The sequence below is a fragment of the Azospirillum sp. TSO35-2 genome, assembly GCF_003116095.1.
In the GTDB taxonomy this organism is placed as follows: Bacteria; Pseudomonadota; Alphaproteobacteria; order Azospirillales; family Azospirillaceae; genus Azospirillum.
Genome location: NZ_LGRA01000021.1, coordinates 1,870,274 through 1,919,933 on the forward strand (window position 1 = coordinate 1,870,274; position 49,660 = coordinate 1,919,933).

The 49,660-nt window shown below is 70.7% G+C and carries 42 protein-coding genes; 20 read left to right on the plus strand and 22 right to left on the minus strand.

Annotated features, from left to right (window positions below):
- On the plus strand, window positions 1-945 hold a 945-nt coding region (locus tag TSO352_RS24575), incomplete at its 5' end, for an L-lactate dehydrogenase (RefSeq protein WP_199231712.1).
- A gap of 7 nt (window positions 946-952) precedes the next feature.
- Here TSO352_RS24575 and TSO352_RS24580 read toward each other — a convergent pair.
- Window positions 953-1,861, minus strand: a complete 909-nt coding sequence (locus TSO352_RS24580) for a LysR family transcriptional regulator (protein WP_247872386.1) — start codon at window positions 1,859-1,861, stop codon at window positions 953-955.
- Window positions 1,862-1,935: 74 nt separating this feature from the next.
- On the opposite strand from TSO352_RS24580, the gene TSO352_RS24585 reads away from it, so the two are divergent.
- The gene (locus TSO352_RS24585; protein WP_109109774.1) at window positions 1,936-2,994 is read left to right on the plus strand and encodes an NAD(P)H-binding protein; all 1,059 of its coding nucleotides are present in this window, start codon (window positions 1,936-1,938) and stop codon (window positions 2,992-2,994) included.
- Here TSO352_RS24585 and ppa read toward each other — a convergent pair.
- Window positions 2,991-3,548 (minus strand): inorganic diphosphatase, encoded by a 558-nt coding sequence (ppa, locus tag TSO352_RS24590; RefSeq protein ID WP_109109775.1) that lies wholly within the window; start codon window positions 3,546-3,548, stop codon window positions 2,991-2,993. The two genes, TSO352_RS24585 and ppa, sit on opposite strands and share 4 nt — an antisense overlap.
- 165 nt (window positions 3,549-3,713) lie before the next feature.
- On the opposite strand from ppa, the gene TSO352_RS24595 reads away from it, so the two are divergent.
- Window positions 3,714-5,552: an extracellular solute-binding protein gene (locus TSO352_RS24595; RefSeq protein ID WP_109109776.1), complete on the plus strand. Its 1,839-nt coding sequence runs from the start codon at window positions 3,714-3,716 to the stop codon at window positions 5,550-5,552.
- Between the two features lie 41 nt (window positions 5,553-5,593).
- Here the strand turns inward: TSO352_RS24595 and ptsP are convergent, their stop codons facing one another.
- The 8 genes from ptsP to TSO352_RS24635 form a co-directional block, all read right to left on the minus strand.
- On the minus strand, window positions 5,594-7,423 hold the full coding sequence (gene ptsP / locus TSO352_RS24600) for a phosphoenolpyruvate--protein phosphotransferase (protein WP_247872391.1): 1,830 nt from the start codon (window positions 7,421-7,423) through the stop codon (window positions 5,594-5,596).
- Window positions 7,424-7,442: 19 nt separating this feature from the next.
- A complete protein-coding gene (locus TSO352_RS24605; RefSeq protein WP_109109778.1) occupies window positions 7,443-7,751 on the minus strand; it encodes an HPr family phosphocarrier protein in 309 nt (102 codons plus the stop codon).
- A gap of 10 nt (window positions 7,752-7,761) precedes the next feature.
- Entirely contained in the window at window positions 7,762-8,160 is a 399-nt protein-coding gene (locus tag TSO352_RS24610) for a PTS sugar transporter subunit IIA (protein WP_109109779.1), read from the minus strand.
- 158 nt (window positions 8,161-8,318) lie between these two features.
- The gene (gene rapZ, locus TSO352_RS24615; protein WP_109109780.1) at window positions 8,319-9,314 is read right to left on the minus strand and encodes an RNase adapter RapZ; all 996 of its coding nucleotides are present in this window, start codon (window positions 9,312-9,314) and stop codon (window positions 8,319-8,321) included.
- On the minus strand, window positions 9,311-9,787 hold the full coding sequence (locus TSO352_RS24620; protein ID WP_109109781.1) for an HPr kinase/phosphatase C-terminal domain-containing protein: 477 nt from the start codon (window positions 9,785-9,787) through the stop codon (window positions 9,311-9,313). The genes rapZ and TSO352_RS24620 overlap by 4 nt, the downstream gene beginning before the upstream one ends.
- Before the next feature lie 141 nt (window positions 9,788-9,928).
- Complete coding sequence (locus TSO352_RS24625) at window positions 9,929-10,306, minus strand: hypothetical protein (protein WP_247872393.1); 378 nt, start codon at window positions 10,304-10,306, stop codon at window positions 9,929-9,931.
- Between the two features lie 196 nt (window positions 10,307-10,502).
- Window positions 10,503-12,197 (minus strand): stimulus-sensing domain-containing protein, encoded by a 1,695-nt coding sequence (locus TSO352_RS24630; RefSeq protein ID WP_247872395.1) that lies wholly within the window; start codon window positions 12,195-12,197, stop codon window positions 10,503-10,505.
- Window position 12,198: 1 nt separating this feature from the next.
- Window positions 12,199-12,894: a response regulator transcription factor gene (locus TSO352_RS24635; RefSeq protein WP_109109783.1), complete on the minus strand. Its 696-nt coding sequence runs from the start codon at window positions 12,892-12,894 to the stop codon at window positions 12,199-12,201.
- 315 nt (window positions 12,895-13,209) lie between these two features.
- Between TSO352_RS24635 and TSO352_RS24640 the strand changes: the two genes are divergently transcribed.
- The 3 genes from TSO352_RS24640 (at window position 13,210) to TSO352_RS34305 (ending at window position 17,432) form a co-directional block, all read left to right on the plus strand.
- Window positions 13,210-14,031, plus strand: coding sequence for a pyridoxamine 5'-phosphate oxidase family protein (locus TSO352_RS24640; protein ID WP_247872396.1), 822 nt, complete (start codon window positions 13,210-13,212; stop codon window positions 14,029-14,031).
- A 486-nt stretch (window positions 14,032-14,517) separates the two neighbouring features.
- Window positions 14,518-16,341: a phosphoenolpyruvate carboxykinase (GTP) gene (locus TSO352_RS24645; RefSeq protein ID WP_109109785.1), complete on the plus strand. Its 1,824-nt coding sequence runs from the start codon at window positions 14,518-14,520 to the stop codon at window positions 16,339-16,341.
- A 260-nt stretch (window positions 16,342-16,601) separates the two neighbouring features.
- Window positions 16,602-17,432: a DUF1003 domain-containing protein gene (locus TSO352_RS34305; RefSeq protein WP_109109786.1), complete on the plus strand. Its 831-nt coding sequence runs from the start codon at window positions 16,602-16,604 to the stop codon at window positions 17,430-17,432.
- 18 nt (window positions 17,433-17,450) lie between these two features.
- On the opposite strand, the gene TSO352_RS24655 is transcribed toward TSO352_RS34305, so the two are convergent.
- The 4 genes from TSO352_RS24655 to TSO352_RS24670 form a co-directional block, all read right to left on the minus strand.
- Complete coding sequence (locus tag TSO352_RS24655; protein WP_247872402.1) at window positions 17,451-18,275, minus strand: ABC transporter permease; 825 nt, start codon at window positions 18,273-18,275, stop codon at window positions 17,451-17,453.
- Window positions 18,276-18,292: 17 nt separating this feature from the next.
- Window positions 18,293-19,240, minus strand: coding sequence for an ABC transporter permease (locus TSO352_RS24660; protein WP_109109788.1), 948 nt, complete (start codon window positions 19,238-19,240; stop codon window positions 18,293-18,295).
- Window positions 19,241-19,267: 27 nt separating this feature from the next.
- Complete coding sequence (locus TSO352_RS24665) at window positions 19,268-20,761, minus strand: ABC transporter substrate-binding protein (protein WP_109109789.1); 1,494 nt, start codon at window positions 20,759-20,761, stop codon at window positions 19,268-19,270.
- Window positions 20,762-21,099: 338 nt separating this feature from the next.
- Window positions 21,100-22,149 carry an NAD(P)/FAD-dependent oxidoreductase gene (locus TSO352_RS24670; protein ID WP_109109790.1) on the minus strand — a complete coding sequence of 350 codons (1,050 nt, stop codon included), beginning with the start codon at window positions 22,147-22,149 and terminating at the stop codon, window positions 21,100-21,102.
- A 261-nt stretch (window positions 22,150-22,410) separates the two neighbouring features.
- Here TSO352_RS24670 and TSO352_RS24675 point away from each other — a divergent pair, with 261 nt between their 5' ends.
- From TSO352_RS24675 to trxA, 9 genes are all read left to right on the plus strand, one after another.
- Window positions 22,411-22,893, plus strand: a complete 483-nt coding sequence (locus TSO352_RS24675; RefSeq protein ID WP_109109791.1) for a hypothetical protein — start codon at window positions 22,411-22,413, stop codon at window positions 22,891-22,893.
- 96 nt (window positions 22,894-22,989) lie between these two features.
- Entirely contained in the window at window positions 22,990-23,481 is a 492-nt protein-coding gene (tsaE, locus tag TSO352_RS24680) for a tRNA (adenosine(37)-N6)-threonylcarbamoyltransferase complex ATPase subunit type 1 TsaE (RefSeq protein WP_109109792.1), read from the plus strand.
- Window positions 23,478-24,506: a phosphotransferase gene (locus tag TSO352_RS24685; protein WP_109109793.1), complete on the plus strand. Its 1,029-nt coding sequence runs from the start codon at window positions 23,478-23,480 to the stop codon at window positions 24,504-24,506. Before tsaE ends, TSO352_RS24685 begins: the two co-directional genes overlap by 4 nt.
- 1 nt (window position 24,507) lies before the next feature.
- Window positions 24,508-25,260: a nucleotidyltransferase family protein gene (locus TSO352_RS24690; RefSeq protein ID WP_109109794.1), complete on the plus strand. Its 753-nt coding sequence runs from the start codon at window positions 24,508-24,510 to the stop codon at window positions 25,258-25,260.
- Between the two features lie 31 nt (window positions 25,261-25,291).
- Window positions 25,292-28,273, plus strand: a complete 2,982-nt coding sequence (addB, locus tag TSO352_RS24695) for a double-strand break repair protein AddB (RefSeq protein WP_109109795.1) — start codon at window positions 25,292-25,294, stop codon at window positions 28,271-28,273.
- Between the two features lie 191 nt (window positions 28,274-28,464).
- Window positions 28,465-28,779, plus strand: coding sequence for a BrnT family toxin (locus TSO352_RS24700; RefSeq protein WP_247872404.1), 315 nt, complete (start codon window positions 28,465-28,467; stop codon window positions 28,777-28,779).
- Window positions 28,766-29,026 (plus strand): BrnA antitoxin family protein, encoded by a 261-nt coding sequence (locus tag TSO352_RS24705; RefSeq protein WP_247872409.1) that lies wholly within the window; start codon window positions 28,766-28,768, stop codon window positions 29,024-29,026. The genes TSO352_RS24700 and TSO352_RS24705 overlap by 14 nt, the downstream gene beginning before the upstream one ends.
- Before the next feature lie 115 nt (window positions 29,027-29,141).
- On the plus strand, window positions 29,142-32,672 hold the full coding sequence (gene addA / locus TSO352_RS24710; RefSeq protein WP_109109797.1) for a double-strand break repair helicase AddA: 3,531 nt from the start codon (window positions 29,142-29,144) through the stop codon (window positions 32,670-32,672).
- Between the two features lie 159 nt (window positions 32,673-32,831).
- Window positions 32,832-33,155, plus strand: coding sequence for a thioredoxin TrxA (trxA, locus tag TSO352_RS24715; protein ID WP_109109798.1), 324 nt, complete (start codon window positions 32,832-32,834; stop codon window positions 33,153-33,155).
- A gap of 89 nt (window positions 33,156-33,244) precedes the next feature.
- Here trxA and TSO352_RS24720 read toward each other — a convergent pair whose 3' ends face one another.
- Window positions 33,245-34,117: an alpha/beta hydrolase gene (locus TSO352_RS24720; RefSeq protein WP_109109799.1), complete on the minus strand. Its 873-nt coding sequence runs from the start codon at window positions 34,115-34,117 to the stop codon at window positions 33,245-33,247.
- Window positions 34,118-34,300: 183 nt separating this feature from the next.
- Window positions 34,301-35,152 carry a tetratricopeptide repeat protein gene (locus TSO352_RS24725; protein WP_109109800.1) on the minus strand — a complete coding sequence of 284 codons (852 nt, stop codon included), beginning with the start codon at window positions 35,150-35,152 and terminating at the stop codon, window positions 34,301-34,303.
- An 89-nt stretch (window positions 35,153-35,241) separates the two neighbouring features.
- Between TSO352_RS24725 and TSO352_RS24730 the strand changes: the two genes are divergently transcribed.
- The 5 genes from TSO352_RS24730 to gyrB all read left to right on the plus strand — a co-directional run bounded on the left by TSO352_RS24730 (window position 35,242) and on the right by gyrB (window position 43,212).
- Window positions 35,242-36,141, plus strand: a complete 900-nt coding sequence (locus TSO352_RS24730; RefSeq protein ID WP_109109801.1) for an SDR family oxidoreductase — start codon at window positions 35,242-35,244, stop codon at window positions 36,139-36,141.
- A 173-nt stretch (window positions 36,142-36,314) separates the two neighbouring features.
- Window positions 36,315-38,072, plus strand: a complete 1,758-nt coding sequence (locus TSO352_RS24735) for a hypothetical protein (RefSeq protein WP_109109802.1) — start codon at window positions 36,315-36,317, stop codon at window positions 38,070-38,072.
- A 163-nt stretch (window positions 38,073-38,235) separates the two neighbouring features.
- Window positions 38,236-39,366 (plus strand): DNA polymerase III subunit beta, encoded by a 1,131-nt coding sequence (gene dnaN / locus TSO352_RS24740; protein WP_109109803.1) that lies wholly within the window; start codon window positions 38,236-38,238, stop codon window positions 39,364-39,366.
- A gap of 78 nt (window positions 39,367-39,444) precedes the next feature.
- A complete protein-coding gene (recF, locus tag TSO352_RS24745; RefSeq protein ID WP_109109804.1) occupies window positions 39,445-40,629 on the plus strand; it encodes a DNA replication/repair protein RecF in 1,185 nt (394 codons plus the stop codon).
- A 90-nt stretch (window positions 40,630-40,719) separates the two neighbouring features.
- Window positions 40,720-43,212: a DNA topoisomerase (ATP-hydrolyzing) subunit B gene (gene gyrB, locus TSO352_RS24750; protein ID WP_109109805.1), complete on the plus strand. Its 2,493-nt coding sequence runs from the start codon at window positions 40,720-40,722 to the stop codon at window positions 43,210-43,212.
- A 99-nt stretch (window positions 43,213-43,311) separates the two neighbouring features.
- Here gyrB and TSO352_RS33320 read toward each other — a convergent pair whose 3' ends face one another.
- From TSO352_RS33320 to TSO352_RS24775, 6 genes are all read right to left on the minus strand, one after another.
- Window positions 43,312-44,280, minus strand: coding sequence for a zinc metalloprotease HtpX (locus TSO352_RS33320; protein ID WP_158284624.1), 969 nt, complete (start codon window positions 44,278-44,280; stop codon window positions 43,312-43,314).
- Window positions 44,281-44,303: 23 nt separating this feature from the next.
- Window positions 44,304-45,170 carry an exo-alpha-sialidase gene (locus TSO352_RS33325; RefSeq protein WP_158284625.1) on the minus strand — a complete coding sequence of 289 codons (867 nt, stop codon included), beginning with the start codon at window positions 45,168-45,170 and terminating at the stop codon, window positions 44,304-44,306.
- 219 nt (window positions 45,171-45,389) lie between these two features.
- Entirely contained in the window at window positions 45,390-46,151 is a 762-nt protein-coding gene (locus TSO352_RS24760; protein WP_158284626.1) for a Spy/CpxP family protein refolding chaperone, read from the minus strand.
- 149 nt (window positions 46,152-46,300) lie between these two features.
- The gene (locus TSO352_RS24765) at window positions 46,301-46,669 is read right to left on the minus strand and encodes a hypothetical protein (protein ID WP_146210791.1); all 369 of its coding nucleotides are present in this window, start codon (window positions 46,667-46,669) and stop codon (window positions 46,301-46,303) included.
- A gap of 202 nt (window positions 46,670-46,871) precedes the next feature.
- Window positions 46,872-48,281 carry a chromate efflux transporter gene (gene chrA, locus TSO352_RS24770; protein ID WP_109109808.1) on the minus strand — a complete coding sequence of 470 codons (1,410 nt, stop codon included), beginning with the start codon at window positions 48,279-48,281 and terminating at the stop codon, window positions 46,872-46,874.
- Between the two features lie 231 nt (window positions 48,282-48,512).
- Window positions 48,513-49,436 carry an NAD(P)/FAD-dependent oxidoreductase gene (locus TSO352_RS24775; RefSeq protein ID WP_109109809.1) on the minus strand — a complete coding sequence of 308 codons (924 nt, stop codon included), beginning with the start codon at window positions 49,434-49,436 and terminating at the stop codon, window positions 48,513-48,515.
- Window positions 49,437-49,660 lie beyond the last annotated feature (224 nt).

Genomic DNA, 49,660 nt, shown 5'->3' on the forward strand with positions numbered 1-49,660 from the left:
GTCGGAATCGTCGGGGCGGGGTTCGTCGGCAGCACCGCCGCCTTCACCATCGTGACCACCGGGGCCGCCAGCGAGGTCGTGCTGGTCGACGCGAACGAGGCGCTGGCCCAGGCCCAGGCCCAGGACATCGCCCACGCCGTGCCCTTCACCCACGCCGTCACCGTGCGCGCCGGCGGCTATCCGGCGCTGGAGGGGGCCGGGGTGGTCGTGCTGTCGGCCGGCGTGGCGCAGCGGCCGGGCGAGACCCGGCTGGACCTGCTGGAGCGCAACGCCAAGATCTTCGGCGCCATCATCCCGGAGGTGCTGAAGGCCGCCCCCGACGCGGTGCTGCTGGTCGCCAGCAACCCGGTGGACGTGATGACGCAGATCGCCACCCGGATCAGCGGCTTGCCGCGCTGCCGGGTCATCGGTTCCGGCACGGTTCTGGACACCGCGCGCTTCCGCGCCCTGCTGGCCGACCGGCTGGGGGTGACGCCGCGTTCGGTCCATGCCCATGTCGTCGGCGAGCATGGCGACTCGGAGGTTCTGCTGTGGTCGAGCGCCACGGTGGCCGGCCTGCCGGTGGAACGCGCCGCCGCACAGCTCCACCGCCCGCTGACGGCGGAGGACCGCGCCGCCATCGACGAGGGGGTGCGCCGCGCCGCCTACCGCATCATCAACGGCAAGGGTCACACCGCCTTCGGCATCGGCGGCGGGCTGGCGCGGCTGGTGGCGGCGATCGGCGCCGACGAACGGATGGTGGCGACCTGCGCCATGCTGAACGACGACGTCGCCGGGGTGCCGCAGGTGGTGCTGTCGCTGCCGCGGGTGATCGGATCCTCCGGCGTGCTCGACACCATCCTGCCCGACCTGTCGGCGGAGGAGGAAGCGGCGCTGCGCCACAGCGCCGGCATCCTGAAGGAGGCGGCCGACGGGGTCGAACAGCGGATGGGCTGGACCCGTTGACCGCGCATCACCCGATATGCGCGGTCAGCCCGGCGGCCAGCGCGTCGAACACGGCGCGGCAGCGGGGGGTGGAGCGCAGATCCTCGTGCATGGCGATCCACACCCCCATCGGCAGATCGAACGCGTCGGCCAGGACCCGGACCAGATCGGGCGCCCGCCGCGCCAGCGGGACCTGACAGATGCCGATGCCGAAACCGGCCTCGATGGCGGCGAACTGGGCGAGGTGACTGTCGGTGCGCAGGGCGAAGCGGGGCAAGGCCATCTCCGGCGCCCGTCGGATCAGGGCGCGGATGTCCGGCGTCTCGCGGTCGAAGCCGATCAGGCTGTGGCCGTCGAGGTCGGCGAGCCGCCGCGGCTCGCCGTGACGGTCGAGGTAGCGGCGGTGGGCGTGCAGCCCCAGGGCGATGGCACCGACCCGCCGGACCACCAGGGCCTGCTGGTCCGGCTCCACCATGCGGACGGCGACATCGGCGTCGCGTTGCAGCAGGTTGTCCACCGCGTTGGACAGCACCAGCTCGACCTCCAGCGCCGGGTGCCGCGCCCGCAGTTCGGCCAGGATCGCCGGGAGGATGCGGGCGCCCACCACCTCGCTGGCGGTGACCCGCACCGTGCCGCGCACCTCCGCGCCCCAGCCGGACGCCGTGCGCCACAGGGCGGACGCCGCGGCGTCCAGCGCCTCGGCCTGGGGTTTCAGCGCCAGGGCGGCATCGGTCGGATCCAGCCCGCGCGGCGAGCGGACGAACAGCGACCCACCCACCGCCTCCTCCAGCGCCGCGACATGGCGGGCCAGCGTCGGCTGGGTCAGGCCCAGCGCGCGCGCCGCCGCCGACAGCGACCCTTCGCGGATCACCGCCAGGAAGCTGCGGTAGAGGTCCCAGCTGGGCGGCGCCTGGTTCATCGATTTCAGTATAGCCACTCGACGGAGTTCGACAATTCCGTTCAGCCGGCCGCGCCGCCATCCTCGCTCCATCGACACCGACGGAGGATGACATGGACGCGCACGGGACCAAGGAGAGGCGCACCGCGCTGGTGCTCGGGGCCACGGGCGGCATCGGCGGCGCGATGGCACGGGCGCTGGCGGCGCGCGGCTGGTCGGTGCGCGGCCTGCGCCGCAAGCCGGCGGACGCCGCCGGGCCGCCGGGGATCGCTCCATCGGGCATCGCCTGGAGCGTCGGCGACGCGCTGAACCCCGCCGACGTCGCGGCCGCCGCGGAGGGGGCGTCGCTGATCGTCCACGCCGTCAACCCGCCGGGGTACCGGGACTGGGACCGGCTGGTGCTGCCGATGCTGGACAGCAGCATCGCGGCGGCCCGCGCCAACCGCGCCCGCATCCTGCTGCCGGGCACCGTCTACAATTACGGGCCGGACGTCTTTCCACTGATCGACGAGACCGCGGCGCAGAACCCGGTTTCCCGCAAGGGGGCGATCCGGGTGGCGATGGAACGCCGCCTGCACCGCGCGGTCGATGACGGGGCACGGCTGCTGATCCTGCGCGCCGGCGACTTCTTCGGTCCCCATGCCGGCAACAGCTGGTTCGCGCAGGGGCTGCTGACGCCGGGACGCCCGCTGAACCGCATCAACCGGCCGGGGCGGCCGGGCGTCGGCCACCAGTGGGCCTATCTGCCCGACGTGGCGGAGACGGCGATGCGGCTGCTCGACCGCGAGGCGGAGTTGGGGGACGCCGCGACCTTCCACATGGACGGGCAGTGGGACGCGGACGGCGACCGCATGATCGCGGCCATCGCGCACGCCATGGCGCAGGCCGGCGGCAAGCCCGACCTGCCGGTCCGGCGAATGCCCTGGTGGCTGCTGCGGCTGGCGTCGCCGGTCGTGCCGCTGTTCCGGGAACTGAACGAGATGCGCTATCTGTGGGAACGGCCGGTGCGGCTGGACAACCGCCGTCTCCTGGCCTTCCTGGGCGAGGAGCCGCGCACGCCGCTGGACGTTGCGGTGCGCCGCACCCTGGCCGGGCTGGGCCACCTCCCCAACCAGCCGGCGGACGCGCCGGAGGCGGAGAGGTGGACCTTGAGCCAGACGACCGGAGGTTAGATCACCGGGCCCGGGGTGCCCTTGTTCGCCTCGAGGGCGCGGGCCAGGCCTTCTTCGATCTTCTTGGCGGCGGCTTCGGCGTCGCCCCAGCCGCGGATCTTCACCCACTTGTTCTTCTCGAGATCCTTGTAGTGCTCGAAGAAGTGGGCAATCTGCTCGGTCAGGATCGACGGCAGGTCGGTGTAGTTCTTCACGTCGGTGTAGAACGGGTGCAGCTTGTCCACCGGCACCGCGATCAGCTTCTCGTCCTCGCCGCCTTCATCCTCCATGAAGAGGACGCCGATCGGACGCGAGCGCAGCACCGCACCCGGCACCACGGAATGCTGGCCGACGACGCAGACGTCGACCGGATCGCCGTCACCCGACAGGGTGTGCGGGATGAAGCCGTAGTTGCAGGGATAGAACATCGCCGTGTGCAGGAAACGGTCGACGAACATCGCGCCCGATTCCTTGTCGACTTCATACTTCACCGGCTGGCCGCCGATCGGAATCTCGATGACGACGTTCACGTCCCAGGGCGGGTTCTTGCCCGCCGCAACCTTGCTCAAATCCATGGTGTCACGTCCTTCGACTGGCGTATTCAGGGCACGTTCTTGGTTTTGGCGCCGATGCCCGCTCCGGCGCCTCGCGGGGCGGGAGTTTAGGCGGAACGCCGATCAAGGCCAAGAAACTTGCGTGGGCTCTTGCGCAGGTGCGGCAAAGCGGCAACCCTGACGGGGATGACCCGCCTGTTCGCCCTGATCCTCGCCCTTCTGGCCCTGCTGCCGCCCCATCCGGCCGGTGCCGGCCCGGACACGGCCACCCATGGACCCACCCACGGCATCGCCATGCACGGCGATCTGGCGCTGCCGCCCGGTTTCGCCGCCCTGCCCTACGTCAACCCGGAAGCACCGAAGGGCGGCACCATCCGCCAAGCGGTGACCGGCAGCTTCGACAGCCTGAACCCGCACATCGTCAAGGGCGTGCCGGCGCTGGGACTGGGAAACGTCTTCGAGACGCTGCTGACGCGGTCGTGGGACGAGCCCTTCTCGCTCTACGGCCTGCTGGCCGACCGGTTGGAGGTCGCCGACGACCGCTCCGCCGTCACCTTCCACATCGACGGGCGCGCGCGCTGGCACGACGGGACGCCGGTGACCGCCGACGACGTGCTGTTCTCGCTGGCGGTGCAGCGCGAACACGGCACCCCCAACCGCCGGCTGTTCTACGCCAAGGTGACCAGGGCCGAGGCGCTCGATCCCCGCACGGTGCGCTTCGCCTTCGCCGCAAATCCGGACGGCGGCATCGACCGCGAGATGCCGCTGCTGATGGGGCTGATGCCGATCCATTCCAAGGCGTGGTGGGCGGACAAGACCTTCAACCGCACGACGCTGGAGCCGATCATGGGCAGCGGCCCCTACCGGGTGGCGTCGGTCGATCCCGGCCGCCGCATCGTCTACGAGCGGGTGCCCGACTATTGGGGCCGCGACCTGCCGATCCGGGTCGGCCAGTTCAACGCCGACCGGCTGGAGTTCGACTATTACCGCGACGATGCGGTGGCGCTGGAGGCGTTCAAGGCCGGCCAGGGCGACGTCCGTTTCGAAAGCGACCCGGCAAAATGGGCGACCGGCTACGACGGGCCGGCCCTGCGCGACGGGCGCATCCTGCGCGAGGAGCTGCCGAACAGGCGGCCCGAACCGGCGCGCGGCCTGATCTTCAACACCCGCCGGCCGCTGTTCGCCGATGTGCGGGTGCGCCGCGCGCTGGCGATGGTGACCGATGTCGACTGGATCGGGCGCAACCTGTTCCACGGGCTGCTGACCCGCACCGCCAGCTACTACCCCAACTCCGAACTCGCCGCCCGCGGCCTGCCGCAGGGCGAGGAGTTGCGGGCGCTGGAGCCCTTCCGCAACCGGCTGCCGCCGGCGCTGTTCACCGAGCCCTTCACGCTGCCCGCCACGGCGGCCGCCACGGCGACCGATGGTGGTGGTGGAACGACGACGGCCTTGCGGGCCAACCGCCGCGCCGCGCTGCGGCTGTTGGAGGAGGCCGGCTGGCGGGTGCGCGACGGCCGGCTGACCGACGCGGCCGGAAACCGTTTCGCTTTCGAAATTATCCTCGCCGATCCGTCGGACGAGCGGGTGGCGCTGGAGTTCGCCCGCGCGCTGGAGCCGCTGGGCATCGCCGCGTCGGTGCGGACGGTGGACAGCGCGCAGTTCCAGGCCCGGCTGGAACGTTTCGATTTCGATATGACCATGCGCTGGTGGGCGTCCACCCTGTCGCCGGGCAACGAGCAGCTTTATTATTTCGGTTCCGACGCCGCCGGGCAGGAGGGCAGCCGGAACCTCGCCGGCATCCGCGACCCGGTGGTCGACGCACTCGCCCGCTCCATCGCCGCGGCGACGACGCGGGCGGAACTGGTCGGCCGGGTGCGGGCGCTGGACCGGGTGCTGCTGTGGGGGCATTACATGGTGCCGCTGTTCCACAGCCCGGTCGACCGCATCGCCCATTGGTCGAGGCTGCACCGCCCGGCGGTCACGCCGCTGTACGGGGCGATGGTTGACACGTGGTGGGTGGAGTAGGGGCGCCTTGACCAAGGCCCCCCTGCTCCTGACCCGATCCGTCAGATGGTCGCGTTGAAGTCGTCCAGCAGGGTGGCGATCCGCCCGCTGTCGCTCTGGTCCATGATGACGCGGGCGCGGCGGCTCGCCTCCATCAGGTCCATCGCACGGATGCGCTTCTTCACCGCCGGCACCGCCAGCGGCGCCATCGACAGCTCGCGCACGCCCAGCCCCAGCAGCAGCGCGCTGTAGCGCGGGTCGCCGGCGATCTCGCCACAGACCGACACCGTGATGCGGGCGCGCAACGCCGCTTCGATGGTGAACTGGATCAGGCGGAGCACCGCCGGGTGCAGCGGGTCGTACAGCGTCGCGACCTGTTCGTCGGCGCGGTCGATCGCCAGCGTGTACTGGGTCAGGTCGTTGGTGCCGATGGCGAAGAAATCGGCGGCGTAGGCCAGCGCGTCGGCCGACAGCGCCGCCCCCGGCACCTCCACCATCACCCCCACCGGCGGCAGCGGATCGGCGATGGCCACGCCGCGGCGGCGCAGGCGGCGGGCGACCTGCCCCATCACCTCGCGCACCTTCTGCACCTCGGCGACCGAGCCGATCATCGGCAACAGGATGCGCAGCGGCCCGTGGGCGCCCGCCCGCAGCATGGCGGCGAGCTGGGTTTCCAGCAGCTTCGGTTCCCGCAACCCCAGCCGGATGGCGCGCAGGCCGAGCGCCGGGTTGGCCGGCTCGCCATAGCGCCCGGCCATCCAGCCGGCCAGCTTCTCGCCGCCCAGATCCATGGTGCGGGCGGTGACGGTGCGGCCGCCCATCCCCTCGACCATGGTGCGCAGCTCGGCGTACTGCTCGTCCTCGTCGGGCAGATGGTCGCGGTTCATGAACATGAACTCGGTCCGCAGCAGGCCGATGCCCTGGGCACCGTGCTCCAGCGCGTGTTCCAGGTCGCGGGGCAGTTCCAGATTGGCCATCAGGGTGACGGCGGTGCCATCGCGGGTGATGGCGGGCAGCTTGCGCAAGCTCTTCAACCCCTGGCGCTCGCGTTCGCGGGCGGCACGGCGGGCGCTGTAGTCGGCCAGCACCTCGGCCGGCGGATCGACCAGAACGCGGCCCTGGAGCCCGTCGACGATCACCGTGACGCCGTTGCGCACGCCGCTCAGCAGGCCGGGCGCGCCCAGCACCGCCGGCAGGCCGAGCGAGCGGGCGAGGATCGCCGTGTGCCCCTCCGCCCCGCCGAGCACGGTGGCGAAGCCGCCGATCGTGTTGGGGTCGAGCAGGGCGGTGTCGGCGGGGGTCAGCTCCTCCGCCAGGATGATGGTGCCGGGCGGCAGGGTGCTGAAGGCCCGGTATTCCTGCTTCAGCAGGTTGCGGGTCAGCCGGCGGCCGACCTCGCGGATGTCGTCGATGCGCCCGGCCAGATAGGCGTCGTCCATGCCGGCGAAGGTGGCGGCGATGGCGGCGATCTCCGCCTGGATGGCGGCCTCGGCGTTGATGCGGTCCTGCTTGATCCGCTGCTCCACCCCGCGGGTCAGGCGCGAGTTGGTGACCATCGACAGGTGGGCGTCCAGCAGGAAGCCGATCTCCTCCGACGCCGAGTCGGGCAGGACCAGCGCCTTGCTCTTCAGCTTCTTGATCTGGCGCCGCGCCTTGGTGGCCGCCTCGTTGAAGCGCGCGACCTCGGCCTCGACCGCGTCGGCGGCGATCGGGTATTCGGGGATGTTGACCGACCCGCTTTCCACCACATGGGCGGGGCCGATGGCGATGCCGGGCGACACGCCCAGGCCGCGGAAGGCGCGCGTGGAGCCGCCCAGGCTTTCGCCCGGGGTCGCGCCGGATCCGCCGCCACGGTCGGGGCTGGCGACGGGACCACCCGCGGAACCGGTCATCGGGCCGGTGGGGGGCGTATCACTCTTCATCGAACTTACGATTGATCAGGTCCAGCAACGCCGCCATCGCCTCGTCGGCCTGGGCGCCCAGCGCCCGCAGTTCCACCGTGGTGCCGGGGCCGGCGGCCAGCATCATCAGCCCCATGATCGATTCGCCGGACACGACGGACTCGCCGCGGCGCACCGAGATCTCGGCGTCGAAGGTGGCGACCAGCTTGACGAACTTGGCCGAGGCGCGGGCGTGCAGGCCACGTTGGTTGGTGATGGTGGCGGTGCGGCGGATTTCGCCGTCGGCGCCGGTGGCGGCCGTATCGTCGGGGTTGCTCATCGCGAAAGGCTCAATCCGACAGCAGGGTGGAGGCGACGTTGATGTATTTCTGGCCGGCGTCGCGGGCGGCGATCACCGACTTGTCCAGCGGCTCGGTCTTGCGCACGCTGGCCAGCTTGATCAGCATCGGCAGGTTGACGCCGGCGATCACCTCCACCTTCGCCTTGTCCATGATGGAGATGGCAAGGTTGGACGGCGTGCCGCCGAACATGTCGGTCAGCACCACCACGCCCGCCCCGTCGTCGACCTCCGCCACGGAGTTCAGGATGTCCTGGCGGCGCTGCTCCATGTCGTCGTCCGGACCGATGCACACCGCGCGCACCTGCTGCTGTTCACCCACCACATGGAACAGCGCGGCGATGAACTCCTCGGCCAGCCGTCCGTGGGTGACAAGAACCATACCGATCATCGGACATCCTTCAAGGTTGGCAAGGTTGGCAAGGTCGGCAAGGTCGGGCCCTCCCCGGACACCTGCGCCAAGGCTTGCACCGCGCCGCCGGCCATGCCTGTGCCCACATCGCATCTGGATCGTTGGTTGGACGTATGATCGTCAAGGCGCAATTTGCATCATCCCACGTTGCCGACTGCGGTGCCGCCCAAGCTTCCCCCCGCATGACCGCTCCCGCCGCCGCGCAGACCCTGGCGGTCCAGTTCGCGGTGGCTGAGGTTGACCCGCAGGCCCTGCTCCGTCAGCCAGGCGGCCAGCCGTTCGGCGACCAGCACCGACCGGTGCTTGCCGCCGGTGCAGCCGATGGCGATGGTCAGGTAGCTCTTGCCTTCCTGGTTGTAGCGCGGCAGCAGCGGGCGCAGCAGGTCGGTCAGGTTGCGGAAGAAGGCCGGGTAATCGGGGTCGCTCTCCACCCGCGCGGCGACGGCCGGGTCGCGGCCCGTCAACGGCCGCAGCGCCGGGTCGTAATGGGGGTTGGTCAGGAACCGCACGTCGAAGACCAGGTCGGCCTCGCGCGGGAGTCCCAGGCGGAAGGAGAAGGAGGTCACGAACACCTGCAAGGCCGCTTGCGCATCGCGCCGGAAATGTCCCGACAGGATGCGCCGCAAATCGTGAATGGACAGTTGCGTCGTGTCGATGGTGACGTCGGCCTGTTCCTTCAGCGGGAACAGCAGCGCGCGCTCGCGCTGGATGCCGTCGGGGACGGTGCGGTCCTCCGCCAGCGGGTGGCGGCGGCGCGTCTCGGTGAAACGGCGCTGCAGCACCTCGTCGCCGCAGTCCAGGAAGACCAGACGGACGTCGAGGTCGCCGCGGCGGCGCAGGTCCTCCAGCTCGTCCAGGAAGCTCTGCGCGGAAAAGTCGCGGGTGCGGCTGTCGATCACCAGGGCCAGCGGCCGGCGTTTCGGATCGGCCTGCCGCAGCAGCGCCGGGACCAGCGACAGGCGCAGGTTGTCCACCGCCTCGTAGCCCAGATCCTCCAGCGCCTTCAGCGCCACCGACATGCCGGCGCCCGACAGGCCGGTGACCAGCACGATGCGCCCGAGGGCCCCGCCGGTCGTCGCCCCCGCCCCATCCGGGGCGGCCGTTTCGGAGTCGGACGGCACGTCAGGGGTCATGGCATGGCCGACAGGCTGGGCATCGCCGACAAGCTGGCCGGAACCCGCTCCAGCCGGCCGTCGCGCAAGGACACGGCGGCAAGGCGGATCTTGGCCGGGGTGGAGGCGTCGAAGGCGCAAAGGCCCAGCCGGGGCAGGACGATTCCCAGCAGCGTGTCGGCTTCCGCCTGCGGCAGGCGTTCGACCGCCTCGCGCGGCGTCAGGTCGACGACCAGCCCGACCGGGGCCGACCCGGCGGCGGGAACCGGCAGGATGCCGACCCCCCGCACCTCCAGCAGCCCGGCCAGCGCGGACGGGGCCGAGGCGATCAGGCGGCCGGCATCGGCGCGCAGAATCACCCGGTCGTCCGCGACCAGTCGGGCGCCACCGTCGATCAGTCGCAAGGCCAAGTCGGATTTTCCGCGCCCCGAATCCCCTCGCAGCAGCACGCCGATGTCGGAGAGCAAGACGCAGGTGCCGTGAATCGTCACCATAGTCTGGCGAAGGTGAGACGTGCCGCAGGTTCTGTCAATGGAAACGGAACGGTGGCGCGGCGGGTCAGGAGGAGAAGCCTGAACAGGATCCCCCATCCGTTTCGCGCCGTTCTTTCGGTGCGGCGACACTCCAGCCGCCGCTCACCCGCCGACGGCGCCACGGGGGGTGCGGCGGATGGCCTCCAGCTCCTCGGCCAGGGCGTCGCGACGGCGGATCATCTCGTCGAGATCCTCCAGCTCCGCCGCTTCCTGGCAGGCGTCGCGGAAGTCCTTCTCGCGCTTCAGCCGGACCAGCAGGACCTTGTAGTTGTCGGCGATGCTGGCGAGGTGGCGCTGGGCGCCCTGCAGCGCCTCCGCCAGTTGGCTCCGCTCCTGCGCGGAATCACGCATCATGCGGGCCAGTTCGCCCTGCTGCCGGCCGGCGTCGCGGATCAGGCGGGCCAAGCGGTAGCGGCGCAGATCGACGATCTGGGCGGTGCCCGACGGCGGTGACGACTCGTTCACGGCGAATTCGGGCATGGCAACCTCCAGTCGTTGTCAAGGGCCACGCAACACCCACTGCCCACCGCGGAAACCGCGATGAGGACAACCAGCCCGGAGCGGTCCGGGCGCCGCGTCAGCCGGTGGGCGAGCAATGACCGTCAATATGATTGACGTATCGCCAGCCCTTGTCCACCGCATATTTAGAATGTAATACGAATTTCGGCCAGAAGCCTCACAGCAACGGCAGCGTCACGACGAAATCGGCGCCCTCGATCGTCCCATTGGATAAGAGACGATTTTTCGTCGAGATTGAACCATTGTGCGCACCAACTATTTGCTTTGCTATCGACAGCCCAAGCCCGGAATGGGTGCCGAACTTCTCGCCCGCCGGGCGTTCGGTGTAGAAGCGGTCGAAGATGGCGTCTTCCTTGCCCTCCGGAATGCCCGGCCCCTGGTCGGAGACGACGACCGTCACCGTGCGGCCGTGGCGCCGCGCCGTCAGACGCACGGTCCCACCCGGCGGCGAGAAGGACAGGGCGTTGTCGATCAGGTTCTGGAACACCTGGGTCAGCCGTCCTTCCAGCCCCGGCACCACCAGCCGCTCGCCCGCCGGCACATCGACGAGGACCCGGGGCACGGTGGAGGCCCCCATCCCCTCCGCCTCGCCCTCCGCCCCGTCGTCGTCCACCGGACGGCGCAGGTCGGCCAGCATGGCCAGCAGGCCGCCGATGTCCACCGGCTCCGGCTCGGCGCGCGACAGCTCGGCGTCGAGGCGCGAGGCGTTGGAGATGTCGCTGATCAGCCGGTCCAGCCGCTGCACGTCGTCGGCGATGATCGCCATCAGCCGGTCGCGCTGGCGCGGATCGCTGACGCGGCCGGCGGTCTCCACCGCGCTGCGCAGCGAGGTCAGCGGGTTCTTGATCTCGTGGGCGACGTCGGCGGCGAAGCGTTCGATGGCGTCCATCCGCGTCCACAGCGCGTCGGTCATCTCGCGCAGCACGCCCGACAGCTCGCCGATCTCGTCGCCGCGGCGGGTCAGGTCGGGGATCTCGGTGTGGCGGCCGTGCGCGGTGCGCAGCCGGTCGGCGGCCTGGGCCAGCCGGCGGATCGGCCGGGCGATGGTGCCGGCCAGATAGAAGGACAGCGCCACCGTCACCAGCAGCGCCACCCCGAACACCCGCAGGATGTCGAAGCGGACGGAGCGGATGGCGCGGTCGATCTCGCCGCCGCCACGGGCCAGCAGCACCGCCCCCAGCACCTCGCGGTAGCGCTGCACCGGCACCGCGACCGTCAGCAGGAGTTCCGGGTCGCCGCCCTCGCCGTCGACGCGCCAGACGGTGGCCGCGGTCTCGCCGTTCAGGGCACGGTCGACGTCGGGATTGGGCTGACCCGGCCCTTCCCGATAGGCCGGCAACCCCTCGCGGCTGGGCACCACGTCGATCAGCCGGCTGTAGAGGTCGTTGATCGCGCGGCTGACCGGGTCGCCCGCCGCCGGCGGCGGCAGCTCGCGGATTTCGATGCGCCCCTGCGAACCGATCAGCACCCGGCTGTCCGACAGCATGTGCGCGTCGATGTCGTACAGGCGGGTGCGGGTTGCCGTCGCCTCCGCCAGGCGGCGGACCATCGGCCGGGCCAGTTCGGGCGCCAGCTCGAACCGCTCGCCGCTCTCGTCGCCGGTCGGCGACGGCGCGGTCAGGATGCGGTTCACCGCCCCTTCGCCCAGCGCCGAGGCGAAGATGCGCGCCTCGGTCGCCAGCGCCTCGGTCTCGGCCTGGATCAGGCGGTCCTGGTAGCGGCCGAGATAGAGCAGCCCGGCCGCCAGCACCAGCAGCGCCAGGACGTTGACCGCCAGGATGCGCAGCGTCAGCGGCGACACGCCGCGCCGCCGGACCTTGCCGCCGATCCCCGGACCGACCTCCCCGGCCACGTTATTCCTTGTATCGGTAGCCGACGCCATAGAGCGTTTCGATCTGGGCGAAGTCGCCGTCGATCGCCTTGAATTTCTTGCGCAGCCGCTTGATGTGGCTGTCGATGGTCCGGTCGTCGACATAGACATGCTCGCCATAGGCCGCGTCCATCAGCTGGTCGCGGTTCTTCACGTGGCCCGGCCGCTGGGCCAGGGCCCGGACCAGCAGGAACTCGGTCACCGTCAGGTCGATCGGCTGGCCTTTCCAGGTGCAGGCGTGGCGGGCGCCGTCCAGCACCAGGGGGCCGCGGGTGATGATCTGCCCGGGCTCCGCGTCCGTGGTGTCGCCGCGCAGCGACTCGCGCCGCAGCAGGGCGCGGATGCGTTCGATCAGCAGGCGCTGCGAGAAGGGCTTCTTGATGTAGTCGTCCGCGCCCATGCGCAGGCCCATCAGCTCGTCCAGCTCGTCGTCCTTGCTGGTCAGGAAGATGACGGGCATCTGGCTGGTCTGGCGCAGCCGCTGGAGCAGCTCCATCCCGTCCATCCGCGGCATCTTGATGTCGAGCACGGCGAGGTCGGGCGGGCGCTGGGTCAGGCCGCGCAGGGCCTCGGCGCCGTCGGTGTAGGTGCGCACCTCGAACCCCTCCGCCTCCAAGGCGATGGAGATCGAGGCCAGGATGTTGCGGTCGTCATCCACCAGGGCGACGGTGTGGGCCATGGTCGTTGCAGGATCCCGGTCAGGCGGTTGGAAACAGGGCGGTGTTGGGACGCTCCGGACGGGCGCCCGAAATGTTAGCGGAAACATGAGGCATAGGACGGGCGGTCATTCCAATACTTTATGCCAGAGTCCAGGTACCAGCGGCAGTTTTCGCTTTTCCCGCGCCATTTGTCTGGTCCAATATGGCGTCAATGCGGCGCCGAACAACGGTGCCGCGCGGGAGAACGCACTCGTTTTGGAATGAGTTTTTCGAACGCCCCTTGCGCGTCCTCTCCAGCCGGAACGACTCCGGGCGGGAGCGAGGGCAAGTCGTCGTTGCCGAACGGCGCGGCGAGCCCGACCCTGGCCCGGTCGTCCCCGGCCCCCGCGGCCCCGGCCGAACGCGCCCGGCGCCTGATGCGCGCCTGCGACCGCGCAACGCTCGCCACCGCGCAGCGACCGGACGAAGCCGCGCCCGCCACCGCCGGATGGCCCTACCCGTCCCTGGTCCTCGTCGCCTTCGACCATGACGGCAGCCCGCTGCTGCTGCTGTCGACGCTGGCCGACCACACCCGCAACCTGCTGGCCGACGACCGGGTCGGGCTGCTGTTCGACGGCACCGCCGGGCTGGCGCAGCCGCTGACCGGGGCGCGGCTGTCGGTGCTGGGCCGGGCGGTCCGGTCCGACGACCCCGGCCACCGCGCCCGCTACCTGCGGCGCCATCCCGACGCCGCGCTCTACGCCGGCTTCGGCGACTTCGCGATTTACCGCGTGGCGGTGGAGCGGGCGCATCTGGTCGCCGGCTTCGGCCGCATCCACTGGCTGTCCGCCGCCGAGCTGGACCTCCCCCACCCCGCGCCGGCGCTGGCCGCGGGCGAGGCGGAGCTGCTCGACCGCCTGAACGCGGACGGCCTCGGCCCGGCGCTGGGGCCGTCCGGCGCCGGCGATGCCGAACAGGTTCCCGATCCGGCCCCCAATCAGGACAGCTGGAGCCTGACCGGGGTGGACCCGGAGGGATGCGACCTTCGGCGCGGGGGGTACGTCGCCCGCGTCGATTTTGAGCAGAGAATCCATGACCCTGAATCGGCTAGACTGGCGCTCGACGCGCTGGTCCGGATCCGCCGAGGGTCCGGAGCCGCCGGCGGACGGGAGGTCTGACCACCCCGCACCGCCCAACAACAAGAATCCGGCCGCATCGAACGGCCCACGACAAGAACGAGCGACGAGCCGCCAGCCGGACATCGTCCGCCGTCATCGCGAACGACCAACCGAGAGGTCGTGACGACACCGACGGACGCCGCACCAAAAACAAGAACGCGGCGTTCGACCAGCGCAACCAGGAGAACAGTTCAGTGGACCATAACGGATCGACCCGTTTCCCGTCCGGGCTTCGCGCCCCCAGACATCGCGCTCTCGGCCCCCCTTTCGGACCGCTTTTTGGACCGTCTTGTCGCAGCGCCGGCCCGGCGCTGCGGACCGCGGGTGGCTTCGGCCGCGCGCGCCTTTGCGGGACGGCGCCCCGCTGACGCGGCGGACGCCTGCCTTCCGACACGACAACGGACGAAAGAACGGCCGGCCCGGCCGCGGGATCCCCAGGGGGAACGCCCGCTTTCACGGGACCGGCCCAGCATTCGAGAGGACGCTATGACTGGTAACACGCGGACGCGGAACAAGAAGCTCCTGGCCTGGGTCGAGGAGATCGCGCTGAAATGCAAGCCGGAGCGGGTTCACTGGTGCGACGGTTCGCAGGAGGAATACGACCGTCTCTGTGAGGAGATGGTGGCATCGGGCACCTTCATCCGCCTGAACGAGGCCAAGCGCCAGAACTCCTTCCTCTGCCGCTCCGATCCGGGCGACGTCGCGCGGGTCGAGGACAGCACCTACATCTGCTCCAAGACGCGCGAGGAAGCCGGTCCGACCAACAACTGGATGGACCCGGAGGAGATGAAGGCCAAGCTGGACGGCATGTTCGAAGGCTGCATGCGCGGCCGCACCATGTATGTGGTGCCGTTCAGCATGGGTCCGCTCGGCTCCGACATCGCCCACATCGGCGTGCAGATCTCCGACAGCCCCTACGTCGCCGTCAACATGCGCCTGATGACCCGCATGGGCCAGAAGGTGCTGGACATCCTGGGCGACGGCGACTTCGTGCCGGCGCTGCACTCGGTCGGCGCCCCGCTGGAGCCGGGCGAGGCCGACGTGGCCTGGCCCTGCAACGCCGAGAACAAGTACATCGTCCATTTCCCGGACGAGCACCGCATCGTCTCCTACGGCTCCGGCTACGGCGGCAACGCGCTGCTGGGCAAGAAGTGCTTCGCGCTGCGCATCGCCTCGGCGATGGGCCGCGAGCAGGGCTGGCTGGCCGAGCACATGCTGATCCTGGGCGTGGAAAGCCCGACCGGCGAGAAGACCTATGTCGGCGCCGCCTTCCCGTCGGCCTGCGGCAAGACCAACTTCGCCATGCTGGTCCCGCCGAAGGAGTTCGAGGGCTGGAAGGTCCGCACCATCGGTGACGACATCGCCTGGATCAAGCCGCAGCCGGACGGCACGCTGCGCGCCATCAACCCGGAGGCCGGCTTCTTCGGCGTCGCCCCCGGCACCAGCGTGAAGTCGAACCCGAACGCGCTGAAGACGCTGGACCACAACGTCATCTTCACCAACGTCGCGCTGACCGACGACGGCGACGTGTGGTGGGAAGGCCTGACCGACACCGCGCCGGAACACCTGATCGACTGGCAGGGCAAGGACTGGACCCCGGGTTGCGGCCGCGTCGCCGCCCACCCGAACAGCCGCTTCACCGCCCCGGCGGCGCAGTGCCCGTCGATCGACCCGGCGTGGGAGGATCCGGCCGGCGTTCCGATCAGCGCCTTCATCTTCGGCGGCCGCCTGTCGAAGACCTTCCCGCTGGTGTTCGAGGCCTACAACTGGCGCGAAGGCGTCTACTGGGCCGCGACCATGGGCTCGGAGGCCACCGCCGCCGCCGTCGGCCAGGCCGCCATTCGCCGCGACCCGTTCGCCATGCTGCCCTTCTGCGGCTACAACATGGCCGACTACTGGAACCACTGGCTGTCGATGGAAGGCAAGATCGAAACCTTGCCGCGCATCTACCGCGTCAACTGGTTCCGCAAGGATGAGAACGGCAAGTTCGTCTGGCCGGGCTTCGGCGACAACATGCGCGTCCTGAAGTGGATCGTCGACCGCGTCCGCGGCCGCGCCACCGAGGTCGCCGAGTCGCCGTTCGGCTACTCGCCGCGCTACCAGGATCTGAACTGGTCGGGCCTGAGCTTCCCGGAAGACAAGTTCGCCAAGATCATGGACATCGACCGCAAGGAGGCCGAGGCCGAGGCGCGCGACCAGGAAGAGCTGTTCAACCGCTTCGGCGACCGTCTGCCCGAGGAGATCGAGCAGCAGCGCGTCGCCCTGCTGAAGCGGCTGGAAACCAGCCCGGAGGTCTGGCGCATCGGCTGACCGCCGTCCGCGCATGCACCGGTAAGGATGGGGGCTGCCGCAAGGCGGCCCCTTTTCCGTTCGGGGTCCACGACCATGAACTCCCCGTCATCTTCGCAGCGGCGGCGAGCGGACCGCCGCCCCCGCCCCGGCGTCGCGACTCAACCTTTGCAACGCACCGCAGCATCCCGGACCTTTCAGCGATTTAACCGGCTTGTCAAAATGATCAGGCATAAAGTCGCCCACGCCGGTCCGCATGCATGCCAGGGGAGTGCGACAGCATGAACGATCATCCGATTCCGCCGCAGGACGGCGACGACGTCGCACCGGCCATCATCCCCGCCGCATCGACGGCCGAGTCCATGTCCGACTCGGCAACCGACTCGATGGCCGATGACGCCGGCGAGAAAGGCGAGGCCGCGTCCCGCCGCCAGCCCTGCGCCATCAGCGGCAAGCGCCGGCCGAAACGCGACCTGATCGCGCTGGACGCGCTGCGCCCCAGCCTGGCGGAGCGCATCCGCCAGGATCACCCGAATCTGGACCAGGATGCCCAGATCAGCCGGCAGGAGCTGGCGCGCTACCGCTCGATCTACGTCGCCGAGCTGCTGCAGGCCGAGCATGGCGAGCTGAGCGAGCTGGACCGGCAGGTCGCCGAAAGCCTCGCCCACCACGACACGCTGGCCGAGAACACCGACGAGGAGTTCGACGACCACCGCACGCTGGGCGAACGGCTGTCCGACCACCTCGCCAGCTTCGGCGGCAGCTGGCGCTTCCTGATCTCCTTCGCCCTGTTCCTCGGGCTGTGGATGATGGTCAACTTCATCGAAGGCGAGGTGAAGGCCTTCGATCCCTACCCGTTCATCCTGCTGAACCTGGTGCTGTCCTGCCTCGCCGCCATCCAGGCGCCGGTCATCATGATGAGCCAGAAGCGGCAGGAGGCGAAGGACCGCCTGCGCTCCGAAAACGACTATCAGGTCAACCTGAAGGCGGAGCTGGAGATCCGGCACCTGCACGAGAAGATGGACTACCTGATCCAGCGCCAGTGGCAGCGTCTGACGGAAATCCAGCAGCTTCAGCTTGAGATCATGCAGGAGAAGCGGCTGCGGCGGTGATGACGGGCCGCCGCTCCGTCACAGCACCCCCGACGACCGGTGCCGGGGGTCGAGCCAGTCGCGCAGTCCGTCGCCCAGCATCGTCAGCCCCATCACGCACAGCGCGATGGCGATTCCGGGGAACACCGCCTGCAGGGGCGCGGTGAACAGGTAAGTCTGGGCGTCGCCCAGCATCTTGCCCCAACTGGGACTCGGCGGCTGGATGCCGAGGCCGAGGTAGCTCAGCGCCGCCTCGTTGACGATGGCGACGGCGAACAGCACGGTCGCCTGCACCACGACGATGCCGGCGATGTTGGGCAGCACATGCACCAGCGTCACCGACAGCGGCCCGCGCCCCAGCGCCAGCGCCGCGCCGACGTAGGGCCGCCGCCACACCGCCAGCGCGGCGCCGCGGGTGACGCGGGCCAGCACCGCGGCGTTGAACAGCGCCAGCGCCAGCACGACGTTGACCGCCCCGGCGCCGAGCACCGCGGTCAGCAGGATGGCGCTGAGCACGGCGGGAAAGGCGAAGACCAGATCGCCCAGCCGCGCCACCACCTCGTCCCCCCAGCGCCCCAGCCCGGCCGCCAACAGCCCGAGCGGCACCCCGGCCGCCAGCCCCAGCCCGACCGCCGCCGCCCCGACCGCCAGCGAGTTGCGGGCGCCGACCATGATCATCGACAGCACGTCGCGGCCGAAATGGTCGGTGCCGAGCCAATGCTCCAGGCTCGGCGGCTTCAGCCGGGCGAGCACCCGCACCTGCTCCGCCGGGTAGGGCGTCCACAGCAGCGACAGCAGGGCCATCGCGACGAGCAGCGCGGTCAGCGCGGCGCCGAGATGGAGGGACAGGGGCAGGCGTTTCATCGGGCGAAGCATCATCCTCACGACGCCGCCCTCGGCCGCGGATCGGCCAGCGCGCAGGCGATGTCGACCAGCGCGCTCACCACCACGACGAACAGCGCCAGCAGCACGACCACCCCCTGCACGACGATCAGGTCGCGCTGGCCGATCGCCTGGTAGAGCAGCCGGCCCAGCCCCGGCAGGGTGAAGACGTTCTCCACCACCACGGCACCGGCGACCAGGAAGGAGATCTGCAGGCCCAGCACCGTCGCCACCGGGATCAGCGCGTTGGGCAGGGCGTGGCGCAGCAGCACCGCGGCGCGGCCCACCCCCTTGGCGCGGGCGGTGCGGACATGGTCCTCGCCCAGCGTGTCGAGCACGGCGGTGCGGGTCACTCGCGCCAGGATGGCGGCCTCCGGCAACGCCAGCGCCAAGGCCGGCAGGACCAGCGCGTGCAGCGCCGGACCGACACCGCCGCCCCAGCCGGGAAAGCCGCCGGCCGGAAACCAGTGCAGCGTCAGCGAGAACAGCAGGATCAGCAGGATGGCGATCCAGAAGCTGGGCATCGACACGCCGAGCTGCGCGAAGCCCAGCACCGCCCAGTCGCCGCCCCTTCCCCGCCGCGATGCCGCCAGCAGGCCGAGCGGGATGGCGGCGGCGGTGCTGACCGCCAAAGCCAGCAGCGCCAGCGGCAGGGTGACCGCCAACCGCTCCGCCACCAGCTCGGTCACCGGCCGGGCGTAGGTCAGGCTGACACCGAGATCGCCATGGGCCAGCGCGCCGGCCCAATGCAGGTAGCGGGTCAGGACCGGCAGGTCGAGCCCCATCTGGGCGCGCAGCGCCGCCAGCGTGTCGGGCTGGGCGCCGGTGCCCAGCATCAGCAGCGCCGGATCGCCCGGCACCAGTTGCAGCACGGCGAAGACCACGATGGTCGCCAGCCAGACGGTGACGATCAGGCTGACCAGCCGGTGCAGCAGGAAGGCAAGCACGCGGCTGTCCTTACCGGGCCGGAATCATCATCGCCACGCCGCCCCGGTGACGTCGTTGGCCTGCACCGGGCGGTTCACCCACAGGCCGGTGAGGTTGGCCTTCTGCACCGTCACCGACGGCAGCATGAACAGGAAGCCGTTGACCGCATCCTCCGCCAGGACCCTCTGCTCCTCGCCATAGAGCGCGTTGCGCTTGGCTTGGTCCTGGGTGCGGTTCAATTCATCGTTCAGGGCGTTGAAGCGCTCGCTCTTGTAGTTGAAGTAATAATCGGGCCGGGCGTAGATATCGATGTCCAGCGGTTCGGTGTGGGCGATCAGGGTCAGGTCGTAGTCCTTGCCCTTGAAGGTCTTTTCCAGCCACGCCGCCCATTCCACCGGCTCGATCTTCGCCCGGATGCCGACCTCGGCCAGCATGGCGGCGACCAGCTCGCCGCCGCGCCGCGCGTAGGGCGGCGGCGGCAGGCGCAGCGTGGTGTCGAAGCCATTGGGGTAGCCGGCCTCGGCCAGCAGCGCCTTCGCCTTGGCCGGGTCGTAGGGGTACATCCCGGTCAGGTCGACATAGCCCTCGCGGTGCGGCGGGAAATGGCTGCCGATGGCGACGCCGTTGCCGTACAGCACGCCCTCGATCAGCGTCTTGCGGTCGATGGCGTGGGCCATGGCGCGGCGGACGCGGACGTCGTCGAACGGCTTGCGGGCGTTGTTGGTGGACAGGATCGTCTCACCCTCCGTCGAACCGACCATGACCTTGAAGGCGGGATCGTTGCGGAACTCCGGCAGCGCTTCGTAGGTGCTGAACAGGGTGAAGGCGTCGACGTCGCCCGCCTTCAGCGCCGCGACCTGGGCGGCGGGATCGCTGATGAAGCGGAAGGACACGCGCTCCAGCGCCGGCTTCGGCCCGTCGTAATCGGGGTTGCGGACCAGCACCACGCGGTCGCCGGCGACCCAGCGGTCGAACTTGAAGGGGCCGGTGCCGACCGGCTTCTGCTTGTTGGTCGCCGCCGTCTCCGGCGCGACGATGGCGGCGTCGCCGCTGGCCATGTGGGCCAGGAACAGCCCGTCGGGCCGCGACAGGGTAACGACCACGCTGCGCGGGTCCGGCGTCTCGACCGAGGCGATCGGTGCGAAATAGGCCTTCTGGGCGTTGACCGAATCCGCCGCGCGGGCGCGGTCCAGCGTGAACTTCACGTCGGCGGAATCGGCGGTCGTGCCGTCGTGGAATTTCGCGTTCGGCCGCAGGGTGAAGCGGTAGGTCAGCCCGTCGTCCGACACGCTCCAGCGCTCCGCCAGGGCGGGGATCAGCGCGCCGTCGGCGTTGACCCGCAGCAGCGGTTCGAACAGGTTGGCGTAGGTGACTTCCTTGATGGCGCCGGCCGCCCCGGCGGTGGGGTCGAGGTGCGGCGGCTCCAGCTGCATGCCGACCACGAGGTCGGTGCGCGGCTGGGCCATGGCCGCCTGGGATGCGGCGGCCAGCACCAGCACGGCGACGGCGGCCAGGGTGAAGCGCTGCTTGGCGGTCGGCATGGTGGCAAACTCCCCCGTCTCGTCGTTGTCGACGTTCTCGTTGCCGCGATGATGCGGTGCGGCGCGGGGGAGCGCAAGCGTGGCCCGCCGGCTTCGGAGCGGCGTGACAGGTGCTTCTCCAGGCCATCCCCGGAAGGCGCGGAACCGGCGGGCAAGATCGACACGGATTTCACGGATTTAGACACGGATGTCACGGATGTGGCGTTGCTTGGTCGTCGCTTTTCTGGAAAGCCGAGGCGTCGCCAAGACCAGAAAAAATCCGTGTAATCCGTGTCTAAATCCGTGACATCCGTGTCAATATTGCCGGCCACCCCGCGACTTTCATAAAGCCAGGGGGTTTAGGCCGCGCCGGGCACGCCCTTCGACGTCGAATACTCGAAATGCAGCGCCTCGCCCGGATAGACCAGCGGACGGATGGCGTGCGCCGCCTGCGCCGCCTCGGCGAAGCCGCAGAGGATCAGCTTCAGCTTGCCGGGGTAGGTGGCGATGTCGCCGATGGCGAAGACGCCCGGCACGTTGGTGGCGCAGCCGGGCTGCGCGACGGCGATGTGGCTGCGCTCCAGCTCCAGGCCCCAATCGGCGATCGGTCCCAGATTCATCGACAGGCCGAAGAAGGCCAGCATCGCGTCGGCCGGCAGCGCCTTTTCCTCGCCGTCCAGCGTGGCGACGCGGACCGCGGTCATCACGCCGTTCTCCCCCTCCAGCCCGGCGAGCTGGTAGGGCACCACCATCTCGATCCGGCCCTCGCGCGCCAGGGCGTCCATGCGGGCGACGCTTTCCGGCGCGGCGCGGAACTTCGGCCGGCGGTGGACGACATAGACCCGCTCCGCCACATCGGCGAGCGACAGCGCCCAATCGACGGCGCTGTCGCCGCCGCCGGCGATCACCACCTTCTTGCCGGCGAAGTCCTGGCGGCGGCGCACCATGTAGAACACCGACTTGCCCTCATACGCCTCCAGCCCGTCGAGCGGCGGGCGGTTGGGACCGAAGGCGCCGCTGCCGGCGGCGATGATGACCGCCTGGGTGTCGATCTTCGTGCCGATGCTGGTCTCCACCAGCCAGCGCCCGTTGTCGAGACGGGTCAGCTTTTCCACCTGCTGGCCCAGATGGTAGGTCGGGGCGAAGGGGGCGGCCTGCTCCGCCAGGCGGTCGATCAGGTCGGCCGCCTCGATCGAGGGATGGGCGGGGATGTCGTAGATCGGCTTTTCCGGGTACAGCGCGGTGCACTGGCCACCGACCATGTCCAGCGCGTCGACGACATGGCAGCGCATCTTCAGCATGCCGCATTCGAACACGGCGAACAGCCCGACGGGGCCGGCGCCCACGATGACGACATCGGTGGTGACGGCGTCGGCGCCCTGAGCGGCGCTATGGACGGTCTGCGACATGAAAGCCAGTTCCTCAAAACGGGGTGCGGGTGGACGATGGTCCTTCCATTGTCCGCATTTCGGGGCGGGGTCAACCCCCAGCAAGGGTGAAATGCGGTCCGTGGAAGCCCGATGTCGATACGGGTCGGTCCGCGTTGCAGGATTTCGGTCGAATTCGCTTAAATTTGTCTGTTGCACGGTGCCGGGCACCACCGGACAGTGCAGACAGGCAGCGGCTGGCCGACCAGCAGGATCGGCGGCCCGGTTGGGTGGAGGCCCGGAATGAAGGAACTGCGGTGTCTGGTCTTCACCGACCAGGAGGTCGTCCGGGCCGTGCTCGACCGCCGGCGGCGGGTGAAGGACCCGTTGCCGGTCGGCACCGTGTCCCGCGTCGCCTACCACAAGAACGACGGGCACAAGAACGACGGGCACAAGAGCGGCGGCAACGAGCAGGGCGGCAACGAACATGCCGGCAACGAGCACGGCGCGGTCGAAACCCGCCTGACCATCACCGACGACAACGGCGTCGTCAACGAACTGCTGCTGTCCGAGACCGAGGTGACGGCGGCGCTGGTCGCCTATTGCATGGGCCGGCGCATCCCCCTGCCGGTCGCGTCGGACAAGATGCTGCACCTGATCAACGGCGCCCTGACGCTGATGATCACCATGAACTTCAACAAGGCGCCACGGCTGGTGGTGACCACCGGCGCCGCGGCCGATACGCCGGCCGACCGCCGGTCGCCCAACCGCCGGGTGGGTGGATGACCGGTGGGTGGATGACGGGCGGCGGGCGGACGGCATAGCGCCTGCCCCTTCTTTCCAGCTTGCGGCCGGCGGGGCCGTTCGCACAGTATCCGCGCCATGTCGGACACACCGGATACCCCCTTCACCGTCGCCGTTCCGCTGCCGGACGAAGCCGCCACCGCGGCGCTGGCCCGGCGGCTCGGCGCCCTCCTGCGGCCGGGCGACCTCGTGGCGCTGCGCGGCGATCTCGGCGCCGGCAAGACCGCGCTGGCCCGCGCGCTGATCCGCAGCGTCACCCACGAGGAGGCGGAGGTGCCGTCGCCCACCTTCACCCTGGTGCAGAGCTACGACACCGCCATCGGCCCGATCTGGCACGCCGACCTCTACCGCCTGTCGGGACCGGACGAGGTGTATGAGCTGGGCTGGGACGACGCGCGGGCCGAGGCGGTGGCGCTGGTCGAATGGCCGGACCGGCTGGGGCCACTGCTGCCCGCCGACCGGATCGAGCTGACGCTGAGCCATGACGGCCCCGACGCCCGCCGCGCCAGCCTGACCGGCCACGGCACGCTCGCCGCGCGGGTCGCCGCCGCCGACTGGATTCTGGAATGACCGTTGCGACCCTGACGCGGAAGGCGGAGATCGCCGCCTTCCTGGCCCGCCACGGCCTGGCCGACGCGGCGCGGGAGCCGCTGGCCGGCGATGCCTCCGCCCGCCGCTACGAGCGCCTCCGGACGCGCGACGGCGCAACGCTGATCCTGGTCGACACCCCCGCCCCGGCCGAGGATCTCGCCCCCTTCATCACCATCGGCGCGGAGCTGTCCGCCCTTGGCCTGTCGGTCCCCACCATCCGCGTGGCCGAGGTCGAGCGTGGTTTGGCTTTGCAGGATGATTTCGGAAGCGAAACCTTCTCCCGCCTGTTGGCCGACGGTGCCGATCCCGAACCGCTCTACGCGCTGGCGACCGACGCGCTGATCGCCATCCACCAGGGCTGGCCGGACGGGGCGGCGGCGCGGCTGGGCCTGCCAGTCTACGACGCCGACCTGTTCGTCGCGCAGACCCGGCTGTTCCTCGACGCCTATGTCCCGACCGCCCTGGGCCGGCCGTTGAGCGACGATGATCGTTCCGGGTTCGAAACAGCGTGGCGCGCGGTGCTGGAGCCGGTCTGCGCCGGGGCGCCGTCGCTGCTGCTGCGCGATTACCACGTCGACAACCTGATGCGGCTGCCGCGGCCGGGGCTGCAGGCCGCCGGGCTGATCGACTTCCAGAGCGCCGGCTGGGGCCCGCGGGCCTACGACCTCGTCTCCCTGCTGGAGGACGCCCGCCGCGACGTGGCGCCCGATCTGGCGGCGGCGATGGTTGCCCGCTATCTGGCCGCCTTCCCCGACAGCGACCCCGCCGCCTTCCGCCGCGCCATGGCGGTGCTGGGCGCGGCGCGCCACACGCGGATCGTCGCCATCTTCGTCCGGCTGGCGCTGACCCAGGGGCGCCGGTCCTACCTTGTCCACCTGCCGCGCGTCTGGCGCCTGCTGGAGGGCCAACTGGCGAAACCGGAACTTGGCCCCGTCGCCGCCTGGTTCGACCGCCACCTGCCGCCGGCCGCCCGCGCCGCCTTCGTCGTTCCGGAGACGATCTGACATGACCGCGACCATTCCCGACACCGCCCCCACAACCGCCATGGTCCTGGCCGCCGGCCTCGGCCTGCGCATGCGCCCGCTGACCGACCACCGGCCGAAGCCGCTGATCCCGGTGCTGGGCCGCCCGATGCTCGACCATGCGCTCGACCGGCTGGCCCGGGCCGGTGTCGCCCGGGCGGTGGTGAACAGCCATTATCTGGGATCGATGATCGGCGCGCACCTGAAGGACCGCGCCAAGCCGGCCATCCTGCTGTCGCCGGAGGACACGCAACTGGAAACCGGCGGCGGCGTGAAGAAGGCGCTGCCGCTGCTGGGCAGCGCCCCGATCTACACGGTCAACGCCGACATCTTCTGGCTGGACGGCCCGACCCCGGCGCTGCGCCGGCTGGCCGCCCATTGGAACCCGGACGAGATGGACGCGCTGCTGCTGCTGATGGCGACGACCCGGTCGGTCGGCTACGAGGGGCTGGGCGACTACCATATGGACCCGCTCGGCCGCCTGACCCGCCGCGCCGAGCGCGAGCTGGCCCCCTTCGTCTACGCCGGCGTCCAGATCGTGAAGCCGGAGCTGTTCGCCGCCGACACCCCCGACGGCGCCTTCTCCACCAACCTGATCTGGGACCGCGCGCAAGCGGCCGGGCGCCTGTTCGGCCTTGCCCATGACGGGCTGTGGTTCCACATCGGCACGCCGGACGGGCTGAAGGAGGCGGAAGACCTGCTGGCCATCGGCGGCGTCCGCGCCATCGCGCATTGAGGGGCGGCAACCCACGACGAACGGACCCCCGATGACCCTCCCCCCCAAGGTCTACAGCATCCCCTCCGGCGCGCCCTTCGTCGACACGCTGGCGGCCGGCATCATGGAGCGGGTGGGCGGCGATCCGCTGGCGCTGGCCGGGGTGACGGTGCTGCTGCCGACGCGGCGCGCCTGCCGGTCGCTGCAGCAGGCCTTCCTGCGCCGGTCCGGCGGCGAGCCGACGCTGCTGCCGCGGATGGCGCCGCTGGGCGAGCTGGACGCCGGCGACCTCAGCCTGACCGAGGAGGAGTTGCCCGACGTCCCGCTCGACCTGCCCGACGCCATCTCGCCGCTGAACCGGCAGATGACGCTGGCGCGGCTGATCCTGCGGGCCGACGGGCTGTCGGCCACCACGGCGCAGGCGGTGCGGCTGGGCGGCGACCTCGGCCGGCTGATCGACGCGGTGTGGACCGAGCGGGTCGGCTTCGACACGCTGGAGACGCTGGTCCCCGCCGACTATGCCGAGCATTGGCAGGTCACGCTGAAGTTCCTGACCATCATCACCGAGCTGTGGCCCGCCATCCTGGAGTCGACCGGCGAGACCGACCCGGCCCAGCGCCGCAACCTGGCGCTGGCGACGCAGGCGGCGCTGTGGCGGGCCGCCCCGCCGCCGGGGATGGTGATCGCCGCCGGCTCCACCGGCTCGATCGCCGCGGCGACCGAACTGCTGGCGGTCATCGCCCGGCTGCCCAAGGGCTCGGTGGTGCTGCCCGGCCTGGACCAGGGCGCCGACGACGCCGTCTGGGACGCCATCGAGCAGGACGAATCCCACCCCCAGCACGGGTTGTCGGAGCTGATCCGCCGGCTGGGCGTCGGCCGCGCCGAGGTGCAGCCCTGGACCGAGACGGCGGAGCCGCGCGGCGCCCGCGCCCGGCTGATCGCCGAGGCGATGCGCCCGGCGGTCACCACCGAAGGCTGGCGGACGCTGGAGGGGCTGGACGCCACGGCGCTGGCCGGCCTGACCCGCATCGACGCCGCCACCTCGGAGGAGGAGGCGCAGGCCATCGCGCTGCTGATGCGCCACGCGCTGGAAACGCCGGAGAAGACCGCGGCGCTGATCACCCCCGACCGCAACCTGGGTCGCCGGGTCGGCATGGCGCTGGCGCGCTGGGGCATCGAGGTCAACGATTCGGGCGGCCAGCCGCTGGCCCACACCGCGGTCGGCACCTATCTGCGCCTGACCGCCGAGCTGGCGGCGAGCCGCGTCCACCCGCTGGCGCTGCTGGCGCTGGCCAAGCACCCGATGGCGGCGGGCGGCCGCGACTCGGCGGATTTCCGCGCCGCCGCCCGCGCGCTGGAGCGGCTGGTCCTGCGCGGTCCCCGCCCGGCGGAGGGGTTGGACGGCGTGCTCGCCGCGCTGGAGGCGACCCAGCGCTTCGACCATGACGAGCAGCCGGAGATCCTGCGCGGCTGGCTGGTCGATCTCGGCCAGCGCGCCGCCCCCTTCCTGGAGGCGATGCGCGGCCGCGGGGAGGAGGGGGAACCGCCGCTCGCCGATCTGCTGCGCGCCCACATCGCCTTCTGCGAGTCGCTGGCCGCCGACCATGAGGTGACGGGCGCCGAACGGCTGTGGCGCCAGGACGACGGCGAGGAGGCCGCCCGCTTCGTCCACGACCTGCTCGACGCCGCCGACGGCTTCCCCGCCATCCCCGCCACCGACTATCCGGCGCTGCTCGACGCGCTGATGAGCGCGCGGGCGGTGCGCCCCCGCTACGGCCTGCACCCGCGCCTGTTCATCCTGGGTCCGATGGAGGCGCGGCTTCAGCACCTCGACCTCACCATCCTCGGCGGGCTGAACGAGGGCACCTGGCCGCCGGCCGCCGCCGCCGATCCCTGGATGTCGCGGCCGATGCGGCGCGACTTCGGCCTGCCCAGCCCGGAACGGCTGGTCGGCATGTCGGCCCACGACTTCGCCCACGCCTGCGGCGCACCGGAGGTGGTGCTGACCCGCGCCGCGCGGGTGGAGGGCACGCCGACCGTGCCGTCGCGCTGGCTGCTGCGGCTGGAAACCGTGCTGCGGGCGCTGGGCCTCGACGGCGTGATCGAGGAGCGCGGCGCCTGCTGGCTCGCCTGGGCGCGCGGGCTGGACGAGCCCGACCAGGTGCAGCCGGTCGCCGCGCCGGAGCCGCGGCCGCCGCTCGCCGCCCGGCCGCGCAAGCTGTCGGTGACGGCGGTGGAGACCTGGATGCGCGACCCCTACGCCATCTACGCGCGCTACACCCTGAAGCTGGGCAAGCTTGACCCGATCGCCGCCGATCCCGGGGCGGCCGACCGCGGCCAGATCATCCACGACACGCTCGACGCCTTCGTCCGCGAGCATCCCGGCCCGCTGCCGCTCGACGCGCTCGACCGGCTGCTGGCGCTGGGGCGCGAGCGTTTCGGTCCGCTGCTGCGCAGCCATCCCGACGTCTGGGCCTTCTGGTGGCCGCGCTTCGAGCGGGTCGCCGCCTGGTTCATCGAGCTGGAGCGCGAACGCCGCCCCCGCACCCGCCCGCTGGCGACCGAGGTGCCCGGCCGGCTGGAGCTGTCGGGCCCCGGCGGTCCCTTCACCCTGACCGCCAAGGCCGACCGCATCGACCGCGGGCCGGACGGGCTGGTGGTGATCGACTACAAGACCGGCACCCCGCCCAGCACCCGCGAGATCGAGCTGGGCTTCGCCCCGCAGTTGCCGCTGGAGGCCGCCATCGCCGCCGCCGGCGGCTTCAGCGGCATCGACGCCGGCCCGGTGGCCGAGCTGTCCTTCTGGCGCCTGTCCGGCGGCGACCCGGCCGGCGAGGAAAAGCCGGTCAAGGCCGACCCCGCCACCCTGGGCGAGGAGGCCCGGGCCGGGCTGGAGGCGCTGATCGCCCGTTTCGACGACCCGGAAACCCCCTACCGCTCCCGCCCGCGGCCGGCGATGGCCCCGCGCTACACCGACTACGCCCACTTGGCCCGCGTCCAGGAATGGTCGTCGGGCGGCGGCGAGGGCGAGTGAGCCGGGTTTTTCGCAACCTTTCGGTTGAATTCCCTACCCCGGATTCCATACAGTGGTGTGTGAGTCTTTACGGTCCGGCAGCGCTTCGACCGCATCGATCGGGGAACGGGACACCACGGTGTCCAGGTCATGGCCGGCCGCCGGTGCGGACATCCCGGCTTGGTCCTATTTTCTGTACCCCCGAAAATTCCTTGCCGCCGGGACTTTATGGGGGTACGGTAATTATCCTGATCATCACCTTCGATCCGGCCAAGCGTGACCGGACCCTGAGCGAACGCGGCCTCGACTTCGCCGACGCGGTCGAGGTGTTCGCCGGCCGGACCATCGACATTCCCGACGAACGGTTCGACTACGGCGAAGACCGCGTCCTATCGGTCGGACATCTGCGGAACCGGATGGTGATCGTGGTCTGGACGCAAGAGGCGGATGCCCGCCGCATCATTTCCATGAGGAAGGCCAATGACCGGGAGCAGACGCGCTTTGGGCAGCGACTTGGCGAAGGTTGACGAGCACGTCATCCAGCCCGCGGAATACGACGACATCCCGGAGATCACGGAGGAGATGTTTGCCCGCGGCACCGTGATGGACGGCGGCCAGCCGGCCCGGCGCGGACGCCCGCCCGCCGAGGCGCCCAAGGAGGCGATCAAGCTCCGGCTGGATGCCGATGTGCTGAAGCATTTCCGCGACACCGGGCCGGGATGGCAGACGCGCATCAACGCCGCGTTGCGGCAAGCGGCCGGACTGCCGAATTGACGATCTGCCCGGCGGTCCGATCGACACCTCCTGAGTGGCCCGATCATTGGCGCTTGCCTCCGCCGCGGCAATTGGATGAGCATCCGGCCCTGTCCCGGCACCGGAAGCTCTGCGCATGACCATGACCGACCTGTCCACCCGCTCGCTGCCGCTCGACCCCAACGTCGCGCAGCGGCGGGCGTCCGATCCGACGGCGTCAGTCTGGGTCGGGGCGTCGGCCGGGTCGGGGAAGACCAAGGTGCTGACCGACCGGGTGCTGCGGCTGATGCTGGCCGGCACGCCGCCGGCGCGCATCCTGTGCCTGACCTTCACCAAGGCGGCGGCGGCGGAAATGGCGATCCGCATCAACCGGACGCTGGGCGTCTGGGCCACCCTGCCCGATGACGAGCTGGAAGACCGGCTGGCCGACCTGTGCGGCGAGCGGCCGTCGATCGAGGCGCGGCTGAACGCGCGCCGCCTGTTCGCCCAGGTGGTGGACTGCCCCGGCGGCATGAAGATCCAGACCATCCACGCCTTCTGCCAGTCGCTGCTGCGCCGTTTCCCGCTGGAGGCGGACCTCGCCCCGCATTTCGACGTGATGGACGACCGCACCGCCGACGGGCTGCTGACCGAGGCGCGCGACGCGGTGCTGCACGCCGGCCGGACCGAGCCGGACAGCCCGCTCGGCCGGGCGATGGCGCGGCTGACCGCCGACCTCAACGCCGAGGCCTTCGCCGAGCTGCTGGCCGAACTGGCCGGCCAGCGCGGCCGGATCGAGACGCTGTTCCACGAGTTCCATGGCCTGGACGGGCTGGTCGAGGCGATCCACGACACGCTGAAGGTGCCGCCCGGCGTCACCGAGGAGTCGATCCTCACCGGCGCCTGCCACGACGATTCCTGCGACCCGCCCGCCCTGCGCGAGGCCTGCCGGGCGCTGTCCGGCGGCAGCGCCAGCGACCAGGAGCGCGGCATCGCCATCCAGCAATGGCTCGACGCCGCCGACCGCCGGGTCCGCGCCTTCGAGGCGTACAAGCGCCTCTACCTCACCGCCGACGGCGCGCCGCGCAAGACGCTGATCACCAAGAAGGCCGCCACCGCCTACCCCCAGGCCCTGCTCTCCCTGCAGAAGGAGGCCGAGCGGCTGGTCGACCTGGCCGAGCGGGTGAAGGCCGCCGGGGTCGCCGCCTCCACCGCCGCGCTGCTGACGCTGGCGCAGGCGATGCTGGACCGCTACCGCGAGCGCAAGGCGGCGCGCGCCCTGCTGGACTACGACGACCTGATCCTCGCCGCCAACCGGCTGCTGAGCGGCAAGGACGGCGTGCCGCGGGTGCCCTGGGTGCTCTACAAGCTGGACGGCGGCCTGGACCACATCCTGATCGACGAGGCGCAGGACACCAACCCCGACCAATGGGCCATTGTCGCCGCGCTGGCCGGTGAGTTCTTCGCCGAACTGAACGCCGCCGCCCCCGACGGCACGATCCGCACCGTCTTCGCGGTGGGTGACGAGAAGCAGTCGATCTTCAGCTTCCAGCGCGCCGACCCGGCGGAGTTCGCCCGCATGCGCCGCCATTTCCAGGAGAAGGCGGAGGCGGCGGAACGGCTGTGGGCCGGGGTCGACCTCGACATCTCCTTCCGCTCCACCGCCGCGGTGCTGGAAACGGTGGACGCCGTCTTCGCGCTGGACCGCGCCCGCGACGGCGTGGGCTCCGACGCCGGCCCGGCGATCCGCCACCGCGCCTTCCGCCGCGGCCAAGCCGGGCTGGTCGAGCTGTGGCCGCCGGTAAAGCCGGTCGACACCGTCGAGACGCCGGCCTGGGCGCCGCCGGTGGCGCGCGAAGCGGCGGATTCGCCGGCGGCCCGCCTCGCCTCGGTGATCGCCGCGACGGTGCAGCGCTGGATCGAGAGCGGCGAGACGCTGGAGGCCAAGGGCCGGCCGGTGCAGCCGGGCGACGTCATGGTGCTGGTCCGCCGCCGCACCGCCTTCGTCACCGATCTGGTGCGGGCGCTGAAGGACCGCGGCGTGCCGGTGGCCGGCGTCGACCGCATGGTGCTGACCGAGCAGCTCGCCGTCATGGATCTGGTGGCGCTGGCCGACTTCCTGCTGCTGCCCGACGACGACCTGACGCTGGCCACCGTGCTGAAAGGCCCGCTGATCGGCCTGACCGAGGAGGAGCTGTTCCGCGTCGCCCACGGCCGGCGCGGCACGCTGTGGCGCTCGCTGGTCGCGCTGGCGGAGACGGAGCCCGCCTTCCGCCCGGCCCGGCGCTATCTGGGCGACCTGCTGGCCCGCACCGACTTCTCCGCCCCCTACGAGCTGTTCGCCGGCCTGCTGAACCGGCCCTGCCCGGCCGACACCCGGTCCGGGCGGCGCGCCATCCTGAAGCGGCTCGGCCCCGACGCCCAGGATCCGCTGGAGGAGTTCCTGGCGGTCTGCCTCGCCTTCGAGAAGACCGAGCCGCCGTCGCTGCAGAACTTCCTGGCCTGGCTGGCGGCCAGCGACGCCGAGATCAAGCGCGAGCTGGAGCAGGGCGGCGGCACCGTGCGGATCATGACGGTCCACGGCTCCAAGGGCCTGCAGGCGCCCATCGTCTTCCTGCCCGACACGCTGGGCAGCCCGACCCAGAGCCCGCCGATCCTGTGGCCGGACGACGGCTGCCCGGTGCCGCTCTTCGCCGCCCGCCGCGCCCAGGAGGACGCGCTGTCGACCGAGGCGCGGGCGCGGGCCAACCAGCGGCGCGACCAGGAATACCGCCGGCTGCTCTACGTCGCGCTGACGCGGGCGGAGGACCGGCTCTACATCTGCGGCCACCAGGGCAAGCGCGAGCCGTCCGACGACTGCTGGTACCGGCTGGTCGAGGAGGCGATGCGCGAGAACGGCGTGCCGCACCCCTTCGACTTCACCAGCCTGTGCGGCGACGGCTGGGCCGGCGAGGGCTGGCGGCTGGTCGGCGCCCAGACCGCCGCGGTGCCCCGCCATGTCGCGACCGGCGACGCCATGGTCGCCGAACCGCCGCCGCCCTGGATCGCCAGCCCCGCCCCGGTCGAGCCGGAGCCGTCGCGCCCCCTCACCCCGTCGCGCCCCGACGGGCCGGACGAGGACGAGCCGGCGGTGCGCTCCCCGCTGGGCGACGACGACGGCCAGCGTTTCCGCCGCGGCCTGCTGGTCCACCGGCTGCTGCAGACGCTGCCCAACCTCGCCGGCGACGCGCGGGAGGCCGCCTGCCGCCGCTTCCTGGCGCGGCCGGCCCACAAGCTCGACCCCGGCCAGCAGGACGCCATCGCCAATGAGACGCTGGCGGTGCTGAGCCATGCGGAGTTCGCGCATCTGTTCGGCCCGGAGTCGCGGGCCGAGGTGCCGCTGGTCGGCGTGGTCGGGATCGGCGGCGGTGGCCGCGCGCTGTCCGGCCGCATCGACCGGCTGGCGGTGACGGCGGACACGGTGTGGATCGTCGACTACAAGACCAACCGGCCGCCGCCGCGCGATCTTGATGGTGTACCAACGGTTTACCGGCGCCAGATGGCCGCCTACCGCGAGGCGCTGCGCGCCGTCTACCCCGGTCGCCGGGTGCGTTGCCTCCTGTTGTGGACCGATGGTCCCTTCACCATGGAGCTGCCGGCGGAACTTCTGGACGCCGCCGTCGTTGGGCTGACGGCGCGACCGGGCTGACGGTGGCGGCGGGCCGGCCGGCCATCCCCCGAAAGATGGGGTGACTTGACCGGCATGGCGCCTCCGCCCTACATTTTGCTCAATTCCACTGACGGGACCATGCCCACCGGTTTTCCACAACCGGTCCGGCGGCGGTCCCCGATCCAGGCAAGAGGTCACATGAGCACCACCATCAAGGTTACCGACGACAGCTTCGAACAGGACGTCCTGAAGGCCGCTGGCCCGGTCCTGGTCGACTTCTGGGCGGAATGGTGCGGCCCCTGCAAGATGATCGCCCCGGCGCTCGACGAGCTGGCCACCGAACAGCAGGGCAAGGTGACCATCGCCAAGCTGAACATCGACGAGAATCCCGACACCCCGACCAAGTACGGCGTGCGCGGCATCCCGACGCTGATGCTGTTCAAGGACGGCAGCGTCACCGCCACCAAGGTCGGCGCCCTGCCGAAGGGCGCGCTGTTCCAGTGGGTCGAGTCGGCCCTGTAAGGCCAACGCGAAACGCGAACAGCCTTTCCGGTCCGAAAAAGCCCCGTTGCGCGAACCGCGGCGGGGCTTTTTCGTGTCCGGCCGCACCGTCACCCGGTTGGCGCCCCGCTCAGGAAGCGCAGCAGTTCCCCCGCCAGCTCCTCCGGCGCCTCCTCCGCCATGTGGTGGCCGCAGTCGAGCCCGCGCCCGCGCAGGTCGGGCGCCCAGGGCCGCCAGACCGCCAGCACGTCGCCGTACAGCGCCTCCAGATCGTCCCGCAGCGACCACAGCGCCAGCACCGGGCAGGCCAGCGTCCGCCCGGCGGCACGGTCGGCCGCGTCGTGCGCGCGGTCGATGCCGAGCCCGGCGCGGTAATCCTCCATCATGCCGTGCACGGTGGCCGGATCGTGGATGGCCCGCCGGAAATCCCGGTAAGCCTCCTCGTCGCCCATCGCCGCGGCCGAGCCGCCGTACCAGGCGTCCGGGTCGGCCAAAATCGCGCGCTCCGGCTTGTCGGGCTGGGCGTAGAAGAACCAGTGCCACCACGCCTGGGCGAAGCGGGCGTCGCAACGCTCCAACGCCTCCAGGATCGGCACGCCGTCGAGCACGGCAAGCCGGGTCACCGCCGCCGGATGGTCCATCGCCAGGCGGAAGGCGGTGTAGGAACCGCGGTCATGGCCGACCACGGCGAAACGCTCGAAGCCGAGGCGGCGCATCAGGTCGACGCCATCCTGCGCCTTCGCCCGCTTCGAGGAATTGGCGTGGTCGGGACGGTCGGCCGGCTTGGAGGATTGGCCGAAGCCTCTCAGGTCCGGGCAGACCACGCGGTGGGACTCCGCCAGCAGCGGCGCCACCCGATGCCACGTCGCGTGGGTGCGCGGATGGCCGTGGAGCAGCAGGACCGGCGTGCCGCGGCCGCCATGCCGGACCCGCAAGGTCGCGCCGGGCAGCTCGATCGTCTCAAGCGTGAACCCCTCGAACATCGCCGCCTCTCCAGCCGTGACCGATCGGGCATGGTCGGGAGAACCGATGCGCGGCGATGGAGTTCCCACCGGTGAACAGCGGTAAGGATGGAGCACGAAAAAGGCCGCCGGGCTGGTCCCGGCGGCCTGCATCATGGTGCTGAAACCAAGGATATCCGCCGTTTCCAGCGGAGACCCGGCCGTCTACGGCGCCTTCGGTTTCGGCTTGTCCTTGCCGGTATCCTTACCTGCGTCCGGCACCGCCTTGGCGGTGCGGTCGAGGTTGTCGGCGGCGGCGCGGCCCCACTCGCTGTCGGGGGCGAGGCGGCGGGCCAGCGCCCAATCGTCGCGGGCGGCGGTCAGGTTGCCGCCCAGCGCCTTGACGTTGCCGCGCAGCAGCACCGCCTCCGGATCGCCGGGCTTCAGCTCCAGCGCCTGGTCGATGTCGGCCAGCGCCTGCCGGTAGTTGGACAGCGCCTTGTGGGCGGAGGCACGGTAGAGATAGGCGTCGGCCCGCTTGGGGTCCTTGCCCAGCGCGGCGTCGAGGTCGGTGATGGCGTCCCAGAACCGTTCGCCCTCGGCGCGGGCGAAGGCGCGGTCGATCAGCAGGTCGACGTCGCCCGGTGCCTTGTCCAGCGCGGCGGAGTAGAGCTTTTCCGCCCTCCCCTGGTCGCCGGCCCGCAGCCACGCCCAGCCGGCGCGGCCAAGCAGCGAGGCCGCCGCCCGGGGATCGTCCTTGCCCATGGTCGGCACCAGCGCCTCCATCTGGGCGCCGGCGGCCTTGAAGTCGCCCTTGTGGAACAGCGCCAGCGCCTGGCAGAGCCGGGCGCGGTCGCCGCCGCCCTGGTCCTGCCAGCGCTTGGCGTCGGCCAGGGCGCCGTCGGGATTGCCCTCGGCCTTGGTGGCGCAGGCCTGGAGTTCGCGGTTGCGGTCCGGCCCGGGGTCGGCGGCGCGGGCCGCGGAGGACAGCGTCGCTCCTGAGCACAGGACGGCCATCAGGACGGCCATCAGGGGGGCGGGCAGGGCGGCGGAAAGGTAAGCATTGCGTCGGGTCATGGTCGCTTTACACTCCGCCATCGCCGGGTCCGGCGCAAGCCTCGGCAGCGGCCGGCCCCCTCAACGACGACACGGGAAAACCGCCCGCGATGACCGACTCCCCCCCGGCCTCCCGTCTGGCCCCCCGCCTTTTCGTCTTCGGCCTCGGCTACAGCGCCCGCGTCTTCGCCGACGCGCTGCGCGCCGACGGCTGGCGCGTCGCCGCCACCTGCCGCAGCGAGGCGAAGAAGGCGGCGCTGGAGGCGGAGGGCATCGAGGCCTTCCTGTTCGACCGCGGCCGGCCGCTCGACGACGCCCAGGCGGCGCTGGCCGGCACCACCCACCTGCTGGTCAGCGTGCCGCCCGATGCCAAGGGCGACCCGGTGCTGGACCAGCACGCCCGCGAGCTGGCCGACCTGCGCACGCTGGACTGGGCCGGCTACCTGTCGACCACCGGGGTCTATGGCGACACCAAGGGCGACTGGGTCGGCGAGGCGGCGTGGCTGAAACCGACCGGCGAGCGCCAGAAACGGCGGGTCGAGGCGGAACGCGGCTGGCTGAACCTGTACCGCCAGTATGGCGTGCCGATGCATCTGTTCCGGCTGGCGGGCATTTACGGGCCGGGGCGCAGCGCGCTGGACAGCGTGCGCGACGGCAGCGCCAAGCGGGTCGACAAACCCGGTCAGGTCTTCTGCCGTATTCACGTCGCCGACATCGCCGCCACTCTGCGCGCCTCGATGGCCAAGCCGACGCTGGGCGCCGTCTACAACGTGACCGACGACCTGCCCTCCCCCTCGCACGAGGTGGTGGAGTACGCCTGCCGCCTGCTGGAGGTGGAGCCGCCGCCGCTGATTCCGTTCGATCAGGCGGAACTGTCGCCGATGGCCGCCAGCTTCTACGCCGACTGCCGCCGGGTGAAGAACGACCGCATCAAGCGGCAGTTGGGCGTGACGCTGGCCTATCCCGACTACCGCGCCGGCCTGGACGCGCAGCTCGCCGCCGGCCTGTAGACCCCGTGTCCTTGGGCAAAAAGGTCAGCTTATGTTCACAAAGCAAATTGTGGGCATATGCCAGTAATCATAGAAGGACTGACGCAAAACACATCGAAAAAGCAAAGCTTATTTAATAATCTCTCGGGATCATGAAGGTCCGGGCGACCAAAATCCCGCGAGGTGTTGGACGCATGAACAGCACGCCGACGGCCACGACCTTGAAGCCTTCCAGCGCCGGGTCTTCCAGCGTCAAGCCCTCCGGCGGCGAGGACGGCCTGGATTCCGCCACCTTCCGCCGGCAGATGGACGAGGTCGTCTCCCGCATCCCGATGCACGCGATCCGCTCGGTGCTGGACGCGGTGGAAGGGACGGTCACCCCGAACGGCGAGCGCGCCCGCCACCTGCGCGACGCCCTGGTCGAGCATTTCAACCGCCTGCGGCCGATGAAGGCGCGGCGCCTGTTCACCAGCCTGTTCGAACCCTTCCTGGTCGACGACCCCATCCTGTACCGCGCGCCGGAGTCGGTGCCGGCGCTGATCCAGCGGGTGGACATGGGCGGCATCTGGGCGGCGCTGGCCCGGCACGCCTTCCCCGGCCTGGCGGCGGAGGTGCAGAGCCGGCTGGACCTGATGGCGCGCGACGCGATGCTGGACGCGGTGCTGACCAGCGCCGACGCCATGGTGATGCGCGAGCTGATGCGGAAGGAGGCGCTGGAGTTCCTCTACAGCATGGCCGGCGACCGCAAGCTGACCGACCGTTTCCTGGCCCTGGCGAACGAGGAGGCCCGGCACGACGCGCAGCTGCGCACCCAGTATCTCGGCCGCAAGGCGGCGGTGGACAGCGACCTGCTGGGCTTCGTCCGCGCGTTGCTGGAGCACAACGACGTGCTGGTGCCGCTGACCGAGCGCATGCGCCGCGACATTGAGGAGATGCAGACCGGCGCCGACCAGCGCGCGGTGGAGGTCGACTGCCAGTCGGCGATGATGGTCGGCTTCGTCCGCCGGGTGCGCGACCTGGGCCTGCCGTTCCGCGACCAGTCGCAGGTGCTGGCCTGGTTCGCCCCGCTCTACGGCCTGAACGTCAAGCGCCGCTACGACGTGTTCCTGCGCCATGTCCGCGAGCATGGCGGCCCGGCGGTGCGCGAGTCGCACCCGCTGCTGCGGGCCCTGCTCGGCCATTTCCACGCCGCCGGCACCACCATCCGCGAGGTGGTGGATGGCATGTTCGGCGACATGGACATCCAGGACGGCGGCGTGTTGTCCGCTCCCGCCCCGACCCGCGCGCTGCTGGGCGAGGCGGTGGAGCGCTTCGACCGCGCGCTGACCGCGTTGGCCGGCACCGGCTTCCTCGCCAGCCGCTCCACCGGGCCGGCGATCCGCGCGCAGCTGGCCGATGTCAGCCGCTGCCTGACCGGCACGGTGATGCCGGCGCTGGCCGCCCGCCTGCAGGCAGCGATGAACGCCCGCCACGCCCCGGTTCCCGACCATGAGGATCTGGTGTGGCTGCTGGAATTGGTGTGGCGCTGGGGACGCTATCTCGGCAACGCCGGCTACGGCAATCCGGAGTTGAAGTCGCTGCGGCTCTACGCGGTGGAGACCGGTCGGGTCGCCTTCGTCCAGGCGATGAAGGCGGAGGTGTCGGAGAAGCCCGCCCACCGCATGGCCCATCTGCTGCGCATCCGCCGCCTGATGGGGGCGATGGGCGAAACGGTCGATGACTGGATCAGCCCGGTCAGCCAGGGCCTGCACCGGGTGGTGCACAGCTACCTCGACGGCGCGTCCCACGGCGCATCCGGCGGTGTGGGAGAGATCGGGGCGGAGGAGTGGGCGGTGATCGACGCCTTCGTCGCGTCGGTCCGCAACGAACTCGCCCGTTCCCGCAACTGGCAGAGCGCCGACTTCGTCGACATCCTGCGCCTGCACGAGGCGCGGCGACGGGCAGAGGGGTAGATCCCGTCGGACAATGGCCCTAACCACACGAATTTGGTTCGACGCAACCATCGATGTGGTATGATGCGCGCCCGCTCGGGGCTGGACGGCCGGACAATGGCCGGTCCCCCGGCGGGCCTCGCAAACCCAGCCCCGCCCCCAGCCGCGCCGAGACCTCGCCAGCATGAACATCACCATCGAACGCGCCGCCCTTCTCCGTTCCCTGGGTCACGTGCAGAGTGTGGTCGAGCGGCGGAACACCATTCCGATCCTGTCGAACGTGCTGCTGCGGGCCGGCGACGGCGAGCTGTCGCTGGCCGCCACCGACATGGACCTGGAGATCGTGGAGACGGTGCCGGCGACGGTCGGGCGCCCCGGCGGCACCACCGCCCCGGCCCACACCCTGTTCGACATCGTCCGCAAGCTGCCCGACGGCAGCCAGGTGGAATTGGACATCGGCGGCGACGGCACCATCCTGACGCTGCGGTCCGGCCGCTCGCAGTTCAAGCTGTCCTGCCTGCCGGTGGAGGATTTCCCCCAGCTGTCGAGCGGCGAGCTGAAGCACAATTTCTCGGTCGGCGCCGCCGACCTGCGGGCGCTGGTCGACCGCACCCGCTTCGCGATCTCCACCGAAGAGACGCGCTATTACCTGAACGGCATCTACCTGCACGCCACCAAGGCCAAGACCAACGGCGTGGAATCCTCGGTCCTGCGCGCGGTCGCCACCGACGGCCACCGTCTGGCCCGCGTCGAGATGCCGCTGCCCGACGGCGCCGACGGCATCCCCGGCGTGATCATCCCGCGCAAGACCGTCACCGAAATCCGCAAGCTGATCGACGAGGCGGCCGACCGCATCGAGCTGTCGCTGTCCGACAACAAGATCCGCTTCGGCTTCGATTCCGTGGTGGTGACCTCCAAGCTGATCGACGGCACCTTCCCCGACTACGAGCGGGTGATCCCGGTCGGCAACGACAAGGTGATGGAGGTCGACGCCAAGCTGTTCGCCGCCGCCGTCGACCGCGTCGCCACCATCTCCACCGAGAAGAGCCGGGCGGTGAAGCTGTCGCTGGTCCGCGGCGCGCTGACCCTGTCGGCGACCAGCCCGGAAGCCGGCAGCGCGACCGAGGAGCTGGAGGTCAATTACCAGGAGAGCCCCCTGGAAATCGGCTTCAACTCTCGCTATCTGCTGGACATCACGCAGCAGATCGAGGGCGAGGGCGCCCAATTCACGCTGGCCGACGCCGCGTCGCCGACCATCATCCGCGACGTCGCCGACAGCACCGCGCTCTATGTTCTGATGCCGATGCGTGTCTGACGCCCATGACGGTGTGATGGGAATGCGGGGATCGTCCCCGCCCCGCGCGGAACGGATTCTTTGCACACAGCAGCTTCGATGAGCGGCGGCGCGCCGGTTCCGGCGTCGCCCCAGGCTTTGCCCCGGGCGTTGGCGGTCCGGCGGATGACGCTGACGCGTTTCCGCGGCTATGAGTCCGCGCGGCTGGAGCCCGACCACCGCCCCGTCGCGCTGATCGGCCCGAACGGCGCCGGCAAGACCAACCTTCTGGAAGCCGTCAGCTTTCTCTCGCCCGGCCGCGGCCTGCGCGGCGCCCGCCTGGCCGAGGTCGAACGGCTGGGCTCGCCCCCCGGCGCCGGCTGGGCGGTGGCGGCGACGCTCGACACCCCCTTCGGCCCGGTGGAGATCGGCACCGGCCGCGAACCGCATGGCACCGACCGCAGCTCCGACCGCGACCGCCGGCTGGTGCGCATCGACGGCCACCCGGCCAAGGGCCAGACCGCGCTCGCCGACCATGTCGCGATGGTCTGGCTGACCCCGCAGATGGACCGCCTGTTCCTGGAAGGGTCGAGCGGCCGCCGCCGCTTTCTCGACCGGCTGGTCTTCGGCTTCGACCCCGCCCACGCCGGCCGGCTGTCGCGCTACGAGCACGCGTTGCGCGAACGCGCGCGGCTGCTGCGCGACGGCCGCGTCGACGAGGGTTGGCTCGGCGCGCTGGAGGACCAGATGGCAACCACCGGCGTCGCCGTCGCCGCCGCCCGGCGCGAGGTGGTGCAGCGGCTGCGCGCCGCCTGCGCCCGCTCGGTCGGCCCCTTTCCCGGCGCCGACCTCGCCGTCGCCGGCACGGTCGAACGCTGGCTGGACGACGGACCGGCGCTGGCCGCCGAAGACGCGCTGCGCGACGCGCTGCGAACCGGCCGCCGGATCGACGCCGACAGCGGCGGCGCCACCGTCGGCCCGCACAAGAGCGACCTGTCGGTCCGCCATGCGCCCAAGGACATGCCGGCGGCGCTGTGCTCCACCGGCGAGCAGAAGGCGCTGCTGATCGCCATCGTGCTGGCCAACGCCCGCCTGCTGGCCGCCGAGCGCGGGGCCGCCCCCATCCTGCTGCTGGACGAGGTGGCCGCCCATCTCGACCCCGACCGGCGCGCCGCGCTGTTCGGCGAAATCCTGGCGCTGGGTGCCCAGGCCTGGATGACCGGCACCGACGAGGGGGTTTTCGACCCGTTGGGCGAGGATGCCCGCCGCTTCCGCATCGAAGAGGCCCACATCCGCCCCGGATAGGGGCGCAAACGGGCGTTCCGACCCCGAAAAAATGCGTGCATGGGCACGCGAAACCGCCGAATCCTCCACCGAATCTGTTATAGTCGAGCCATGGCACAGGAAGCATTGAAGAACGACCTCCCGCAGCCCGACGCCCAGCAGCAGCCGGACTATGGGGCCGAGTCGATCACCGTTCTGCGTGGGCTCGACGCCGTGCGCAAACGCCCCGGCATGTACATCGGCGACACCGACGACGGGTCGGGCCTGCACCATATGGTGTACGAGGTCGTCGACAACGCCATCGACGAGGCGCTGGCCGGCTATTGCGACAAGGTCGAGGTCCTGCTGAACGCCGACGGGTCGGTGACGGTGCGCGACAACGGCCGCGGCATCCCGACCGACATCCATTCCGAAGAAGGCATCTCGGCGGCCGAGGTCGTGATGACCCAGCTGCACGCCGGCGGCAAGTTCAACCAGAACAGCTACAAGGTCTCCGGCGGCCTGCACGGCGTCGGCGTGTCAGTGGTCAACGCGCTGTCGGAAATCCTGGATCTCCGCATCTGGCGCGCCGGCCGCACCTGGACCATGCGCTTCCGCCACGGCGTCGCCGAGGCGCCGCTGGCCGACACCGGCCCGGCGCCGATCGACCCGGAAAAGGACAAGGAGCGGTCCGGCACCGAGGTCACCTTCCTGCCGTCGACCGGCACCTTCACCAACATCGAATTCGACTACGCGACGCTGGAACACCGGCTGCGCGAACTGGCCTTCCTCAACTCCGGCGTCCGGCTGGTGCTGACCGACGCCCGCGGGGTGGAGCCGAAGGTGCAGAACCTGCATTACGAAGGCGGGCTGGAAGCCTTCGTCAGCTGGCTCGACCGTTCCAAGGTGCCGCTGCACAAGCCGGCGATCACCCTGAAGAACGAACGCCCGACCGAACATGGCGGCGTGGTGACGGTGGAATGCGCGCTGCAGTGGAACGACAGCTACCACGAGACGACGCTGTGCTTCACCAACAACATCCCGCAGAAGGACGGCGGCACCCATCTGGCCGGCTTCCGCGCCGCGCTGACCCGCGCGATCAACAACTACGCCACCGAATCCGGCATCGCCAAGAAGGAGAAGGTCAACCTGTCGGGCGACGACGCCCGTGAGGGTCTGACCTGCGTCCTGTCGGTGAAGGTTCCGGATCCGAAATTCTCCAGCCAAACCAAGGACAAGCTGGTATCAAGCGAAGTCCGCCCGGTCGTCGAATCGGTGGTGGGCGAGGCGCTGGCCCAGTATTTCGAGGAGCATCCGGCCGACGCCCGTCGCGTCGTCCAGAAGGTGGTGGAGGCCGCCGCCGCCCGCGAGGCCGCCCGCAAGGCGCGCGAGCTGACCCGGCGCAAGGGCGCGCTCGACATGGCGTCGCTGCCCGGCAAGCTGGCCGACTGCCAGGAACGCGACCCGGCGGCGTCGGAGCTGTTCATCGTCGAGGGCGACTCGGCCGGCGGCTCGGCCAAGCAGGGCCGCTCGCGCCAGTTCCAGGCCATCCTGCCGCTGCGCGGCAAGATCCTGAACGTGGAGCGGGCGCGTTTCGACAAGATGCTCGGCTCGGCGGAGATCGGCACGCTGATCGCGGCGCTCGGCACCGGCATCGGCCGCGACGAGTTCAACGCCGACAAGACGCGCTACCACAAGATCATCATCATGACCGACGCGGACGTGGACGGCAGCCACATCCGCACCCTGCTGCTGACCTTCTTCTTCCGCCAGATGCCCGACCTGATCGAGCGCGGCTATCTCTACATCGCCCAGCCGCCGCTCTACCGCATCAAGCGCGGCAACGCCAAGGAGCGGTACCTGAAGGACGACCGGGCGCTGGAGGAGTATCTGGTGGAGGCGGCGCTCAGCGACCTGTCGGTGCAGTTGCCCGACGGCACGCTGCTGATCGGCGACCAGCTCTCGGGTCTGGTCGAGCAGGCCCGCGCCGCCCGCCCGGCGATCGACACGCTGTCGCGCAAGGTCGGCAACGCCACGGTGGTGGAACAGGCGGCGGTCGCCGGTGCCCTCTCCGCCGCCCTGGTCGACGACAAGGCCGCCGCCCAGGCCGCGGCGCAGACGGTGGCCGACCGGCTGAACGCGCAGGACGCCGACGGCGGCTGGCGCGGCGAGAGCCTGCCCCAGGGCGGCTACGCCGTCATCCGCAGCCGGCGCGGTGTCACCCACCGCCACCTGTTCGACGGCGATCTGCTGAAGAGCGGGGAGGCCCGCCGGCTGGACGCGCTCGCCCCCGACCTGAAGCGGGTCTTCAGCACCCCCGGCAAGGCCTTCGAGAAGCAGAAGGAAACCCGCGCCCTGACCGGCCCGGGCGCGCTGTTCGACACGGTGATGGAACTGGGCCGCCGCGGCGTCACCATCCAGCGCTACAAGGGGCTGGGCGAAATGAACCCGGACCAGCTGTGGGAAACCACGCTGGACCCGACCAAGCGCTCGCTTCTGCAGGTCCGCGTCAGCCACGCCGACCAGGCGGAGGAGGTCTTCTCCACCCTGATGGGCGACGTCGTCGAACCGCGGCGCGAGTTCATCCAGGACAACGCGCTGAAGGTGTCGAACCTCGACGTCTGACCAGACCATCGGCGTGACACCGAAAGCCGGCAGGGCCGCCGCCCCTGCCGGCTTTTCTTTTTTGCGCGGCCCCTCGTCGCGCTGCCCGCCAAACAGACCTCAATGCCAGAAGCCGGATGGGCGCCAGCGTGGGCGGTGGGTCGGCGCCGTCCACTGGATGGGGAACCCGCCGGCCTCCGTTCCAAAGCCGGGATCCCCGCTCGTGAGCGGCTGGAGCGAGAGCAGGCGCTCGATCCGCTCCTCGGTTTCCGGATGGGTGCGCAGCACGGACGGGTGTGGGTTCCGCCGCCCTGGCCAGAAGACGCGCTCCCAAAAGCCGGGCTCGTAATGCTCGAGCTTCGCCAGGGCGGAGGCCAGCCCGGCCGGGTCGCCGGTCAGGGCCGCGGCGTCCAGGTCGGCATCGAACTCGCGCGTGCGCGACAGCCGCAACTGAATCAGCGTGTTGATGGTGGGCGCCGCCCAGAGCAGCGCAATCAGCGGCCAAGGGGCGCCGCCATGCTGCTCCAGCATCTGCGGCAGGCTGAGGAACAGCAGGACGACACCGGTGGTCGCCATAGTGCTGGTGACCCGGCTGATGATGTCGGCCAAGCCCATGGTCCACAGGTCGTGGTTGCGGACGTGGCTGACTTCGTGGGCCAGGATCCCGGTCAGTTCACGCAGCGTCATCGCCCGCAGCAGCCCGTCGGTCAGGACGACGGCGCTGCTGCGGGCGGAGCCGACCGTGAACGCGTTCAGCACCGGCGTCGCCAGATAGTGCAACTCCGGAGCGCTGGGCAGGCCGGCGCGCTGGGCCAGCAGCCGGGCAATCTCCTGAAGCTCCGGAAGGTCGTGCGGACCGACGCGCCGGGCTCCATAGAGCCCCAGAACGGTGCGCGGCGAGACCGTCGGGCTGAAGGCCACCGTCGCACCGATCAGGAAGGCCGCCCAGATGACGCCCAACCATCCCGCAAGCAGCCAGCCGATCACCGCCGCGAGCAAGCCCAGAGACCCGACCAGCAGGGCGGACTGGGCCGCATTCCGCAGCTTGTGGCGGCGACGTTGCCGGTCGTCGAGGTCGACCACGGGCATGGCGCTCGATCCCTTCGCCCGTTTCACGACCGGAAGGGTTTCCACGTCTTCCCGCCGTCCTGGCTGGCGATGACAGCCGACGTGTCGGTCACGGCGTAGAGCCGCTCCGGGTTCGTCGGATCGACCGCGAGGTGCAGCAGGATCGTGTCCCCAAAGCCGTTGCTGACCGGCTGCCACGCCAGGCTCGGCTCGGAGGTCTTGAGCAAGCCGGTGCCCAGCAGGAAGGCGTAGGCGGTGCCATCCCTGGTCGTCGTCACCATGCTGGCCGGGCGCTGGACGACGTACGCCGCCTGCCAGGATTTTCCGGCGTCGCGGCTGACCATCAGGCCGTTGCGGGTGGCGGCGTAGACCGTGTTCGGATCCTTGGCCGAAGCCGCCAGATCGAACATGTCGGCGGGCGGCTTGCCGGTGACCTCCCAGCTCTTCCCGGCATCGCGGCTGACCTGGACGCTGCCGTAGTGCCCGTAGAGCACGGTGGGGTCGGCCGGGCTGACGTCCATCGCGTGGAAATCGACCGGCCCGTTGACACCCTTCGAGACCGCTTTCCACGTCTTCGCCCCGTCGGTCGAGACGAGGACGCCGAGATTCCCGCCAGTCTCCGGATGGCCACTGGCGAAGAAGGCGCCGGGCTGCGCCGGGTTCGGCGTGAATCCCATGTAGTCGTGCCGATTGTCCGACACCCGGGTCGCCGTGCCGTCGGGGTTGGTCAACCACACGCCGTGGTGCGAGGCGAGGTACAGGCGGGACGGGTCGCCGGGGTCCACGGCGATGCCGTGCAGGTGCGAAACCTCGGACAGTCTGAGGGTCTCGGCGGCGTCGACCGGTCCGGCGAGCGTCGTCCCGACCAGCAGGGCCGCCACGATCATGGTCAGCGTCTTCTTGGCGCTCATCGCGCGTCTCCTTGTTCGGGGCGGCACAGGGTGCTGAGCCCCATGCCGCCCATACGGCCTCAATCGACCGCGGCACCCATTTCGATCGGGCCCCGACCGGCTTCCGGCCGGGCGTGGTCGGCGTGGTGACCATGTTCACGCCGTCGTGGGATCGGCATCCTCAAGGCAATCATGCGGACGCCTCCCCCTGGAAAGCCGTCTGACCGGCACGGCCGTCGCTCACATCAAGCCCATCGGGCTGGCGAAGAGCTGGTCGGCGACCTTCTTCTGCTCGTCCGTCAGCACGGCGTAGAGCGGCTTGGCGGCGCCCTCGAGCGCCTTCAGGCCGTCGAGCCGGGCCGACAGGACCTTCTGCTGGAAGGTCAGCCGGTCCGGCCACGCGGATGGCAGGCCACCCTGGGTCATCTGCTCGTGCATGGCCTGATGGGCCTTGGCGTTCGACCGCAGGGTGTCGGCGAAGGCGTTCCACTGCGGCGCCTGGGCCTCGGTGATCCTGAGTTCCGCCTTCACGAAGGCGATGCGGCCCTCGACATGCTCGAACGGCAGCCCCATGCCGCCCATGCCACCCTGCTGGCCCATCATCGGGCGCATCATGGGCGTCATCTGCCCCATCATTCCGGGGCCCATCATACCGGGCTGGCCGCTCTGCTGGCCCATCATCCCGCCCATCATCGGGCGCATCTGGTCCATGTTCATCATCATGCCGGGCTGAGCCATCATGCCGCCGCCCATGCCTTGTCCCATCATGGGCGCCCCCGTCATGGGCGCCCCCGTCATGGGCGCATTGCCCGGCCGCCCGGGTTGCGCGCCCTGAGGCGGTTGGACAGGCGCCGGAACCGGCTGAGCCTGCGTCGTCGTGGCGCCGCCGGGGTGATGGGCCTGATGGTCCTGGTCGGTGGCGGTCTGCGCCTGGGCCGGGGCGACCGACATCATGGCGGCGAGCGCAAAGGCGGGAAGCATCTTGCGGGTGAGAGACGACATGGCGTCCTCCATCGGGTCATCGGGTTCGGGCCATCCCGGCCGGACTCCACGCGGGAGGGCCGGGGACGCAAAGGTCACGCGCACGGGATCCGGAACCGGCGCCCTCGCCCGAGCCGAGGCTCAGGTTGGACGCGGACGGACTCGTGGCGTCAGCGGATCGGAGAGGGAGGGCGCGGAGCCGGGTCGCTGTCGATGCCCTCGGGGGTGGCCAGGGCAAACCGATGATCCGCCCGGGCGACGGCGGGAATGAACGCCGCCGCGGCCTCGACGGGGAGAGCGCCGTGCAGGGCCGCGCAGTGGGTGACGCTGCAGCAGGCCCCGTCATCGGGCCGGCCGGGATCGTTGCAGAGAGCTTGCCTGTGCTGGTGACCGGTGACGGCAGCGACAGCATCATGGTGCATGCCGGCCAAGGCATGCTCCTGCGGCGCCGGCAAACGCTGGGAATGCTGATAAGATGGCAGACCGGCATGGCCCGGCGCGGCATAGACGAGCAGCGTGGCCAGCATCAGCAGGCTCACCACCACCCTCCTCACCGTCGACCGTGTGCCACGCCACATGGCGATTGCCGTTCTTGCCTGGAGGTCGGGCGACCTCACCTGGAAAGGTAAGCCCATCCCCTGGCCCCCGCAACGGCTTGATCGTCTCGGCGACCGCCCCTGCCGGGAGTCCGGGGACGGGTGGAGACGGCCGGACGCCGGTGGTTGCGCTGCCCACGCCGCATCAGACGGAGACGAGGTAAAAGACCATTCCGAAAAGCGCGCATACGGCCAAGGTCGGGATCATGCCCAGCTTGAAGCGGAACACGGCCAGCACGGCGCCGACCGTCAGCACCAGCGAGGGAATGTTGATCGTGCTCAGAACCGGGATCTCGAGCGTGGCTCCGGCGGCGTGCACCGGTTCCAGCCGCCCGAACAGGGCGTGCAGAGCGAACCAGGCCGCCAAGTTCAAGACAACCCCGACCACGGCGGCCGTGATCGCCGACAGCGCGCCGCCGAGCGCCCGGTTGCCACGCAACGACTCGACGAACGGCGCACCGACGAAGATCCACAGGAAGCACGGCACGAAGGTCACCCAGGTCGTCAGCAGCCCGCCCAGCGTCCCCGCCAGCAGCGGTGGCAGCCCCCCGGGAGCGCGGAAGGCGCCCATGAAGCCGACGAACTGCGTCACCATGATCAGTGGGCCGGGCGTCGTCTCGGCCATGCCCAGGCCGTCCAGCATCTCGCCCGGCTTCAGCCAGCCGTAGGTCTCCACCGCCTGCTGGGCGACGTAGGCCAGCACCGCATAGGCGCCGCCGAAGGTGACCACCGCCATCTTGGAAAAGAACACCGCGATCTGGCTGAACACATCCCCCGGCCCGAGCGTCGAGAGCAGCGCCACGACCGGCACGAGCCACAGCGCGAGAAAGACGACGCCGACCCGGAACGACCAGCCCACCGTCGGCCGCGCGTGTTCCGGCGTCCCTTCGCCGAGCAGGCTGTCGGCATCGGCCAGGATCGCCCCACCCGACGCTGCGTGACCGCCGCCGACCTTGAACTCCGGACGCCCCAGCCGCCCGCCGGCCAAGCCGATCAGCCCGGCGACCAGGATGATGATCGGGAACGGGACGTCGAAGGCGAAGATGGCCACGAACGCCGCCGCGGCGATGCCGAGCATCACACGGTTCTTCAACGCCCGCCTGCCGATGCGGATCACCGCCTCGACCACGACGGCGAGCACCGCTGCCTTCAGCCCGAAGAACAGCCCCTGCACGAGACCGACGTTGCCGAAGGCTGCGTAGATCCAGCTCAGCGCCATGATGGCGACAACGCCCGGCAGCACGAACAGGGTGCCGGCGATCAGACCGCCCACCGTGCGGTGCATCAGCCAGCCGACATAGACGGCCAGTTGCTGGGCTTCCGGCCCGGGCAGCAGCATGCAGTAGTTCAGCGCGTGCAGGAACCGCGTCTCACCCAGCCATCGCTTCTCCTCGACCAGGATGCGGTGCATGACCGCGATCTGCCCCGCCGGGCCGCCGAAGCTGAGCGCGGCGATGCGCGCCCACACCAGGGTGGCCTCGCCGAGGCTCACCCCATGCCCACTATCCTTCGTCGTGGACACGGCTGTATCCGCGGTTGCGTTCGCCTCGGTCATCAGCGCTCTCTCCAGTCACGCGTCTTGCGGGCGTCGGTGCGGACGTCCTCGACTATGGCGTCCCCGCGCGCCCTGCGGCGCTCGTCGCCGTCGGTCGCGGCGGCGATGCCGAAGAGCGGCTTGCGGAGTGTGGCCGCTTCCCCGCGTCGGAACTTACCGTCTTTTGCACCGATGTCATGGATGATCTCGGCGGCCTGGAGCGCCCTGTCGTCTTGGGACCGCGGCCTCCCTTCAACGGCGGCAACGCAGGTCGTTGTGGATGGCGGTGGCGGCCATCGCCGCTTCGCCCATGGCGACCGCGATCTGGTTCAGCGTCGACACCACGTCGCCGGCGGCGAAGAAGCCGGGCACCGACGTGCGCTGGTGGCGGTCGACGATCAGCCGGCCCTCGTCGTTCATCCTGGCTCCGAGCGACTCGGCCAGGGCGGAACGGGCGGTGATGCCGAGCGCCGAATAGAGCGTGTCGAAACGGAGGGTCCGGCCGCTTTGCAGGGTCAACCGCGTGCTGCGGTTGGTGCCGATGTCGGTATCGGTGTCGACGGCGACCACCGGCTCTTCGACCACCGCGATGCCGAGCGCGTCCAACTCGGCCCGGGCGTCCAACTCCAAATCCATCGGCTCGCCCAGCGTCAGCAACGTGACGTAAGGACTGTAGGTGCGGATGAAGCGCGCCTCTCCCGTCGCCTGCGCACCGTGGCCGAGAACGGCGATGCGTTGATCCATGACCTCGAATCCGTCACAGATCGGGCAGACACGGATCAGCCCCCGTTGCATCGCGTCGTACAGGTGTGGCACCGCGGGCTGGCCGTCGATCACCCCGGTGGCCAGCAGGACCGTCGCAGCCTGGACGACCCGGCCGTCGCCGAGCGCGGCGCGGAAGCCATTGTCGGACGGAAGCCGCTCCAGCGCCGTCACCGAACCGATGTCGACGCGGGCACCATAGGTCTCGGCCTGGGCGCGGATGCGGGCCAGCAGATCGGTGCCGCGGATACCGCCGGTGAAGCCGGCGAGATTGTGGGAGGTCGGGATCCAGGCGCAGCGGCTCTTCGCCTCGTCGACCACCAGCACCGCACGGCGGTAGCGCGCGAGGTAGATCGCCGCGGTCAAACCGGCGGGGCCACCGCCGACGATCAGACAATCAAGCTTGGACGCCATCACACTCGTCGCCTCGGTCCGCGGGCGACCGGAATGAACGCCCTTCGGTCCCTAGACAAGCCGGACAGGCATATGTCACGCCCCGAGCTATGTCATGCCCGAGACATGCCAAACAAAAAAGCCCGCCGAGCGGAGTGCTCAGGCGGGCTTGATGTTTGGTTGCGGGGGCAGGATTTGAACCTGCGGCCTTCAGGTTATGAGCCTGACGAGCTACCGGGCTGCTC

Excerpts from the sequence above, each read along its gene's own strand:
- TSO352_RS24585 (WP_109109774.1), top strand. The coding sequence starts at position 1,936 with ATGGACGCGCACGGGACCAAGGAGAGGCGCACCGCGCTGGTGCTCGGG.
- ppa (WP_109109775.1), bottom strand. The coding sequence starts at position 3,548 with ATGGATTTGAGCAAGGTTGCGGCGGGCAAGAACCCGCCCTGGGACGTG.
- TSO352_RS24595 (WP_109109776.1), top strand. The coding sequence starts at position 3,714 with ATGACCCGCCTGTTCGCCCTGATCCTCGCCCTTCTGGCCCTGCTGCCG.
- ptsP (WP_247872391.1), bottom strand. The coding sequence starts at position 7,423 with ATGACCGGTTCCGCGGGTGGTCCCGTCGCCAGCCCCGACCGTGGCGGC.
- TSO352_RS24605 (WP_109109778.1), bottom strand. The coding sequence starts at position 7,751 with ATGAGCAACCCCGACGATACGGCCGCCACCGGCGCCGACGGCGAAATC.
- TSO352_RS24610 (WP_109109779.1), bottom strand. The coding sequence starts at position 8,160 with ATGATCGGTATGGTTCTTGTCACCCACGGACGGCTGGCCGAGGAGTTC.
- rapZ (WP_109109780.1), bottom strand. The coding sequence starts at position 9,314 with ATGACCCCTGACGTGCCGTCCGACTCCGAAACGGCCGCCCCGGATGGG.
- TSO352_RS24620 (WP_109109781.1), bottom strand. The coding sequence starts at position 9,787 with ATGGTGACGATTCACGGCACCTGCGTCTTGCTCTCCGACATCGGCGTG.
- TSO352_RS24625 (WP_247872393.1), bottom strand. The coding sequence starts at position 10,306 with ATGCCCGAATTCGCCGTGAACGAGTCGTCACCGCCGTCGGGCACCGCC.
- TSO352_RS24635 (WP_109109783.1), bottom strand. The coding sequence starts at position 12,894 with ATGGCCCACACCGTCGCCCTGGTGGATGACGACCGCAACATCCTGGCC.
- TSO352_RS24645 (WP_109109785.1), top strand. The coding sequence starts at position 14,518 with ATGACTGGTAACACGCGGACGCGGAACAAGAAGCTCCTGGCCTGGGTC.
- TSO352_RS34305 (WP_109109786.1), top strand. The coding sequence starts at position 16,602 with ATGAACGATCATCCGATTCCGCCGCAGGACGGCGACGACGTCGCACCG.
- TSO352_RS24655 (WP_247872402.1), bottom strand. The coding sequence starts at position 18,275 with ATGAAACGCCTGCCCCTGTCCCTCCATCTCGGCGCCGCGCTGACCGCG.
- TSO352_RS24665 (WP_109109789.1), bottom strand. The coding sequence starts at position 20,761 with ATGCCGACCGCCAAGCAGCGCTTCACCCTGGCCGCCGTCGCCGTGCTG.
- TSO352_RS24670 (WP_109109790.1), bottom strand. The coding sequence starts at position 22,149 with ATGTCGCAGACCGTCCATAGCGCCGCTCAGGGCGCCGACGCCGTCACC.
- TSO352_RS24675 (WP_109109791.1), top strand. The coding sequence starts at position 22,411 with ATGAAGGAACTGCGGTGTCTGGTCTTCACCGACCAGGAGGTCGTCCGG.
- tsaE (WP_109109792.1), top strand. The coding sequence starts at position 22,990 with ATGTCGGACACACCGGATACCCCCTTCACCGTCGCCGTTCCGCTGCCG.
- TSO352_RS24685 (WP_109109793.1), top strand. The coding sequence starts at position 23,478 with ATGACCGTTGCGACCCTGACGCGGAAGGCGGAGATCGCCGCCTTCCTG.
- TSO352_RS24690 (WP_109109794.1), top strand. The coding sequence starts at position 24,508 with ATGACCGCGACCATTCCCGACACCGCCCCCACAACCGCCATGGTCCTG.
- addB (WP_109109795.1), top strand. The coding sequence starts at position 25,292 with ATGACCCTCCCCCCCAAGGTCTACAGCATCCCCTCCGGCGCGCCCTTC.
- addA (WP_109109797.1), top strand. The coding sequence starts at position 29,142 with ATGACCATGACCGACCTGTCCACCCGCTCGCTGCCGCTCGACCCCAAC.
- trxA (WP_109109798.1), top strand. The coding sequence starts at position 32,832 with ATGAGCACCACCATCAAGGTTACCGACGACAGCTTCGAACAGGACGTC.
- TSO352_RS24720 (WP_109109799.1), bottom strand. The coding sequence starts at position 34,117 with ATGTTCGAGGGGTTCACGCTTGAGACGATCGAGCTGCCCGGCGCGACC.
- TSO352_RS24725 (WP_109109800.1), bottom strand. The coding sequence starts at position 35,152 with ATGACCCGACGCAATGCTTACCTTTCCGCCGCCCTGCCCGCCCCCCTG.
- TSO352_RS24730 (WP_109109801.1), top strand. The coding sequence starts at position 35,242 with ATGACCGACTCCCCCCCGGCCTCCCGTCTGGCCCCCCGCCTTTTCGTC.
- TSO352_RS24735 (WP_109109802.1), top strand. The coding sequence starts at position 36,315 with ATGAACAGCACGCCGACGGCCACGACCTTGAAGCCTTCCAGCGCCGGG.
- dnaN (WP_109109803.1), top strand. The coding sequence starts at position 38,236 with ATGAACATCACCATCGAACGCGCCGCCCTTCTCCGTTCCCTGGGTCAC.
- recF (WP_109109804.1), top strand. The coding sequence starts at position 39,445 with ATGAGCGGCGGCGCGCCGGTTCCGGCGTCGCCCCAGGCTTTGCCCCGG.
- gyrB (WP_109109805.1), top strand. The coding sequence starts at position 40,720 with ATGGCACAGGAAGCATTGAAGAACGACCTCCCGCAGCCCGACGCCCAG.
- TSO352_RS33320 (WP_158284624.1), bottom strand. The coding sequence starts at position 44,280 with ATGCCCGTGGTCGACCTCGACGACCGGCAACGTCGCCGCCACAAGCTG.
- TSO352_RS33325 (WP_158284625.1), bottom strand. The coding sequence starts at position 45,170 with ATGAGCGCCAAGAAGACGCTGACCATGATCGTGGCGGCCCTGCTGGTC.
- TSO352_RS24760 (WP_158284626.1), bottom strand. The coding sequence starts at position 46,151 with ATGTCGTCTCTCACCCGCAAGATGCTTCCCGCCTTTGCGCTCGCCGCC.
- chrA (WP_109109808.1), bottom strand. The coding sequence starts at position 48,281 with ATGACCGAGGCGAACGCAACCGCGGATACAGCCGTGTCCACGACGAAG.
- TSO352_RS24775 (WP_109109809.1), bottom strand. The coding sequence starts at position 49,436 with ATGGCGTCCAAGCTTGATTGTCTGATCGTCGGCGGTGGCCCCGCCGGT.